The sequence below is a fragment of the Pseudomonas sp. NPDC088885 genome (assembly GCF_044750025.1).
In the GTDB taxonomy this organism is placed as follows: Bacteria; Pseudomonadota; Gammaproteobacteria; order Pseudomonadales; family Pseudomonadaceae; genus Aquipseudomonas; species Aquipseudomonas rustica.
Map to the genome: position 1 here is coordinate 1 of NZ_JBIVJB010000024.1, position 56,802 is coordinate 56,802.

At 60.2% G+C, this 56,802-nt stretch carries 52 protein-coding genes (1 of these 52 only partly in view); 33 read left to right on the forward strand and 19 right to left on the reverse strand.

Annotation, left to right across the window (positions count from 1 at the left end):
- Positions 1-300: 300 nt before the first annotated feature.
- Together ACIP1X_RS12775 and ACIP1X_RS12780 are read right to left on the reverse strand one after the other, a co-directional pair.
- A complete protein-coding gene (locus ACIP1X_RS12775) occupies positions 301-1,794 on the reverse strand; it encodes a CoA-acylating methylmalonate-semialdehyde dehydrogenase (RefSeq protein WP_400752535.1) in 1,494 nt (497 codons plus the stop codon).
- A 145-nt stretch (positions 1,795-1,939) separates the two neighbouring features.
- Positions 1,940-3,289, reverse strand: coding sequence for an aspartate aminotransferase family protein (locus tag ACIP1X_RS12780; RefSeq protein WP_122594966.1), 1,350 nt, complete (start codon positions 3,287-3,289; stop codon positions 1,940-1,942).
- A gap of 138 nt (positions 3,290-3,427) precedes the next feature.
- On the opposite strand from ACIP1X_RS12780, the gene ACIP1X_RS12785 reads away from it, so the two are divergent.
- From ACIP1X_RS12785 to ACIP1X_RS12815, 7 genes are all read left to right on the forward strand, one after another.
- Positions 3,428-4,348 (forward strand): LysR family transcriptional regulator, encoded by a 921-nt coding sequence (locus ACIP1X_RS12785; RefSeq protein WP_053116962.1) that lies wholly within the window; start codon positions 3,428-3,430, stop codon positions 4,346-4,348.
- A 131-nt stretch (positions 4,349-4,479) separates the two neighbouring features.
- On the forward strand, positions 4,480-5,868 hold the full coding sequence (locus ACIP1X_RS12790) for a uracil-xanthine permease family protein (RefSeq protein WP_400752538.1): 1,389 nt from the start codon (positions 4,480-4,482) through the stop codon (positions 5,866-5,868).
- A gap of 88 nt (positions 5,869-5,956) precedes the next feature.
- Positions 5,957-6,607: a TetR/AcrR family transcriptional regulator gene (locus ACIP1X_RS12795; protein WP_008088675.1), complete on the forward strand. Its 651-nt coding sequence runs from the start codon at positions 5,957-5,959 to the stop codon at positions 6,605-6,607.
- Positions 6,608-6,614: 7 nt separating this feature from the next.
- Positions 6,615-7,196, forward strand: a complete 582-nt coding sequence (locus tag ACIP1X_RS12800; protein WP_400752545.1) for an IMPACT family protein — start codon at positions 6,615-6,617, stop codon at positions 7,194-7,196.
- A 630-nt stretch (positions 7,197-7,826) separates the two neighbouring features.
- On the forward strand, positions 7,827-9,374 hold the full coding sequence (locus ACIP1X_RS12805; RefSeq protein ID WP_400752548.1) for an ABC transporter ATP-binding protein: 1,548 nt from the start codon (positions 7,827-7,829) through the stop codon (positions 9,372-9,374).
- Positions 9,375-9,387: 13 nt separating this feature from the next.
- Complete coding sequence (locus ACIP1X_RS12810; RefSeq protein ID WP_064118441.1) at positions 9,388-10,494, forward strand: ABC transporter permease; 1,107 nt, start codon at positions 9,388-9,390, stop codon at positions 10,492-10,494.
- A complete protein-coding gene (locus tag ACIP1X_RS12815; protein ID WP_400752551.1) occupies positions 10,494-11,420 on the forward strand; it encodes an ABC transporter permease in 927 nt (308 codons plus the stop codon). The genes ACIP1X_RS12810 and ACIP1X_RS12815 overlap by 1 nt, the downstream gene beginning before the upstream one ends.
- 59 nt (positions 11,421-11,479) lie before the next feature.
- Here the strand turns inward: ACIP1X_RS12815 and ACIP1X_RS12820 are convergent, their stop codons facing one another.
- Entirely contained in the window at positions 11,480-11,914 is a 435-nt protein-coding gene (locus tag ACIP1X_RS12820) for a hypothetical protein (RefSeq protein WP_400752637.1), read from the reverse strand.
- Between the two features lie 83 nt (positions 11,915-11,997).
- Here ACIP1X_RS12820 and ACIP1X_RS12825 point away from each other — a divergent pair, with 83 nt between their 5' ends.
- From ACIP1X_RS12825 to ACIP1X_RS12835, 3 genes are all read left to right on the forward strand, one after another.
- Positions 11,998-12,348 carry a MerR family transcriptional regulator gene (locus tag ACIP1X_RS12825; RefSeq protein WP_008088665.1) on the forward strand — a complete coding sequence of 117 codons (351 nt, stop codon included), beginning with the start codon at positions 11,998-12,000 and terminating at the stop codon, positions 12,346-12,348.
- A gap of 25 nt (positions 12,349-12,373) precedes the next feature.
- Positions 12,374-13,057, forward strand: a complete 684-nt coding sequence (locus ACIP1X_RS12830; protein WP_150709029.1) for an SDR family oxidoreductase — start codon at positions 12,374-12,376, stop codon at positions 13,055-13,057.
- Between the two features lie 300 nt (positions 13,058-13,357).
- Positions 13,358-14,716 carry an 8-oxoguanine deaminase gene (locus tag ACIP1X_RS12835; RefSeq protein ID WP_400752555.1) on the forward strand — a complete coding sequence of 453 codons (1,359 nt, stop codon included), beginning with the start codon at positions 13,358-13,360 and terminating at the stop codon, positions 14,714-14,716.
- 130 nt (positions 14,717-14,846) lie between these two features.
- Here ACIP1X_RS12835 and ACIP1X_RS12840 read toward each other — a convergent pair whose 3' ends face one another.
- Positions 14,847-15,938 carry a calcium:proton antiporter gene (locus ACIP1X_RS12840; RefSeq protein WP_008082140.1) on the reverse strand — a complete coding sequence of 364 codons (1,092 nt, stop codon included), beginning with the start codon at positions 15,936-15,938 and terminating at the stop codon, positions 14,847-14,849.
- A 287-nt stretch (positions 15,939-16,225) separates the two neighbouring features.
- On the opposite strand from ACIP1X_RS12840, the gene ACIP1X_RS12845 reads away from it, so the two are divergent.
- The 3 genes from ACIP1X_RS12845 to ACIP1X_RS12855 all read left to right on the forward strand — a co-directional run bounded on the left by ACIP1X_RS12845 (position 16,226) and on the right by ACIP1X_RS12855 (position 19,444).
- Positions 16,226-17,299: a BMP family ABC transporter substrate-binding protein gene (locus tag ACIP1X_RS12845; protein WP_400752558.1), complete on the forward strand. Its 1,074-nt coding sequence runs from the start codon at positions 16,226-16,228 to the stop codon at positions 17,297-17,299.
- A gap of 145 nt (positions 17,300-17,444) precedes the next feature.
- Positions 17,445-18,410, forward strand: coding sequence for a 2-oxoglutarate and iron-dependent oxygenase domain-containing protein (locus ACIP1X_RS12850; protein WP_400752561.1), 966 nt, complete (start codon positions 17,445-17,447; stop codon positions 18,408-18,410).
- Between the two features lie 80 nt (positions 18,411-18,490).
- Complete coding sequence (locus ACIP1X_RS12855; protein ID WP_400648983.1) at positions 18,491-19,444, forward strand: adenosine deaminase; 954 nt, start codon at positions 18,491-18,493, stop codon at positions 19,442-19,444.
- A 118-nt stretch (positions 19,445-19,562) separates the two neighbouring features.
- Here the strand turns inward: ACIP1X_RS12855 and ACIP1X_RS12860 are convergent, their stop codons facing one another.
- The 3 genes from ACIP1X_RS12860 to ACIP1X_RS12870 all read right to left on the reverse strand — a co-directional run bounded on the left by ACIP1X_RS12860 (position 19,563) and on the right by ACIP1X_RS12870 (position 23,033).
- A complete protein-coding gene (locus tag ACIP1X_RS12860) occupies positions 19,563-20,945 on the reverse strand; it encodes an MFS transporter (protein ID WP_212546364.1) in 1,383 nt (460 codons plus the stop codon).
- A gap of 108 nt (positions 20,946-21,053) precedes the next feature.
- A complete protein-coding gene (locus ACIP1X_RS12865) occupies positions 21,054-21,788 on the reverse strand; it encodes a helix-turn-helix transcriptional regulator (RefSeq protein WP_053116947.1) in 735 nt (244 codons plus the stop codon).
- 315 nt (positions 21,789-22,103) lie between these two features.
- A complete protein-coding gene (locus tag ACIP1X_RS12870) occupies positions 22,104-23,033 on the reverse strand; it encodes a LysR family transcriptional regulator (RefSeq protein WP_400752564.1) in 930 nt (309 codons plus the stop codon).
- Between the two features lie 119 nt (positions 23,034-23,152).
- Between ACIP1X_RS12870 and ACIP1X_RS12875 the strand changes: the two genes are divergently transcribed.
- The 3 genes from ACIP1X_RS12875 to ACIP1X_RS12885 all read left to right on the forward strand — a co-directional run bounded on the left by ACIP1X_RS12875 (position 23,153) and on the right by ACIP1X_RS12885 (position 24,829).
- Positions 23,153-23,446 carry a putative quinol monooxygenase gene (locus ACIP1X_RS12875; protein WP_400752567.1) on the forward strand — a complete coding sequence of 98 codons (294 nt, stop codon included), beginning with the start codon at positions 23,153-23,155 and terminating at the stop codon, positions 23,444-23,446.
- A 32-nt stretch (positions 23,447-23,478) separates the two neighbouring features.
- The gene (locus tag ACIP1X_RS12880) at positions 23,479-24,492 is read left to right on the forward strand and encodes a zinc-binding alcohol dehydrogenase family protein (protein ID WP_400752570.1); all 1,014 of its coding nucleotides are present in this window, start codon (positions 23,479-23,481) and stop codon (positions 24,490-24,492) included.
- A 163-nt stretch (positions 24,493-24,655) separates the two neighbouring features.
- Positions 24,656-24,829 carry a hypothetical protein gene (locus ACIP1X_RS12885; RefSeq protein WP_172680068.1) on the forward strand — a complete coding sequence of 58 codons (174 nt, stop codon included), beginning with the start codon at positions 24,656-24,658 and terminating at the stop codon, positions 24,827-24,829.
- Between the two features lie 5 nt (positions 24,830-24,834).
- On the opposite strand, the gene ACIP1X_RS12890 is transcribed toward ACIP1X_RS12885, so the two are convergent.
- Both ACIP1X_RS12890 and ACIP1X_RS12895 read right to left on the reverse strand, forming a co-directional pair.
- Positions 24,835-26,037: a multidrug effflux MFS transporter gene (locus ACIP1X_RS12890; RefSeq protein WP_400752573.1), complete on the reverse strand. Its 1,203-nt coding sequence runs from the start codon at positions 26,035-26,037 to the stop codon at positions 24,835-24,837.
- A 172-nt stretch (positions 26,038-26,209) separates the two neighbouring features.
- Entirely contained in the window at positions 26,210-26,407 is a 198-nt protein-coding gene (locus ACIP1X_RS12895; protein ID WP_025111719.1) for a cation transporter, read from the reverse strand.
- A 148-nt stretch (positions 26,408-26,555) separates the two neighbouring features.
- On the opposite strand from ACIP1X_RS12895, the gene ACIP1X_RS12900 reads away from it, so the two are divergent.
- The 3 genes from ACIP1X_RS12900 to cueR all read left to right on the forward strand — a co-directional run bounded on the left by ACIP1X_RS12900 (position 26,556) and on the right by cueR (position 29,987).
- Positions 26,556-26,939 carry a hypothetical protein gene (locus ACIP1X_RS12900; RefSeq protein ID WP_053116942.1) on the forward strand — a complete coding sequence of 128 codons (384 nt, stop codon included), beginning with the start codon at positions 26,556-26,558 and terminating at the stop codon, positions 26,937-26,939.
- 244 nt (positions 26,940-27,183) lie between these two features.
- On the forward strand, positions 27,184-29,577 hold the full coding sequence (cueA, locus tag ACIP1X_RS12905) for a copper resistance metal-translocating P1-type ATPase CueA (protein WP_400752576.1): 2,394 nt from the start codon (positions 27,184-27,186) through the stop codon (positions 29,575-29,577).
- A complete protein-coding gene (cueR, locus tag ACIP1X_RS12910) occupies positions 29,574-29,987 on the forward strand; it encodes a Cu(I)-responsive transcriptional regulator (protein WP_095122009.1) in 414 nt (137 codons plus the stop codon). The genes cueA and cueR overlap by 4 nt, the downstream gene beginning before the upstream one ends.
- On the opposite strand, the gene ACIP1X_RS12915 is transcribed toward cueR, so the two are convergent.
- From ACIP1X_RS12915 to ACIP1X_RS12925, 3 genes are all read right to left on the reverse strand, one after another.
- The gene (locus ACIP1X_RS12915) at positions 29,941-31,149 is read right to left on the reverse strand and encodes an MFS transporter (protein ID WP_400752580.1); all 1,209 of its coding nucleotides are present in this window, start codon (positions 31,147-31,149) and stop codon (positions 29,941-29,943) included. The genes cueR and ACIP1X_RS12915 overlap by 47 nt on opposite strands.
- 224 nt (positions 31,150-31,373) lie before the next feature.
- A complete protein-coding gene (locus ACIP1X_RS12920; RefSeq protein ID WP_053116938.1) occupies positions 31,374-32,270 on the reverse strand; it encodes a PA4780 family RIO1-like protein kinase in 897 nt (298 codons plus the stop codon).
- Between the two features lie 480 nt (positions 32,271-32,750).
- Positions 32,751-34,028: an acetyl-CoA C-acetyltransferase gene (locus ACIP1X_RS12925; RefSeq protein ID WP_400752583.1), complete on the reverse strand. Its 1,278-nt coding sequence runs from the start codon at positions 34,026-34,028 to the stop codon at positions 32,751-32,753.
- Positions 34,029-34,384: 356 nt separating this feature from the next.
- Here ACIP1X_RS12925 and ACIP1X_RS12930 point away from each other — a divergent pair, with 356 nt between their 5' ends.
- The 4 genes from ACIP1X_RS12930 (at position 34,385) to ACIP1X_RS12945 (ending at position 40,691) form a co-directional block, all read left to right on the forward strand.
- A complete protein-coding gene (locus tag ACIP1X_RS12930) occupies positions 34,385-35,737 on the forward strand; it encodes a 3-oxoacyl-ACP reductase (RefSeq protein ID WP_400752586.1) in 1,353 nt (450 codons plus the stop codon).
- 3 nt (positions 35,738-35,740) lie between these two features.
- On the forward strand, positions 35,741-36,595 hold the full coding sequence (locus ACIP1X_RS12935; RefSeq protein WP_400752589.1) for a MaoC family dehydratase: 855 nt from the start codon (positions 35,741-35,743) through the stop codon (positions 36,593-36,595).
- A 488-nt stretch (positions 36,596-37,083) separates the two neighbouring features.
- Entirely contained in the window at positions 37,084-38,889 is a 1,806-nt protein-coding gene (locus ACIP1X_RS12940; RefSeq protein WP_400752591.1) for a collagen-like triple helix repeat-containing protein, read from the forward strand.
- 131 nt (positions 38,890-39,020) lie between these two features.
- A complete protein-coding gene (locus ACIP1X_RS12945) occupies positions 39,021-40,691 on the forward strand; it encodes a ShlB/FhaC/HecB family hemolysin secretion/activation protein (protein WP_400752594.1) in 1,671 nt (556 codons plus the stop codon).
- A 596-nt stretch (positions 40,692-41,287) separates the two neighbouring features.
- Here the strand turns inward: ACIP1X_RS12945 and ACIP1X_RS12950 are convergent.
- The 3 genes from ACIP1X_RS12950 to ACIP1X_RS12960 all read right to left on the reverse strand — a co-directional run bounded on the left by ACIP1X_RS12950 (position 41,288) and on the right by ACIP1X_RS12960 (position 42,299).
- Positions 41,288-41,698: a response regulator gene (locus ACIP1X_RS12950; protein WP_053116932.1), complete on the reverse strand. Its 411-nt coding sequence runs from the start codon at positions 41,696-41,698 to the stop codon at positions 41,288-41,290.
- A gap of 63 nt (positions 41,699-41,761) precedes the next feature.
- The gene (locus ACIP1X_RS12955) at positions 41,762-41,974 is read right to left on the reverse strand and encodes a Flp family type IVb pilin (RefSeq protein ID WP_159813475.1); all 213 of its coding nucleotides are present in this window, start codon (positions 41,972-41,974) and stop codon (positions 41,762-41,764) included.
- Positions 41,975-42,092: 118 nt separating this feature from the next.
- The gene (locus ACIP1X_RS12960) at positions 42,093-42,299 is read right to left on the reverse strand and encodes a Flp family type IVb pilin (RefSeq protein WP_053116954.1); all 207 of its coding nucleotides are present in this window, start codon (positions 42,297-42,299) and stop codon (positions 42,093-42,095) included.
- A gap of 338 nt (positions 42,300-42,637) precedes the next feature.
- Here ACIP1X_RS12960 and cpaB point away from each other — a divergent pair, with 338 nt between their 5' ends.
- From cpaB to ACIP1X_RS13000, 8 genes are read left to right on the forward strand one after another with little or no spacing between them, the layout of a single operon-like run.
- Entirely contained in the window at positions 42,638-43,579 is a 942-nt protein-coding gene (gene cpaB, locus ACIP1X_RS12965; protein WP_053116930.1) for a Flp pilus assembly protein CpaB, read from the forward strand.
- Between the two features lie 20 nt (positions 43,580-43,599).
- Positions 43,600-44,823, forward strand: a complete 1,224-nt coding sequence (locus ACIP1X_RS12970) for a type II and III secretion system protein family protein (RefSeq protein WP_212546352.1) — start codon at positions 43,600-43,602, stop codon at positions 44,821-44,823.
- A complete protein-coding gene (locus ACIP1X_RS12975) occupies positions 44,820-46,010 on the forward strand; it encodes a pilus assembly protein (protein WP_400752598.1) in 1,191 nt (396 codons plus the stop codon). Before ACIP1X_RS12970 ends, ACIP1X_RS12975 begins: the two co-directional genes overlap by 4 nt.
- Entirely contained in the window at positions 46,007-47,275 is a 1,269-nt protein-coding gene (locus tag ACIP1X_RS12980; protein ID WP_053116927.1) for a CpaF family protein, read from the forward strand. The genes ACIP1X_RS12975 and ACIP1X_RS12980 overlap by 4 nt, the downstream gene beginning before the upstream one ends.
- 18 nt (positions 47,276-47,293) lie before the next feature.
- Entirely contained in the window at positions 47,294-48,178 is an 885-nt protein-coding gene (locus ACIP1X_RS12985) for a type II secretion system F family protein (protein ID WP_053116926.1), read from the forward strand.
- A 1-nt stretch (position 48,179) separates the two neighbouring features.
- Entirely contained in the window at positions 48,180-49,064 is an 885-nt protein-coding gene (locus ACIP1X_RS12990; RefSeq protein ID WP_400752601.1) for a type II secretion system F family protein, read from the forward strand.
- Positions 49,065-49,087: 23 nt separating this feature from the next.
- On the forward strand, positions 49,088-49,810 hold the full coding sequence (locus tag ACIP1X_RS12995) for a tetratricopeptide repeat protein (protein ID WP_053116924.1): 723 nt from the start codon (positions 49,088-49,090) through the stop codon (positions 49,808-49,810).
- A gap of 10 nt (positions 49,811-49,820) precedes the next feature.
- The gene (locus tag ACIP1X_RS13000) at positions 49,821-50,093 is read left to right on the forward strand and encodes a DUF3613 domain-containing protein (protein ID WP_053116923.1); all 273 of its coding nucleotides are present in this window, start codon (positions 49,821-49,823) and stop codon (positions 50,091-50,093) included.
- A gap of 123 nt (positions 50,094-50,216) precedes the next feature.
- On the opposite strand, the gene ACIP1X_RS13005 is transcribed toward ACIP1X_RS13000, so the two are convergent.
- The 3 genes from ACIP1X_RS13005 to ACIP1X_RS13015 form a co-directional block, all read right to left on the reverse strand.
- Entirely contained in the window at positions 50,217-50,579 is a 363-nt protein-coding gene (locus tag ACIP1X_RS13005) for a DUF6124 family protein (RefSeq protein WP_400752604.1), read from the reverse strand.
- 1,062 nt (positions 50,580-51,641) lie between these two features.
- Complete coding sequence (locus tag ACIP1X_RS13010; protein WP_338110716.1) at positions 51,642-52,421, reverse strand: response regulator transcription factor; 780 nt, start codon at positions 52,419-52,421, stop codon at positions 51,642-51,644.
- A gap of 126 nt (positions 52,422-52,547) precedes the next feature.
- Positions 52,548-53,018: a prepilin peptidase gene (locus tag ACIP1X_RS13015; RefSeq protein WP_400752608.1), complete on the reverse strand. Its 471-nt coding sequence runs from the start codon at positions 53,016-53,018 to the stop codon at positions 52,548-52,550.
- 75 nt (positions 53,019-53,093) lie between these two features.
- On the opposite strand from ACIP1X_RS13015, the gene ACIP1X_RS13020 reads away from it, so the two are divergent.
- Positions 53,094-53,549: a TadE/TadG family type IV pilus assembly protein gene (locus tag ACIP1X_RS13020; RefSeq protein WP_053116921.1), complete on the forward strand. Its 456-nt coding sequence runs from the start codon at positions 53,094-53,096 to the stop codon at positions 53,547-53,549.
- Positions 53,546-56,299 (forward strand): ATP-binding protein, encoded by a 2,754-nt coding sequence (locus ACIP1X_RS13025; protein WP_400752611.1) that lies wholly within the window; start codon positions 53,546-53,548, stop codon positions 56,297-56,299. The genes ACIP1X_RS13020 and ACIP1X_RS13025 overlap by 4 nt, the downstream gene beginning before the upstream one ends.
- Here ACIP1X_RS13025 and ACIP1X_RS13030 read toward each other — a convergent pair.
- Positions 56,296-56,802: the 3' portion of a pilus assembly protein TadG-related protein gene (locus ACIP1X_RS13030; protein ID WP_400752614.1), read on the reverse strand. Its footprint extends 1,482 nt past the window's final position; 507 of the gene's 1,989 nt are visible here — the last part of the coding sequence; its start codon lies off the right edge, out of view — the gene reads right to left on this strand; its stop codon occupies positions 56,296-56,298. The genes ACIP1X_RS13025 and ACIP1X_RS13030 overlap by 4 nt on opposite strands.

Consider the following 56,802-nt stretch of genomic DNA (forward strand, 5'->3'; position numbering starts at 1 on the left):
TGCGCTTCAGATCTCTCGTCAGCGGGAGGCGAATTCTACAGCGTTACACGCTGATGTCAACACCTCTTTTTCAACTTCCTTTTGGCTTCGATGAACTGAAGCACTTGCTGTCGAAACCTACATAACTCATTGAATCTCAAGGAGTTTTCCGTTTCGACTGCGCCGGAAGTGGGGCGAATTATAGACGTCTGGAATTTGCCGTCAACGTCTATTTTCATATTTCTGTCACAAAGGTCAAAAAAGCCCGCAAACACGAAGGCCGACCCCAAGAGGTCGGCCTTCGTAGCCCTGCCCTTCTACTTACAAGCTAGGGAAGGCGAACTGCGAAGCCTCGTGGCTCGCACGCTGCGGCCAGCGCTGGGTGATCGCTTTGCGACGGGTGTAGAAGCGCACGCCGTCCGGGCCATAAGCGTGGAGGTCGCCAAACAGCGAACGCTTCCAGCCGCCGAAGCTGTGGTAAGCCACCGGTACTGGCAGCGGCACGTTGACGCCAACCATGCCGACTTCGATCTCGTCGCAGAACAGACGCGCCGCTTCACCGTCACGGGTAAAGATGCAGGTGCCGTTACCGTATTCGTGATCGTTGATCAGTTGCATGGCCTCTTCCAGGCTGTTCACGCGAACGATGCACAGTACCGGGCCGAAGATCTCTTCTTTATAGATGCGCATTTCCGGGGTGACGTTGTCGAACAGGCAGCCACCGAGGAAGAAGCCTTCTTCATGACCGGCCACGCTGAAACCACGACCGTCGACCACCAGGGTCGCGCCCGCTGCCACGCCGTCATCAACGTAACCGCTGACTTTGTCGCGCGCCTGACCGGTGACCAGTGGGCCCATGTCCAGACCGCAGGAAGTGCCGGCACCGATTTTCAGCGCCTGAATCTGTGGCACCAGTTTCGCCACCAGCGCATCCGCAACCTGGTCGCCAACACACACGGCAACAGAAATCGCCATGCAACGCTCGCCGCACGAACCGTACGCCGCGCCCATCAGTGCGCTGACCGCGTTAGCCAGATCGGCATCCGGCATCAGTACTGCATGGTTCTTCGCGCCGCCCAGTGCCTGCACGCGTTTGCCGCGCTTGGTGCCTTCTGCATAGATGTATTCAGCAATTGGCGTAGAACCGACGAAGCTCAGCGCTTTGACTTCCGGCGCTTCGATCAACGCGTCCACGGCAGTCTTGTCACCGTGCACCACGCTCATCACGCCTTTCGGCAAACCGGCTTCCAGCAGCAACTGAGCGATCAGCAATGTCGAGCTTGGGTCGCGCTCGGACGGCTTGAGGATGAAGCAGTTGCCGCAGACGATCGCCAGCGGGTACATCCACAACGGCACCATGGCCGGGAAGTTGAACGGAGTGATGCCGGCCACAATGCCCAGCGGCTGGAAGTCCGACCATGCGTCGATGTTCGGGCCAACGTTGCGGCTGTACTCGCCCTTGAGGATTTCCGGGGCGGCGCAGGCGAACTCGACGTTCTCGATGCCGCGCTTCAGTTCACCGGCGGCGTCTTCGAGGGTCTTGCCGTGTTCTTCGCTGATCAGTTGCGAGATGCGCGCTTCGTTCTGCTCGAGCAGTTGCTTGAAGCGGAACATCACCTGGGCACGTTTGGCCGGTGGCGTGTTGCGCCAGGCCGGGAAGGCAGCCTTGGCGGCATCGATGGCTTTCTGGATGGTTTCGCGGGTGGCCAATGGCAGCTTGTGGATAGCCTGACCGGTGGACGGGTTGAACACATCAACCGCGCGACCGTTCTCGGTCACCAGTTCGCCATTGATCAAATGTGGGATAACGCTCATCGAAAACTCCTGAATTTTTGTTCAGCGGGCGCCCATTGAAGGGTGCCTTCTATATATAGGTAGCTTTGTGGAGGAGCCGGATGTCTTTGGCGCTCTTCAGAACGCCTTCGCGAGCAAGCTCGGCTCCCACAGGTTCTGCGTGGAATCAGTCGAGCTTGTTCAGCACTTCGCCGACCGCGTCGAACAGACGATCGAGGTCTTGCGGCTTGCTGTTGAAGGTTGGGCCGAACTGCAGAGTGTCGCCGCCGAAGCGCACGTAGAACCCGGCTTTCCACAGGGCCATGCCCGCTTCGAAAGGACGCACGATGGCGTCGCCGTCACGACCGGCAATCTGAATTGCGCCGGCCAGACCGAAGTTACGAATGTCGATAACGTTCTTCGAACCTTTCAGACCGTGCAGCGCGTTTTCGAAATGCGGGGCGACTTCGGCGACGCTCTGCACCAGATTCTCTTTTTGCAGCAGGTCGAGTGCTGCCAGGCCAGCGGCGCAAGCCACCGGGTGCGCCGAGTAGGTGTAGCCGTGCGGGAATTCCACGGCGTATTCCGGCGTTGGCTGATTCATGAAGGTCTGATAGATCTCAGAGCTGGCAATCACCGCGCCCATCGGGATCGCGCCGTTGGTGACTTGTTTGGCGATGCACATCAGATCCGGGGTCACACCAAAGGTGTCGGCGCCGAACATGTTGCCGGTACGGCCGAAACCAGTGATCACTTCGTCGAACACCAGCAGGATGTTGTGCTGATCGCAGATCTCGCGCAGACGCTTCAGGTAACCCTGTGGCGGCACGAGTACACCAGCGGAACCGGCCATCGGTTCAACGAATACCGCAGCGATGTTCGAAGCATCGTGCAGTTCGATCAGCTTCAGCAGCTCATCGGCCAAAGCGATGCCGCCCTGCTCCGGCATGCCACGGGAAAACGCATTGCTCGCCAGCAACGTGTGCGGCAGGTGATCGACGTCCATCATCGCCTGACCGAACAGCTTGCGGTTGCCGTTGACGCCGCCGAGGCTGGTGCCGGCGATGTTCACACCGTGGTAACCACGGGCACGGCCGATCATTTTGGTTTTGGTCGCCTGACCTTTCAGACGCCAGTAGGCGCGCACCATTTTCACCGCGGTGTCGGCGCACTCGGAACCCGAGTCAGTGAAGAACACGTGGTTGAGGTTGCCCGGGGTCAGCTCGGTGATTTTCTCGGCCAGTTGGAACGACAGCGGGTGACCGTACTGGAAGCCCGGCGAATAATCGAGGGTGCCCAGCTGCTTGGAGACTGCTTCCTGAATTTCCTTGCGGGTGTGACCGGCGCCGCATGTCCACAGACCGGACAGCGAGTCGTATACCCGGCGGCCCTTGTCGTCGATCAGCCAGCTGCCTTCGGCGCCAACGATCAAACGCGGATCGCGCTGGAAGTTACGGTTGGCGGTGTACGGCATCCAGTGCGCGTCCAGCTTCAATTGGCTGGCCAGTGGCGACTGAGCGTTTTCAGGCATGTTCATCGGGCAAAACCTCGCAGGGCATAAGCGTCAGGGAGATAAAAAGCGTTGTTGCAGCTAAATTGCCACGGCGATAAAGTCGGTGAAATCCAACTCTTCTAACCTTCAGTTAGAACTTCGCTAAACAATGAGAACAATAAGATGAGCAGCCGCCGCCCCGATCCGCTGGCCCAGGTCAGTGACTTTGATATTCGCCTGCTGCGGATTTTTCGCAGCGTGGTCGAGTGCGGCGGCTTCTCGGCGGCGGAGACTGTGCTCGGCATCGGTCGCTCGGCGATCAGCCAACAGATGAGCGATTTGGAGCAGCGCCTCGGTTTGCGTTTGTGTCAGCGTGGTCGCGCCGGATTTTCGCTGACAGAGGAAGGTCGCGAGGTCTATCAATCGGCGTTGCAGCTATTAAGTGCGCTGGAAAGTTTCCGCACCGAGGTCAACGGCCTGCACCAGCATTTGCGCGGCGAGTTGATCATTGGCCTGACCGACAACCTCGTCACCCTCCCCCACATGCGCATCACCCACGCCCTCGCGCAGTTGAAGGAGCGCGGGCCGGATGTGCAGATTCAGATCCGCATGATTGCACCGAACGAAGTTGAGCAAGGTGTGCTCGATGGCCGCCTGCATGTCGGCGTGGTGCCGCAGGCCAGTGCGTTGTCGGGACTGGAATATCAGCCGCTGTACAGCGAGCGTTCGCTGCTTTATTGCGCGGTGGGCCATCCGCTGTTTTATGTTGATGACAAGCAACTGGATGACGAACGCTTGAACAGCCAGGACGCGATTGCGCCAACGTTTCGTTTGCCGGCGGATATTCAGGCGCACTACCAGGCACTCAATTGCACGGCCAGTGCTTCTGACCGTGAGGGCATGGCGTTTTTGATTTTGACCGGGCGATACATTGGTTATCTGCCGGATCATTACGCCAGCCTTTGGGTGCAGCAGGGGCGTTTGCGTGCCTTGAAAGCAGGGACGCGGTTTTACGATTTGAGTCTGGCATCGGTCACGCGCAAGGGGCGGCGCCCTCATTTGGTGCTGGAGAGCTTTTTGGAGAGTTTGGCGGCGACGCGTTGAAGGCAAGATCAAAAGATCGCAGCCTGCGGCAGCTCCTACATTTGCGGGTTATTTGCCGATAAAGTTGAGCAAGTGGACAGGTTTTTGCAGAGGGGGAATTACTTCGTTCCTTTGATAAGAAGCCTTAAGCCATGCAGCCAGATTCCGCACCGTCCAGCGACCTGATCTACGGCCTCAACGACCGCCCCAAACCACTCGCCGCCACCCTTGCCGCGCTGCAACACGTGCTCGCCAGTTTCGTCGGCATCATCACCCCGCCGCTGGTGATTGGTTCGGCGCTGGGGCTGACCGCTTATCTGCCTTACCTGATCAGCATGGCGTTGATGGTGTCGGGCGTCGGCACCTTTATTCAGGCGCGGCGGCCGTTCGGGATTGGCGCCGGGATGATCTGTCTGCAAGGCACCAGTTTCGCCTTTCTCGGTGCGGTGCTGTCGGCGGGGTTTCTGGTCAAGCAACGTGGCGGCAGCCCGGAAGACATTCTGGCGATGATTTTCGGTGTGTGTTTCTTCGGCGCGATCGTGCAGATCGTCCTCAGCCGTTTCATCGGGCAATTGCGTCGAGTTGTTACGCCACTGGTGACCGGGATCGTTATCACCCTGATCGGCATCAGTCTGATCAAAGTCGGCATCACTGACCTGGGCGGTGGCTTCAACGCGCCGGACTTTGGTGCGCCGGGCAATCTGGCGTTGGGCGTGTTCGTGCTGCTGACGATCATTCTGCTCAACCGCTCGAACACGCCGTGGGTGCGCTTGTCGGCGATCATCATTGGTCTGGTGCTCGGCAGTCTGGCCGCGTGGTTCAGTGGGAAACTGGTACCGCAGCCATTGCCTGACTTGCCGCTGGTGAGTTTTCCTACGCCGTTCAAGTTCGGATTCAGCTTCGACTGGACGGCTTTCCTGCCGGTCGCGCTGATTTATCTGATCAGCACCATCGAAACCGTCGGCGACCTCACTGCCAATTGCATGCTCGCCCGTCAACCTATCAGCGGCCCTTCATATATAAGCCGCCTGCGCGGAGGCGTGCTCGGTGATGGCGTCAGCTGCATGATCGCCGCGACCTTCAGCGCTTTCCCCAACACAACGTTTGCGCAGAACAACGGCGTGATCCAGTTGACCGGCGTCGCCAGCCGCTACGTCGGGCTGTACATCGGCGCGATCCTGTTTTGTCTCGGACTGTTCCCGATGATCGGCGCGGTGCTGCAACAGATTCCGAAACCTGTATTGGGCGGCGCGACTCTGGTGATGTTCGGCGCGGTGGCTGCGGCCGGCGTGCGCATCCTCGCGCAGTCGTCGCTGGATCGGCGCAGCATGTTGATCATCGCCACCTCGTTCGGCGTTGGTCTGGGCATCGCCGCACAACCGAACCTGCTGCACCTGCTGCCGAAACTGGTGCAGAACCTGTTCGACTCGGCGATTACCAGCGGTGGTCTGACCGCAATCATCCTGTGCCTGTTGCTGCCGGAGTCGAAAACCGAAGCCGCTGAAGCGCACGCGCCGCTGAACAAGATCGAACAGGCGTAACGGTTTTATCGCGCAAAGACTTGTCGGATGCCTGTGGGTGCGCTATCAACGCAACTGGTTGCACCCACAGACAAACCCGGAAGTGCCTATGACCTTTGAAGTCCCAGCCCATGGCGGCAAACCCGCCAGCCGCATTCGTCAGAAAAACGAAGAGACCATTCTCAAAGCCGCCGAAGACGAGTTCGCCCGTCACGGGTACAAAGGCACCAGCATGAACACCATCGCCCAGAATGCCGGGTTGCCCAAGGCGAACCTGCATTACTACTTCACCAACAAACTCGGTTTGTACGTGGCGGTGCTGAGCAACATCATCGAGCTGTGGGACAGCACCTTCAACACGCTCACCGCCGAGGACGATCCGGCCGAGGCGCTGACCCGCTACATCCGCGCCAAGATGGAATTTTCCCGTCGCCAGCCGCAAGCCTCGCGAATCTTTGCGATGGAAGTGATCAGCGGCGGCGAATGTCTGACCGAATATTTCAATCAGGATTACCGCGCCTGGTTCACCGGCCGTGCGGCAGTGTTTCAGGCGTGGATCGATGCCGGCAAAATGGACGCGGTTGATCCGGTGCACCTGATCTTTCTGTTGTGGGGCAGCACTCAGCATTACGCTGACTTTGCCACGCAGATCTGCCGAGTCAGCGGTCGCAGCAAGTTGACCAAGCAGGACATGGAAGACGCCGGCAACAACCTGATCCGCATCATTCTCAAGGGCTGCGGCCTCACTCCTTCTCTATAAGACGTTTATGCCTTTCACCCTCAGCGGTTTTTGCGAGTACCGCGAAGAGATTCGCAAAAGCCGCTTTATCACTTTTGCCGCACCGATCGGCAGTCCTGCTGATGCGCAGGCGTTTTTCGAGCAGCACAGCGATTTCAATGCTTCGCACAATTGCTGGGCGTGGAAACTCGGTGATCAATACCGCAGCAATGACGATGGCGAACCGGGCGGTACTGCGGGGCGCCCGATTCTGGCGGCGATTGAAGCGCAGGATTGCGATCAGGTCGCGGTGCTGGTGATTCGTTGGTACGGCGGGATTCAACTGGGGACTGGCGGCTTGGCCCGCGCGTATGGCGGTGGGGCGAACAAGTGTTTGCAGACGGCGGCGAAGGTTGAGTTGATCAGTCGGGTGGCGTTGAGTTGTGCTTGTGGGTTTGCCGAGTTGGCGTTGGTGAAATTGCGCGTGGCGGATTTGGGGGGGTTGATTGTTGAGGAGAGTTTTACGGCGAATGGGGTTGAGTTGAAGTTGGCGGTGGGTGAGGCGCAGATTTCGGTGTTGCAGGGACAGTTGGCGGATTTGAGTCGTGGGCGGATTTTGTTGCAGCGGTAGAGCAAGATCGAAAGATCGCAGCGTGCCGCAGCTCCTACAGATCTTTGGTTGTCGTTAATTTTGTGTCACGGCGTTTTTATGTAGGAGTTGCCGAAGGCTGCGATCTTTTGGGGCGGATGCGAAATTTCATATTCCACAAACTTGCCCACATCTGCTGTGCACCCGACTGTGGATAACCTGAGCACATAATGCTGTAACCCTTCTGTCACGTGGCTTTGCGCGGTTTGTTCACTTTTCGTTCAATTTGCCCGACGAAATGTAATTTCCAAGCAGAAACAATCAGTTAGCCACGTTTATCACCATTAGAAGAAAGCACCACAGTGCTTATGCCCGGCGTTTCGGCTTGCGCACAATAACTGTGGAGCAACCTGTGGATAACCCGTTCATGACCGCCGCAGTCGCAGGTTCTGCCTAGCTCCCAAGGATTTGCTCGTTTTTTGATCAGTTGCGGCCGGGCAAAACTAGAGCCCGATCAACACCTTTGCTCCGATTTGGTGCTGCAAATCCCGCCAATTTTCACCGCAATGCTCTGCGCCAAGCGCTGCCACCCGCAGCCCGCTCGGGTTCCTGACTCAATGGCCAGGAAATTGCTTTATCCACAGGCACAACTCCAAGCAAGTCGAGCCTGTCATGCCAATTGCTTCTACTCCTGCGCGCCTGCAACTGCGCCACATCAGCAAACGCTACCCCGGTTGTCTGGCCAACGACGCCATCGACCTGAGCATCGCGCCCGGTGAAATTCACGCACTGCTCGGTGAAAACGGCGCGGGCAAAAGTACCTTGATGAAGATCATCTACGGCGTCACCCAGGCCGACGCCGGGGAAATGCTTTGGCAAGGTCAGCGAGTCAACATCCGCAATCCGGCGCAGGCGCGGCAGTTGGGCATCGGCATGGTGTTCCAGCATTTCTCGCTGTTCGAAACCCTCAGCGTCGCGCAGAACATCGCGCTGGCGATGGGCGCCAAGGCTGGCACGCCGAAACAACTGGAACCGAAAATTCGCGAAGTGTCGCGCCGTTATGGCATGGCGCTGGAGCCGGAGCGACTTGTCCACAGCCTGTCGATCGGCGAGCGGCAACGGGTGGAAATCATCCGTTGCCTGATGCAGGACATTCGTCTGCTGATCCTCGACGAACCGACGTCAGTGCTGACCCCGCAGGAGGCCGACGAGTTGTTCATCACCTTGCGCCGTCTCGCCGCCGAGGGCTGCAGCATTCTGTTTATCAGCCACAAACTCGGCGAAGTTCGCGCGCTGTGTCATAGCGCGACGGTTCTGCGCGGCGGGCGCGTAGCCGGGCATTGCGTACCGGCCGAATGCTCGGATCAGCAATTGGCGCAGTTGATGGTTGGCGAAGCGGCGGCGTTGATTGGCGACTATCCGAAAGTCAGCGGTGGCGCGGCGTTTTTGCAGGTGAAGGGCTTGAGTTGGCACAACCCGGATCCGTTCGGCTGCTCGCTGACTGACATTGATGTGCAGGTACGCAGCGGTGAAATCGTCGGTATCGCCGGGGTTGCGGGCAATGGCCAGGATGAGTTGCTCGCCCTGCTCAGCGGCGAACAAACCTTGCCTCGTGCGGAGGCCGCAACCATTCGATTCGCCGAGCAACACGTCGCCGATCTGCGCCCGGATGCACGACGCAAATTGGGCTTGGCGTTCGTCCCCGCCGAGCGTCTCGGTCACGGCGCGGTGCCGGAATTGAGTCTGGCCGATAACGCTCTGCTCACCGCGTTCCAACAAGGCTTGGTCAGCCGCGGTTTGATCGAGCGCGGCAAAGTCGAAGCCCTCGCCCAGCACATCATTCAGCGCTTCGGCGTGAAAACCCCGGACACGCAAACCGCTGCGCGCAGCCTGTCCGGCGGCAACTTGCAGAAATTCATCCTCGGCCGGGAAATCCTTCAGCAACCGAAACTGCTGATCGCCGCGCACCCGACCTGGGGTGTCGACGTCGGCGCCGCCGCGACCATCCACCGTGCACTGATCGCACTGCGCGATGCCGGCGCGGCGATTCTGGTGATTTCCGAAGACCTCGACGAACTGTTCCAGATCAGCGATCGCCTCGGCGCGTTGTGCGGCGGACGCCTGTCGGCGTTGCACAACACCGGCGACACGCAACTCAGTGATGTCGGCGGCTGGATGGCCGGCCAGTTCGACAACCCACCTTCTGCCGCCACGGTTTAACGGAGTTTTACTCATGCTGCTTTCCCTCGAACCCCGTGGCCAGCAATCGCGCGTGATGCTGTGGTGCTCGCCGTTACTGGCAGCGGCGCTGACGCTCGGTTGCGGCTCGCTGCTGTTTATCGCCCTCGGCCACGACCCGCTGCAAACCTTGCACACGCTGCTGATTGCACCGGTCAGCGATATGTATGGCGTCTCCGAATTGCTGGTCAAAGCGTTGCCGATTCTGCTCTGCGCTTTGGGTCTGGCGGTGGCGTATCAGGCGCGGATCTGGAACATCGGCGCTGAGGGGCAATTGCTCCTCGGCGCACTCGCCGGCAGTGCCTTGGCGGTGAACATCATCGATATGCAAAGCCGTTGGGCGCTGGTGTTGATTCTGCTCACCGGCACCCTCGCCGGCGCCGCATGGGCCGGGCTGACCGCGTGGTTGCGCACACGCTTCAACGCCAACGAAATCCTCACCAGCATCATGCTCAATTACATCGCCCTGAACCTGCTGTTGTTCTGCGTGCACGGGCCGCTGAAGGATCCGGCCGGATTCAACTTTCCCGAGTCGGCGATGTTCGGTGACGCCAGCCGCTTGCCGTTGTTGATGGAGGATGGCCGCGTGCACGCCGGGGTGTATTTCGCCCTGCTCGCACTGGTCGCGGTGTGGGTGTTGTTGCAGAAAAGTTTTGTCGGGTTCCAGATCAAAGTGCTTGGGCTGGACAAGCGTGCGGCGGGGTTTGTCGGCTTTCGCGAGAAGCGTTTGATCTGGCTCGCGCTGTTGATCAGCGGCGGTTTGGCCGGGCTCGCCGGTGTCTGCGAAGTCACTGGGCCGATTGGCCAATTGGTGCCGCAAGTGTCGCCGGGTTATGGCTATGCAGCGATCACCGTGGCGTTTCTCGGACGCCTCAATCCGATCGGGATTCTGTTCTCCAGCCTGTTGATGGCGCTGCTGTACATCGGTGGCGAGAGCGCGCAAATGACGATGAATCTGCCGCAGGCGATCACTCAATTGTTTCAGGGAATGATGCTGTTTTTCCTGCTCGCCTGTGACGTGCTGATCCTCTATCGGCCACGACTGAACCTGCGCTGGGTGAAGCGAACCTCGACCACCGCCGTAACTGCCGGAGCGCTGTGATGGATATCGATCTGTTGAGCAATATTTTCTACGCCATGGTGCGTTGCGGCACGCCGTTGTTGCTGGTGGCGTTGGGGGAGCTGATCTGCGAGAAGAGCGGCGTGCTCAACCTCGGGCAGGAAGGGATGATGCTGTTTGGCGCGGTGATCGGTTTTATCGTCGCGCTGAACAGCGGCAACCTGTGGCTTGGCGTGTTGTTGGCGATGTTAGCCGGGATGTTGTTGTCGTCACTGTTTGCGCTGGTGGCGCTGGTATTCAATGCCAATCAAGTGGCAACCGGTTTGGCTCTGACGATTTTTGGTGTCGGGCTGTCGACCTTTGTCGGCGCGGCCTGGGTCGGGAAACCGTTGGCCGGTTTTGAGCCGTTGGCGATTCCTTGGCTGAGTGAAATTCCGCTGATCGGGCGGATGCTGTTTGCGCAGGATCTGCTGGTGTATCTGTCGTTCGCGCTGTTTGCGCTGGTGGCGTGGGTGATCATCAAAAGTCGTGTCGGGTTGATTATTCAAGCCGTGGGTGAGAACCCGGATGCGGCCAGTGCGATGGGCTTGCCGGTGTTGACCGTGCGTACCTTGGCGGTGCTGTTTGGCGGGGCAATGGCCGGGTTGGCCGGGGCTTATCTGTCGCTGGCGTACACGCCGATGTGGGCGGAAAACATGACCGCCGGGCGTGGCTGGATCGCGTTGGCGCTGGTGGTGTTTGCCAGTTGGCGGGTGTGGCGGTTGTTGCTTGGGGCGTATCTGTTTGGCCTCGCCAGCATCCTGCATTTGGTCGCGCAGGGGTTGGGGCTGGCGATTCCGTCGAGTTTGCTGGCGATGCTGCCGTACGTCGCGACGATTTTGGTATTGGTGTTGTTGTCGCGGGATGCGGTGCGCACAAGATTGTATGCACCGGTTTCGTTGGGGCAGCCTTGGCAGGCCGGGCATTAATTATTGTTTGGGCGGGCCTCTTCGCGAGCAGGCTCGCTCCCACATTTTCCGCACCCGACTCAGGAATGTGAGGTGGCGCCCATCTCCTGTGGGAGCGAGCCTGCTCGCGAAGACTTACTCAAAGGCAACACCTGAGCAATGCCCCACGCCAGTTCGAAGACCAGAAAAACCAGCAGGATCGAACTGGCGCCATGGGCCAATGCGTACGCTTGCCAAGCCGCAAAAAGAAATCTTGCCACCGCGTCATACCGTCCATAAAGCGCCTGCGGATCACGAATCCGCAACACCGCCCACACGCACACCACCGACCCCAACAGATTCGCCATCAACATGTGCACAGGTTGAAACGCCGGCAGCTCACCCGGCAAATCCAGCGTGCTCAACAACCCATGCACAAGCGCAAAACTCCACGGTGTGGCAAACGCCGCCGTGACGACCAAGTCATACCAGGCGCTGCCGCGCACCACGTGGCGATACTGCGTTGAAGTCCACATCATCCTTGCTCCAGAAATTCAGGGAGCAAGTACGTTAAAGCCTGGAGTATGCTCCAGGGTCAATAGCCCTTTTGAGAGTCGCCATGCGCATCGGTGAATTAGCCCTGGCCAGCGCCGTCAGCCGTGACACCCTGCGTTTCTATGAGCAGCGCGGGTTGATTGCGGCGCAGCGTAGCGCCAATGGTTATCGCGACTATCCGCCGGAGATGGTGCAACTGGTGCTGTACATCAAAACCGCGCAGCGCCTGGGATTTACCCTCGGCGAGATCGGCGACAGTGTCGCGGCGTTGTGGAACGCGCCCGATCCAGACAACGCCGTGGCGCAGCTTCTGCGCGACAAACTGCAACTGATCGAAACCCGCATGAGCGAACTCGACGTGCTGCGGCAAGAGCTGCAACTTCGGCTCGGTCAGGCCTGTCCATTGAATCCATGATCCTCATTCATCAAGGAAGCCCGTCATGTCTGCAAAAAACGCACTGATCATCGGCGCCTCCCGGGGCCTTGGCCTCGGTCTGGTGAAAACCCTGCTGGCCGATGGCTGGCAAGTCACCGCCACCGTGCGCAATCCTGCCAATGCCGATGCGCTTCAAGCATTAGGCAAGGTGCGAATCGAGAAGCTCGACATGGACGATCAGCAAGCGGTGATCGCTTTGAGTCAGCAACTCAAGGGTGAAACCTTTGATCTGTTGTTCGTCAACGCTGGGGTCAAAGGCCCGGCCGATCAGACCCCGGGCGGCGCGACACTGGCTGAAGTCGGTCAGCTGTTTTTCACCAACGCAGTGGCGCCGATCAATCTGGCGCAGCGTTTTGTCGGGCAGATTCGTGACGGTAGCGGTGTGCTGGCGTTCATGAGTTCCGGGCTCGGCAGCGTGACGGTGCCGGACGCGCCGGAGCTGGCGTTGTACAAAGCGAGCAAGGCTGCGCTGAATTCGATGACCAACAGTTTTATCACGCAGTTGGGCGAGCAGAAGATGACCGTGTTGTCGCTGCATCCGGGTTGGGTGAAGACGGACATGGGTGGCGAAGGGGCTGACCTTGATGTGGAAACCAGCACCCGTGGGCTGGTTGATCAGGTGAATGCGTACACCGGCAAGGGCGGGCATCACTTCATCAATTACAAGGGTGAAACCATTCCCTGGTAATTGATGATCCCTTGTAGGAGCTGCCGAAGGCTGCGATCTTTTGATTGTAAAAAACAAGATCAAAAGATCGCAGCCTTCGGCAGCTCCTACAGGGTTGCGTGGTTTGTTGGAATGGGCGTTGTCGGATCACATCGCCATGGGTTTGTGTATTTTGGTTGTGTGGTGAGTGGTCGGGTTGGGCTTGCTCGATGCAGCGTTTTGTTTGAAACTGCGCACCTCGTCCCCGCGGCGACCCTGGATCAGCAGACAGGGCATCACTGAGCTGGCAACCCTGAACCCATTTTCAGAGGAGCCGGCAACATGCCCGCGACCCGTACCTGGTTAAAAAATCCCCTCGCTATTTTCACCTCCAACGAGCTCGATGCCCGTGGCGGTCTTGTCGTGCAAGACGGTGTCATCGTCGAAGTGCTGGCTGCCGGCCAACAGCCGTCGGCGCCGTGCAATGAAGTGTTCGATGCCCGCGAGCATGTGATCCTGCCGGGCCTGATCAACACTCACCATCACTTCTATCAAACCCTGACTCGCGCCTGGGCGCCGGTGGTCAATCAGCCGTTGTTCCCGTGGCTGAAAACCCTGTACCCGGTGTGGGCACGTCTGACGCCAGAGAAACTCGCCCTCGCCACCAAAGTCGCTTTGGCCGAGTTGCTGCTGTCCGGCTGCACCACCGCTGCCGACCATCACTACCTGTTCCCGGACGGTCTGGAAAACGCCATCGACGTACAAGTCGAAACCGTCCGTGAACTGGGCATGCGCGCCATGCTCACTCGCGGTTCGATGAGCCTCGGCGAGAAGGACGGTGGCCTGCCGCCGCAGCAGACCGTGCAGGAAGGTCAGGTGATTCTCGACGACAGTCAGCGCCTGATTCACGAGTACCACGAGCGTGGCGATGGCGCGCAGATCCAGATCGCGCTGGCACCGTGCTCGCCGTTCTCGGTGACCCCGGAAATCATGTCGGCCAGTGCTGATCTGGCGAACAAGCTCGACGTGCGCCTGCACACACACTTGGCCGAAACCCTCGATGAAGAAGATTTCTGCCTGCAGCGTTTCGGCCTGCGCACCGTCGATTATCTCGACAGCGTCGGCTGGCTCGGCCCGCGCACCTGGCTGGCCCACGGCATCCATTTCAATCCGGACGAAATCGCTCGCCTCGGTCAGGCGGGCACCGGCATTTGCCATTGCCCGAGTTCGAACATGCGTCTGGCTTCCGGCATCTGCCCGAGTATTGATCTGACTGACGCCGGTGCGCTGTTTGGTCTGGGCGTCGATGGTTCGGCGTCTAACGATGCGTCGAACATGATTCTCGAAGCGCGTCAGGCGTTGTACATCCAGCGTCTGCGTTACGGCGCCGAGAAGATCACCCCGGAACGCGTGCTGGGTTGGGCGACGAAGGGTTCGGCGAGCTTGCTGGGCCGTACCGATATTGGTGAGATTGCCGTGGGCAAGCAGGCGGATCTGGCGTTGTTCAAGCTCGATGAGCTGCGCTTCTCCGGCAGCCATGATCCGATTTCGGCGCTGCTGTTGTGCGGCGCCGATCGTGCGGATCGGGTGATGATTGGTGGCAAGTGGCGCGTGGTTGATGGCCAGGTTGAAGGCCTCGACCTCAAAGGCTTGATCGCCGATCACAGCCAGGCGGCACGCCAACTGATCGCCGGCACCTGATCCCCCTCCCCATATGATCGTTCCCACGCTCTGCGTGGGAATGCATCTCGGGACGCTCCGCGTCCCAGCAGCGGACGCAGAGCGTCCATGGCGGCATTCCCACGCGGAGCGTGGGAACGATCATCCGGCGCTAGAGGCCGAGCAGGGACAGCATGATGAACGTCGCAAACAGTACGAAGTGCGTCATGCCTTCGATGGCATTGGTTTCGCCGTCATTGAGGTTGATTGCACTGACGATCAACGTCAGGAAAATCATCACCGTCTGCACCGGCGTCATCGCCATCTGAAACGGCTGGCCGGTGTACAGCGCCATCGCCTCCATCACCGGCACCGTCAGAATCACCGTCGACAGTGACGCGCCCATCGCAATGTTCACCACCGACTGCATGCGGTTGGCCAACGCTGCGCGCAACGCGGTCAAAATCTCCGGCGCGGCTGAAATGGCCGCCACCAGAATCGCCGTGATCACCGGCGGCGCGCCCGTGCCTTCCAGGCCCAGATCGAGGGTCTTCGACATCACTTCGGCCAGTGCGCCGATCACCACAATGCCAAACACCAGAATGCCGATCGACAGGCCGATGCTCGGTGCTTTCACCTGCGCGTCCTGCGGTTCTTTCTTGCGGCGTTTGTCCGGATAGCTGTAGCTGAAAAAGTAACTGTGCGGGCCGACCTGCATGCGCAGAAACAGCGCATACAGCACCACCATCGCACCGATGGTGAACGCCGAATAAATCTTCCAGTTGGCCTCGGGAATAAACTCCGGCACCACCATCGACACGCCCATGGCGGTGAGGATCATCACGCTGTAGCTGCGCGCGGAATCGTCGTTGTAGGACTGTTCGCCGTGCTTGATCCCGCCCATCAACGCGGCGAGGCCGAGGATGCCGTTGATGTCGAGCATCACGGCGGAATAGATCGTGTCGCGCACCAACGTGGGCGACGCTTCGTTGCTCATCATGATCGCCAGAATCACCACTTCGACCAACACGGCCGCGAGCGTGAGGATCATCGTGCCGTAAGGGTCGCCGACCTTTTCGGCGAGCAATTCAGCGTGATGGGCGACGCGCATCGAGGCGGCGACGATGAAGGCGATCAGCACCAGACCGGCAGTCAGCGCGACGATCTGGCCGCTGTGCAACATCCAGTGTTCCAACGGATAGGCGACGCACGCGGCGATGACGGCCAGTAGCAGAAAACTTTCTTGCTTGAGGATGGTGAGCATGGACGGGCCTTTTACCGAAGAGTGCGAATGAGCTACTGACTGCGGAGCGGCGCTAACGTTTCGTTACACATTAGCGCACCAACTGATAGCGGTACTTTGCCCGGTGCACTTTTATTGGCCTTGAGGGCGCTATCGCGAGCAGGCTCACTCCTACAGGGGAACGCATTCCAAATGTAGGAGTGAGCCTGCTCGCGATGGCCGTTACGCGGTTTCGGAAAGTTTGTTGTCCTGTTGGTCAGCAATTTGCATTGGCCCTGACCACACACAACAAAATGGAGTTCGAATTCATGCAAATACGTCCGCTGCACAAACTGCTGTGCGCCGCCCTCGGTCTGGGGATCAGTCTGAGCGCCAGCGCTGCCGATCCGCTCAAGGTCGGTTTCGTCTACATCGGCCCGATCGGTGACCACGGCTGGACGTATCAGCATGAGCAGGGGCGCAAGGCACTCGCGGAGAAATTCGGCAATCAGATCACCACCAACTACGTGGAAAACGTCGCCGAAGGCGCCGACGCCGAGCGGGTGATCCGCAACATGGCCAAGGACAAATACGATCTGATCTTCACCACCTCGTTCGGCTACATGAACCCGACGCTGAAAGTCGCCAAGCAGTTTCCCAAGGTCACCTTCGAGCACGCCACCGGCTACAAACAGGACAAGAATCTCGGCACCTATCTGGCGCGCACCTACGAGGGGCGCTATGTCGGTGGCTTCCTCGCGGCGAAGATGACCAAGACCAAAAAAATCGGTTACGTCGCCTCGTTCCCTATCCCCGAAGTGATCCGCGACATCAACTCGATTCAACTGGCGCTGAACAAATACAACCCGGGCACCGAGATCAAAGTGGTGTGGGTCAACTCGTGGTTCGATCCGGGCAAAGAGGCCGACGCGGCCAACGCGCTGATCGATCAGGGCGTCGATGTGGTGTTCCAGCACACCGACAGCCCGGCGCCGATTCAAGCCGCCGAACGTCGTGGCGTGTACGCGGTGGGTTACGCCTCGGACATGGCGCACTTCGGCCCGAAAGCGGTGCTGACCTCGATCGTCAACGACTGGGCGCCGCACTATATTCAGGCGACGCAAAGCGTGATGGATCACACCTGGAAACCCCAGGATTACTGGGGCGGTTTGAAGGAAGGCACGATTGAACTGCCGATCAGCGATCTGGTGCCGGCGCCGGTGAAAGCCGAGGCCGAGCAGATCATTGCTGACATCAAGAGCGGTGCGTTCCAGCCGTTCACCGGGCCGATCAAGGATCAGGCCGGCGTCGAGAAAATCCCCGCAGGCGTAAGCGCGACCAATGCGGAACTGGCGTCGATGAACTACTACGTTGAAGGCATGAAGGCCGAGATGCCGAAGTAAATCTCCGATTCACCACACAAAACCCTGTGGGAGCGAGCCTGCTCGCGAAAGCGGTGTGTCATTAAACAAAAATGTTGTCTGACACGCCCTCTTCGCGAGCAAGCCCGCTCCCACATTGGAAACTCAGCGTATTCAAGGATTGTGTATGGATCAGCTTCCGATCATCGACATCAGCCCACTCTATTCCGACGACGAAAACGCCTGGCCTGCGGTGGCCGAGCAGATCGACCTGGCCTGCCGCGAATGGGGCTTTTTCTACATCAAGGGCCATCCGATTTCAGCGCAACGCATCGCCGCCGTGCTCGATCACACCCAACGTTTCTTTGCCCTGCCCGCCGCAGAAAAACTCAAGATCGACATCACCCAGACCCGCCACCATCGCGGTTACGGCGCCATCGCCACCGAGCAACTCGACCCGAGCAAACCCAGCGACCTCAAAGAAACCTTCGACATGGGCCTGCACTTGCCGGCCAACCATCCCGACGTGCTCGCAGAAAAACCGTTGCGCGGGCCGAACCGCCATCCAGCTCAACCCGGATGGGCTGAATTGATGGAGCAACATTACCTCGACATGCAAGCCCTCGCGCAAACCCTGCTGCGCGCTATGACCCTCGCCCTCGACATCGAACGCGACTTCTTCGACAGCCGCTTCAATGAACCCGTCAGCGTCCTGCGCATGATCCATTACCCACCCCGCCACACCGCCAGCTCCGCCGAGCAGCAAGGCGCCGGTGCGCACACCGATTACGGCTGCATCACCCTGCTCTATCAGGACAGCGCCGGCGGCCTGCAAGTGAAAAACGTCAAAGGCGAATGGATCGATGCGCCACCGATTGACGGCACCTTCGTGGTCAATCTCGGCGACATGATGGCGCGCTGGAGCAACGATCGTTATCGCTCGACCCCGCACCGGGTGATCAGCCCGCTCGGCGTTGACCGTTACTCGATGCCGTTCTTCGCCGAGCCGCACCCGGACACGCGCATCGAATGCCTGCCCGGTTGTCAGGACGCACAGCATCCAGCGAAATATCCGACCACCACCTGCGCCGAATTCCTCCTGTCGCGCTTCGCCGATACCTACGCCTATCGCCGTGAGCAGGAAGCCGTTTGATGGATCGCTTGGTCAGGTTTTGCCAATTGTTTCGGCGAGCATCTGTAGAATGCCGTCATTGCACCTGATGAGAAAAGAATATGTACGACTGGCTCAACGCCTTGCCCAAGGCTGAACTGCACCTGCACCTGGAAGGCTCGCTGGAGCCCGAGCTGCTGTTCGCCCTGGCCGAGCGCAACAAGATCGCCCTGCCGTGGAACGACGTGGAAACCCTGCGCAAGGCTTATGCCTTCAACAACCTGCAGGAATTCCTCGACCTGTATTACCAGGGCGCCGACGTGCTGCGCACTTCGCAGGATTTCTACGACCTGACCTGGGCGTACCTGCTGCGCTGCAAAGCACAGAACGTGATTCACACCGAACCGTTCTTCGACCCGCAGACTCACACTGACCGCGGCATTCCGTTCGAAGTGGTGCTCAACGGCATCGCCGCGGCATTGAAGGATGGCGAGCAGCAACTGGGCATCACCAGCGGTCTGATCCTCAGCTTCCTGCGCCACCTCAGCGAAGAAGAAGCCGAGAAAACCCTCGATCAGGCGCTGCCGTTCCGTGATGCGTTTGTCGCTGTCGGCCTCGACAGTTCCGAGATGGGCCACCCGCCAAGCAAGTTTCAGCGCGTGTTCGATCGTGCCCGTCACGAAGGCTTCCTGACCGTTGCCCACGCTGGCGAAGAAGGCCCGCCGGAGTACATCTGGGAAGCCATCGACCTGCTGAAAATCCAGCGCATCGACCATGGCGTACGCGCCATCGAAGACGAGCGACTGATGCAGCGGATCATCGACGAGCAGATCCCGCTGACCGTGTGCCCGTTGTCGAACACCAAACTCTGCGTGTTCGATCACATGTCGCAGCACAACATTCTCGACATGCTCGAGCGTGGCGTGAAGGTCACGGTGAACTCCGATGACCCGGCGTATTTCGGTGGTTACGTGACCGAGAACTTCCATGCGCTGCATGAGCATTTGGGCATGACCCAGGATCAGGCCAAGCGCCTGGCGCAAAACAGCCTGGATGCGCGCCTGGTAAAACCGTAAGCAACAGCGCAAAACCCTTGTAGGAGTGAGCCTGCTCGCGATAGCGGAGTGTCAGACACCGATGTGTTAGCTGACAGAACGCAATCGCGAGCAGGCTCACTCCTACATTGGATCGGTGTTAGCCGTTGGATTGGGTTTCGGTCAGCTCCTCCAGGGTTTTACCGCGCGTCTCCATCCCGAACAACCACACCACCCCCGCCGCAATCGCGAAGCACGCCGCGCCCAGCGCAAACACCCCGCCCTGCCCGGTTATCGGAAACACCAGCCCGGTCACCAATGGCCCGAGCAACGATCCCACGCGGCCAATAGCCGAGGCGAAGCCCGAACCGGTCGCCCGCGCCGACGTCGGATACAACTCCGGCGTGTAGGTGTAAAGCACCGCCCACATACCAAACAGAAAGAACTGCATCAACAACCCAGTGCCGATCAGCAGCGCCACGTTGCCGCCGAACACCGCGCTCTGCCCATACAGAAACGCCATCACCCCGCCGCCGAGCAGCGTAACGATGCACACCGGTTTACGCCCCCAGCGCTCGACCAGCCACGCCGCCATCAGAAACCCGGGAATCCCGCCCAACGAAATCAGCACCGTGTAATACACCGACTGCGTCACGGCAAAACCCGACTGTTGCAGCAACGCACTCAGCCACGACGTCAACCCGTAAAAGCCCAGCAGGGCGAAAAACCACAGACTCCAGATCATCGTCGTGCGCTGGCGATACTGCGGTGACCAGATCTGCTTGAGCGCCGAAAAGAAGTTGCCCGGCGGCGTCACGGTGCGCGGCAAGCGAATCGGTTCCGGCAGCGCCGCACCGCCGAGGGAGGATCGCACCCGCGCTTCGATGCCGTTCAACACCTTGTCCGCCGCTTCATCATGCCCAGCCTGTTCCAGCCATCGCGGTGATTCAGGAATGAAAAAACGAATGGCCAACACAAACACCGCCGGTATCGCCAACACCAGAAAAATGTCGCGCCAGCCAATCAGCGGCAGCAGGAAGTACGAGAGCACGCCCGCCGCAACAAACCCCAGTGGCCAGAAACCGTCCATCAAGGCGATATAACGCCCGCGCCGCTGTGCCGGAATCAGCTCCGACAGCATCGACTGAGCAATGGGAAACTCCATGCCCATGCCGATTCCCAACAGGATGCGGAACAGCGTCAGCGCCTCGACCGTTTGCGCCGTCGAGCACAGATAACTGGCCACGCCCCATAAGACGATGCTCCACTGGAACACCGGTTTACGCCCGAAACGGTCGGCGAGCATGCCCGACAACGACGCGCCCAGCACCATGCCGAAAAAGCTCGAACTGGCGAGCAATCCGGCCTGCGCACTGCTCAGTCCGAACTCGGCCTTAATCGAGCCGAGCAGAAACGTCATCATCGCCAGATCCATCGAATCGAAGAAAAACGCCAAGGCAATGATGATGAAAATGATCCGGTGATAACCGCTGATCGGCAGGCGTTCCAGCCGCTCTGCCGCACTGAAGTGTCGAGTGTCCATGCCGCCTCCCCCCATCCGAAAAGTCCCCGGATCGAGTGTGCGCGATCGCGTTCAGGCGTTCGTGCTGGATGCGACCTGTTCGCAGCCGTGGGCGACGCGGCGACTGCTCTACAACGCCATTTCCAGCTCGGTTTCCCTGGCGAAGCGATGGATTTCGCGCTGGCCGGTGGCGGTCAATTGCAAGGCGCGGGAGTCGTGGGGCAAGGTCAGCCAGCCGGATTGCATGAACAACTGCAACAGCGCCGCGCCGAGGGTGCCGCCCATGTGCGGACGCCTTTCGCTCCAGTCCGGGCAGGCGCAGGCGACTTGCACGTTGCGATGGGCCAGCGCCTGAATGAACACCCCGCGCTTGGCCAGTTGTGTCGAACCTTTGTGCGTGACCACCACGCGCTGTTCGATCTGCTCGATCCAGCCGGCATCGAGCAAACGCTGATACAAATCGGCAGCGAGCGTGCCGCCGAGGTGGTCGTCGCAGAAACGTGCGCGCAGCAGTGAAGACGGCGCCGTCTGCGGTTTGGCAATCGGCGTTGCGCGTTTGAACACGGCGGGAATGTCGCGCGGTGCGCTGGCGATGGTGGCGCTGGCCAGCGCTTCGATCGCCGCGCCGACCTCGGGCGCCGACAGACGGAAAAAGCGCTTGCGCCCACGCACTTCGACTTTCAACAGGCCGCCAGTGGAGAGTCGCGCCAGATGAGCGCTGGCCGAGGACGGCGATAACCCCGCCAGCAACGCCAGCTCTTCGGTTTGCCGCGCCGAGCCATCCATCAAGGCCCACATCATCGCACTGCGCTTGGGGTCAGCCAGCAACGTGGCGATCTGGCTGATGCAAGGTGCATGTTCCATATATTCACTCCCTGTTGAATCGTATCGTCTACTGCTCGCAGACATCTTGACCACTAATGAGTCGTCGGCCAAGACGCGAAATACGCCATGTACCGGGGCCATGCTGGCCACTGACGCAATCTGCCTGGGCACTGAATCAGTCGCCGTTGCGCGCCCGTCACCCGTTCCCGGCGACGGGCGGTGAAGGTCTGTGGATCGGGGTGTCGGTACGGCATGAGGCGGCCGCTAGTATAAGCGGGTTACAGGCTGCGTCCCGCGCCGGGGCCTGCACGGGTGGTGATTGTTGCTGAGAGAAATTTCTCTATTTACCTGCGACTAATGATCAACTTTCGAGAAAGCGGGAAATTGACTACTCAATTCAGCGCATCGGCTGGCGAGCATTTCCCTCAGAAGGTTCACTGGCTTACTCAATTGAGCGCGATGGGCGCACAACAAATTCAGCGGAGCGCGCTCACATAACAGCTCCGGAAGCAGCACTTTGAGGCGTCCGGCGAGGACATCGGCGCCGACGTCGAGCCAGGATTTGTAGGCGATGCCTGCGCCAGCCACCGCCCACAGGCGCACGACATCGGCGTCGTCACTGAAACGGTCGCCACTGACCGTCAGCCCGACTTCGCGCTTGCCGTCGTGAAAACTCCAGTGGTCGTGAACCCGGCTGCCGAGCATGTACAGCAGGCAATTATGTTGCGCCAGTTGTTCAAGCTGACGCGGTTCGCCGTGTCGGGCCAGGTACGCCGGGGAGGCGCAGAGTACGCGCCGGTTGTGCGGGGCGATCGGCATGGCGACCAGACTGGAATCTTCCGGTTCGCCATAGCGCAAGGCGATGTCCACGGGTTGGCGGAACAGGTCGGCGATGCGATCACCGAGCAGCAAGCGCACGGTCAGTTTCGGGTGCTCGCGCTGAAACTCATCCAGCCACGGCAACAAAAAATTGCGACCGAAATCCGAGGGTGCCGATAACTGCAAGATCCCGCTGACCTGATCCTGCCCGCTGGCCAGCAAGCGCCGACCTTCATCGAGGTTGCTCAACGCCGCCCGCGCATATTCAAGAAAACCCTCGCCCTCGGCGGTCAGGCGCAAACTGCGGGTCGAACGCGCCAGCAAACGTGCGCCGAGTTGCTGTTCGATGCGCTTCAACGCCGCGCTGGCCACGGCGGCGGACATGTCCATCACCCGTGCCGCCGCCGACAGACTGCCCAGATCCGCCGCCCGGACAAACAACTGCAAGTCATCGAAACGCAGCATCCTCAGCCTCGATTATCAAAAAAATATTGAAAGAGACTGCTGTTTTAGCCGGTTTTATCCCGCAGAGAAATAGCTAATCATCCGCTCATCGAACTCATCCCGCTTCTCTGGAGCCGCGCATGTCCAAGCCATTCACCGCCATCGCCACCCTGATCGCCAAACCCGGCCAGCAGGACGCCCTCGAACAAGCCCTGCGCGCCTTGGTTGAACCGAGCCGCGCCGAAGACGGTTGCAGCCAGTACGACTTGCACCGCGACCTCGCCGACCCACAGGTTTTTTATGTGATCGAACATTGGGCCAGCGAGGAAATCCTCCAGACGCACAACGCCAGCGCGCATTTCCAGAATTTTCAGGCCACTGCCGCGCAGACCATCGAACACTTCGAGCTCAAGCGCCTCGGCGCGATTGCCTGATTCCTTCTTCTATTACCTGTATGGAGCCACTCATGAAAGCCATCGCCTATTACACGTCCCTGCCGATCAGCGACGCCAAATCCCTGCAAGACATCGAACTGCCAGAACCGGTCGCCGGCCCGCGCGACCTGCTGGTTGAAGTCAAAGCCATCTCGGTCAACCCGGTCGACACCAAAGTGCGACAGAACGTGGCGCCGGAACACGGCGCGGCGAAAGTGTTGGGCTGGGACGTCGCCGGTGTGGTCAAGGCTGTCGGCAGCGACGTGACACTGTTCAAGGCTGGCGACAAGGTTTTCTACGCAGGTTCCATTGCCCGCGCTGGCGGCAACAGTGAACTGCACACAGTAGATGAGCGCATCGTCGGCCATATGCCGAAATCCCTCGGTTTCGCCGAAGCCGCTGCGCTGCCGCTGACCGCGATCACCGCGTGGGAATTGCTCTTCGAACGTCTGCAAATCCGCGAAGGCAAAACCGATGAAGGCCAGAGCCTGCTGATCGTTGGCGCGGCCGGCGGTGTCGGTTCGATCCTCACTCAGTTGGCCAAGCAACTGACGGGGCTGAAAGTGATCGGCACTGCTTCTCGCCAGCAGACCAGCGATTGGGTGAAAGAACTGGGCGCCGATCTGGTGATCGATCACAGCAAGCCGTTGAGCGAAGAACTGAAACGCGCCGGGATCGACAACGTCACTCACGTCGCCAGCCTGACCCAGACCGAGCAGCATCTGGATCAACTGGTCGAGGCACTGGCGCCGCAAGGCAAACTGGCGCTGATTGACGATCCGAAGTCGCTCGACGTGAGCAAACTCAAGCGCAAGAGCCTGTCGCTGCATTGGGAGTTCATGTACACCCGCTCGCTGTTCGAGACGCCAGACATGATCGAGCAGCACAACCTGCTCAATCGTGTGGCTGAGCTGATTGATGCGGGGACGTTGAAGACCACGGTGGGCGAGCATTTCGGTGTGATCAATGCGGCCAATCTGCGTCGGGCGCATGAGTTGCTGGAGAGTGGCAAAGCCAAGGGGAAAATTGTTTTAGAAAGTTTCTAAGAGCGAAAGATCGCAGCCTTCGGCAGCTCCTACAGTGGCTGGCGGGGGCTGCGCGCCCCTTTTTGCCGTCAGTCAGATGGCTGACCCTTGTCACAATTGCGATGGTATTCAGGACTACAATCGAAGCCTCTGCGGTACATCTTTTACGCAAAGGAGGTCAGCAATGAAGATCCTGATAAAAGAAGTGGCAAAGTCTCAATGGCAGGTTCGTCTCGACCAGCACGCCGTGACATTCCGCAGTGAAGCCGAAGCCCTGGCCTTCACCCGCACCCTCGAAGCGCGAATATTTGCGCCCCATCAGATTCCCGACCGCAGCCAGCAGCGCGCCGCCGGCTGAGTGTTTCAGACCTCGGCTTGAGCCTGCGCCAGCGCCCGGGCGTTTTGCAGACGCCGGGTCAGCATCGCGACGCACACCACCAGCAAACCGCAAACGCTGATGACAATCGCCATCGGCACGGCGGTGCCGTCGTGCAACACACCGACCAGAGCCGAAGCCCCGGCGGCGACGCTGAATTGCATGCAACCGAGCAACGCCGACGCACTGCCGGCGCGCCCGCCCTGCCCGTTCATTGCGCAAGCGGCGGCGTTGGGGCTGATGCAGCCGAGGCTCGACACGCAGATAAACAATGGAATCAGCAGCGGCCACAACGATTCGGTGTGCAAGGCGCTGACCACCAATAACGTCAGGCCCGCTGCCAGATAAACCCAGACTGCACGCGCCAGCAGGAATGCCGGGCCACGCTTGGCCAACAGCCGCGCGTTGACCTGCGCCACCAGAATGAAGCCCGCCGCGTTGGTGCCGAACAGCCAGCCGAAATGCTCGGCGGGCACGCCATACAGTTTGATGAAGATAAACGGCGAACCGGCGATGTAGGCGAACATCCCGGCGATGGCGATGCCGCCGGTCAGCGCGTGGCCGAGGTAAACGCGATCACTCAGCAGGCGTGCGTACTGGCGAAAGGCACCGGACAACGGTTGGCGCGGCATGCTCGCTGGCATGCTTTCCGGCAGACCGAGCGCGACCGCGAGGCCGGCCAGGGCGCTGAAACCGGTCAGCACCAGGAAGATCGACTGCCAGCCGGTGGTGTTGACCAGCAAACCGCCGAGCATTGGCGCCAGAATCGGTGCCAGCCCCATCACCAGCATCAGCTGCGAAAACACCTTCGCCGAGCCGACGGCGTCGCACTTGTCGCTGACCACGGCGCGGGAAATTACCATGCCCGCACAGCCGCCCAACGCCTGCACGAAGCGCGCGCCGATCAGCCATTCGAGGTTCGGCGCGTAGGCGCAGGCCAATGAAGCGAGGGTGAACAGGGTCAGGCCGACGAGCAGCGGAATGCGCCGACCAAAGCGATCCGCCACCGGGCCGTAGGCCAATTGGCCGAGGGACAAACCGGCGAAATAGGCGGCCAGGGTCATCTGCACGTGCTTCTCGTCGGTGGCGAACGCCAGCGCCATCGCGGGAAATGCAGGTAAATAAAAGTCGATCGCCAAGGGCCCGAAGGCGGTCAAGGCACCGAGAATCAAAATGGTACGGAAGTTCATCAGGCATCCAGTCAGGCAAGTCGGCAGCCCGACAGTCTAGCTGCGGCTGGACGCCTTGAACATTCCGATAGCTCGCTAACTATAAAAACGGCAAAAGATCGCAGCCTTCGGCAGCTCCTACAGGGAACGCATTCCAATGTAGGAGCTGCCGAAGGCTGCGATCTTTTTGTTTCTAGGCGAGTTTGACGGCGTAGCCCTCTTCGCTGATGACCTCGATCACCTGCTCGGCACTCAGCGCACTTTCAACGCCCACTTCTTTCGCCGCCAGATCGACGCGCACGCTGGCCGCCGGATCTTTGGCCTGCACGGCGTTGGTGATGGCTTTGACGCAGTGACCGCAGGACATGCCTTGAACGTTGAACACTTGCATGGAATGACTCCTTTGAGTGAGGTTGCCGGCAGTGTCGAGCTTGCCACGATGGCAAGGTCAAGTTCTGCAATCATCTGCCGGGCTGGCAATCGGCGCCGCGCTCGGCCAAGCTGCGTGCATCAATGACTTAAATTCAGGAGATTCAGCCATGCGCTGGTCAGCTTTCAGCCTGTTTGGCTTGCTCAGCCTCTTTGCCGCCGTCCCTCAAGTGCAAGCCGCCGGGGAGGATTATGCGGTGCTGATCATCTCCCGCGAGCGTCTGGAAGTGTCGACCTCCTGCGAGATTGGCGTGTACATCCAGGATCAGCTCTCGGCGCGGCTGCTGCAGGAGCAAAGTATTTCCTTCAACCTGCCGCCGGGCACCGTGTCGCTGCGCTTGAAGTTGCTCCCGGGGCAAGTCGCCGGTTGCAATCCGGGCATGCTTGCGCCGGGTTCGCAGGAGATCAAACTGCGTGCCGGGGATGTGCTGAAGTATCGCTTGGCGATGAATTCGGAAGGCGTCTACCTGAAACGCGCCGATCTCGAATACTAAGAAAATCCAAATTGTGTGCAGGCCTTTGTGGCGAGGGGATTTATCCCCGTTGGGCTGCGAAGCGGCCCCGTTCTTTTCAGCTAGACCGATAGCGACTGCTGCGCAGCCGAACGGGGATAAATCCCCTCGCCACAATGAATTTCACCTGAAAATGTTTGCGCATTGAAGGTAGAAGATTGGCGCTTGACCTTGCCCGCATGGCAAGGTTGATCCTTGTAGACATCTACTACAGGGAGTACGACCGATGTCCGATTCCATCACTTTCGATCTGCCGATTGCCGGCATGACCTGCGCCAGTTGCGCCGGACGTGTCGAGCGGGCTTTGAGCAAAGTCAGCGGCGCCAGTGCCGTCAGCGTCAACCTCGCCACCGAGCAGGCCCGTGTGCAGGCGCCGGGTGACAGCCTTGCGGCCTTGATGGAAGCAGTCGAGCGCGCCGGTTACAGCGTCCCGCAGCAAACTCTCGAACTGAATATCGAAGGCATGACCTGCGCCTCCTGCGTCGGCCGCGTCGAGCGCGCCCTGAATAAAGTCCCCGGGGTGAAAAGCGTCAGTGTCAATCTGGCCAACGAACGCGCCCACCTCGAATTGCTCGGTCAGGTCGACTCACAGACCCTGCTCGACGCCGTCAGCAAGGCCGGCTACTCGGCCAGCGTCTGGCAAGCCGAACACCCGCAAACCGATAACCAACAACAGAAGCTCAAGCACGAACGCTGGGCGCTGATCTGCGCGATCGCCCTCGCCTTGCCGTTGGTGGCGCCGATGCTGCTGCAACCGTTCGGCATTCACTGGATGCTCCCGGCCTGGGCGCAATTCGTCCTCGCCACGCCGGTGCAGTTCATCTTCGGTGCGCGTTTCTACGTCGCTGCGTGGAAAGCCGTGCGCGCCGGCGCTGGCAACATGGACTTGCTCGTCGCCCTCGGCACCAGCGCCGGTTATGGCTTGAGCCTTTATGAATGGGCGACCGCTGCCGGGCGCATGCCGCATCTGTATTTCGAAGCGTCGGCAGTGGTCATCGCCTTGGTACTGCTCGGCAAATACCTCGAGAGCCGCGCCAAACGCCAGACCGCCAGCGCCATCCGCGCCCTCGAAGCCTTGCGGCCGGAACGGGCGATTCAAGTGCTCGACGGCCGCGAACAAGATGTCGCCATCAGCGCCCTGCGCCTCAATGATCTGGTGCTGGTCAAACCCGGCGAACGCTTCCCGGTCGATGGCGAAGTCATCGAGGGCCAGAGCCACGCCGACGAAGCGCTGATCAGCGGCGAGAGCCTGCCCGTGCCGAAACAACCGGGCGACAAAGTCACCGGCGGCGCAATCAACGGTGAAGGTCGCTTGTTGGTGCGCACTCAGGCGCTCGGCGCCGAGACTGTGCTGGCGCGGATCATTCGTCTGGTCGAGGATGCTCAAGCGGCGAAAGCACCGATCCAGAAACTGGTGGATAAGGTCAGTCAGATTTTCGTGCCGACCGTGTTGCTGATCGCTTTGGCCACGCTGATTGGCTGGTGGCTGTACGGCGCGCCGCTGGAAACCGCCCTGATCAACGCGGTCGCTGTTCTGGTTATCGCTTGCCCTTGCGCCCTTGGTCTCGCCACCCCGACCGCGATCATGGCGGGCACCGGCGTCGCCGCGCGTCACGGCATTCTGATCAAGGACGCCGAAGCGCTGGAACGTGCCCATGAAGTCAGCACTGTGGTGTTCGACAAGACCGGCACACTGACCTCCGGCACCCCGCGTATTGCCCATTTCAGTGCGGTCGATGGTGACCAAGATACGCTGCTGACACTGGCCGGCGCCCTGCAACGCGGCAGCGAACACCCGCTGGCCAAAGCGGTGCTCGACGTCGCTGCTGAACGCAATCTGCAGGTGCCGGATGTCAGCGACAGCCAGTCGCTGACCGGTCGCGGCATCGCCGGTAATCTCGATGGCCGACGTCTGGCCTTGGGCAATCGGCGCATGCTCGACGAAAGTGGTTTGAGCGCTGGCAACCTGAGCGAGTCCGCCCAAGCCTGGGAAGCCGAAGGTCGCACGTTGTCGTGGTTGATCGAACAAAGTCCCGAGCCGAAAGTGCTCGGTTTGTTCGCCTTCGGTGACACCTTGAAACCCGGCGCGCTGGAAGCCGTGCAGCAACTCGCCGCACGAGATATCCACAGCCATCTGCTGACCGGCGACAACCGTGGCAGCGCTCGCGTGGTCGCCGAAGCGCTGGGCATCAGCAATGTTCACGCCGAAGTGCTGCCCGCCGACAAAGCCGCCACCGTCGCCGAGCTGAAAAAAACCGGCGTGGTCGCGATGGTCGGCGACGGCATCAACGACGCCCCGGCCCTCGCCGCTGCGGACATCGGCATCGCCATGGGCGGCGGCACCGACGTCGCCATGCACGCGGCGGGTATCACTCTGATGCGCGGCGATCCACGGTTGGTGCCGGCGGCGCTGGAAATCAGCCGCAAGACCTACGCGAAAATTCGTCAGAACCTGTTCTGGGCCTTCGTCTACAACCTGATCGGCATTCCACTGGCGGCGTTCGGCTTCCTCAATCCGGTATTGGCCGGGGCGGCGATGGCGCTGTCCAGCGTCAGCGTGGTGAGCAATGCGCTACTGTTGAAAACCTGGAAACCCAAGGATCTGGAGGAGCACCGATGAACATCGGTCAAGCGGCCAAACACAGTGGCCTGAGCGCGAAAATGATCCGCTACTACGAGTCGATTGGCCTGCTCAAAGCGGCGCATCGCACCGACAGCGGTTACCGGGTCTACGGTGACGATGACCTGCACACGTTGGCGTTTATCAAGCGCTCGCGGGACTTAGGCTTTTCACTGGAAGAGGTCGGCAAACTGCTGACCCTCTGGCAGGATCGCCAACGCGCCAGCGCCGATGTGAAGGCGTTGGCGCGTCAGCACATCGACGAGCTGAATCAGAAGATCCGCGAACTCGGCGAACTGCGCGACACCCTGCAAGACTTGGTCGAACACTGCAATGGCGACCATCGCCCCGACTGCCCGATCCTCAAGGAGCTGGCGTCGGGCTGCTGCGCACAACCCGCGCGCGCTTGAGCGCCAACAGTTTCACCGTGAGCAATGTGCACAGCGGAATGCCGTGGAACAACATGACCACGGCGCCCGGCGTCCACCACGCGTAGAACGGCGCAGCGATGAGCATGCCGATGCCGAAACCGGTCATTTGCAGCAACGTCAGCACGCTGAAGATTGGCAGGCGCAAGTGCTCGGGCTCGCGTTGCAGACGGGAAATCAGGCCGACTTCGGAAAAGCCATCGCCCAGCCCCGCCGGCAATGAAAACAGCAGCAATCCGTAAAGGCTGTGCTGCTGAAACATCAGAATGAAACCGCAAGACATCAGCGCCACACCGAAGAAAAACCGCCGCTCCAGATGGATATTGTCCGAGCCTTTGAGGCGACTGGCGATGCGCGCGCCGAGCAGTTTGCCGCTGGCCCACACAGCGAGCATCAGGCCCAACGTGGTACTCGCCGAATCGGGCGTGAGCAGTTTCGAGATGATCGGAAAACCGACGTTGTGCGCGGCGCTGCCCAGAGTGTCGGCCATCGTCACCGCGAGCATCGCGGCAATCACCGGCGCACTGCGCAAACCGTGCTTGAGCGCTGACCATTCGCCGCGTTCGGGTTCCTCGTTGTCCGTCGGCGCGTTGAAGCGCAGCGGTACGATCAACATCGCCGCGAGCAGATAGGTCACGGCATTCAGGGCGAATACCGTTTCAAATCCGAATGCAGCTACCAGCAAACCCGATACGAGACTGCCGCCGACCATCGCTGCTGATGAGGCAGAGGTGATCCAGGCGTTGGCTTTGAGCAATTGGTCGGCGGGGATCAAACGCGGCAACTGACTGTTGAGGCCGATGGCGAACATCGAATTGCCCAGGCCGAGGCCGAAGGCAATGAGCGGCAATAACCAGACCTGTTGGCTGACCGGTACGATCAACAGCAAACCGAGCACGCTGGCGCGCAACAGGTCGAAGGCAATCAGCGGCGCGCGGCCGCTCCAGCGCCGGTAAAACGCAGTGCCGATGAGGCTGGCAAAAATCCCGCCGGCGACGCGACTGGCGAGGAAGATGCCGACGCTCATGGCGCTGTTGCTGAGCAGGTAGACGTAGGTGGCCAGCGCGACCATGTTGAGGAATGCGCCGAAATCGGAGATGAGTCGCGCCGTAATAATCAGGTGGGTGTTGCGTTGGGTACTCACATACGATCCTTGTAGGAGCTGCCGAAGGCTGCGATCTTTTGATCCTGTTCTGATCGATCGCCAAGATCAAAAGATCGCAGCCTTCGGCAGCTCCTACAAGGGGTGTGTCTGCCAATTGTGGGGTGACTGACACGGCCTCTTTGCGAGCGAGCTCTGCTCCTACAAGGATTGGTGGTGTGCTGAAGACAAAAAACCCGGCCGAAGCCGGGTTTCTGTTCAAACGATCACTGCATCCACGGAGGTGGCGGTGGTTCTTCTGATTTGCCCTTAGGCTCGTCATCCGCCGCGCGGATCGCTTGCTTGCGCTCTTCATCAAGCCGCGCCGCTTCGATCTCGCGGATAACCCCGCCGACATCGGCCAGCTCTTCCGGCTCGTCGAACTCACCGGTCAGCACACTGTTCGGGTGCAAGGTGCCGGCTTCGTACAGCGCCCACATTTCTTTCGCGTACTTGGTCTTCTTCAACTCCGGCGCAAAGCGACCGAAGTACGAAGCCATGTTGCCAACGTCACGTTCTAGCATGCTGAACGCGTGGTTGTTGCCGGCAGCATCGACCGCTTGTGGCAGGTCGATGATCACCGGGCCGGTCGGTGTCAGCAGCACGTTGAACTCGGAAAGGTCACCGTGCACCAGACCGGTACACAACATCAGCACGATCTGCGAAATCAGGAACGCGTGATATTCACGGGCCTGATCGGCTTCCAGTACCACGTCATTAAGACGCGGCGCCGCATCGCCGTATTCATCGGCCACCAGTTCCATCAGCAGCACGCCTTCGAGGAAGTCGAACGGCTTGGGCACGCGCACACCGGCGCCAGCCAGACGGAACAGCGCCGCCACTTCGGCGTTCTGCCAAGCGTCTTCGGTCTCTTTGCGACCGAATTTCGAGCCCTTGGCCATCGCGCGCGCCTGACGGCTGTTACGCACCTTGCGGCCTTCCTGATACTCGGCTGCCTGGCGGAAACTACGTTTGTTTGCCTCCTTGTAGACCTTGGCGCAACGTAACTCGTTGCCGCAGCGCACCACATAAACAGCTGCTTCTTTACCACTCATGAGTGGTCGCAGCACCTCGTCAACCAGACCGTCTTCGATCAGCGGTTCAATGCGTTTTGGAGTCTTCATCAGCTTTTATTGTGGGTCCTTTATTACCAAACACGCGAATGTCACTCGTTATACGGCAATCCTCGCAGTACGGGGAGGGGTTGCCGACCTGTGAACGTTGTCGATGCACACACTGTGCCGGATTAATCAGGGCCAACCTGCGTAGACCGCAGCGAATCATAGCTGACAGCGTGGTACTTGTTGGTATCGGCCGGTGAGGGCATTTGCGACAGAATCTGACATTTGTGGTTTCGCCTTTTTACCCTCACCCCAGCCCTCTCCCGGAGGGAGAGGGGGCCGACCGAGTTGTCTGGCGTTATACATCGACCTGAAACACCGCGTCGATTATGGATTGGGCAAACTGAAACATATGGATTCGGCTAACTGAATGACCGCGTCGATTTTTGGATTCGGTGCAGCACTATCAGGTCGGCGTACCTCGCAAGCATCCCCCATTCAGTCCCCTCTCCCTTTGGGAGAGGGCTAGGGTGAGGGGTTCTTCTAGCGTTCGATGATCGCGGTAACACCTTGCCCGCCAGCGGCACAAATCGAAATCAGACCGCGCCCCTTACCCGCCGCCTCCAGCAGTTTGGCCAGGTTGGCGACGATGCGTCCACCGGTTGCCGCAAACGGATGCCCCGCCGCCAGCGAGCTGCCCTTCACATTCAGCCGACTACGATCAATCGGCCCCAACGGCGCATCCAGCCCCAACCGGAATTTGCAGTATTCGGGATCCTCCCAAGCCTTGAGCGTACACAACACCTGCGCCGCAAACGCTTCGTGAATTTCGTAGTAATCAAAATCCTGCAAGCTCAGCCCGTTGCGCGCCAGCAAACGTGGCACCGCGTACACCGGCGCCATCAACAGGCCCTCGGCACCGTTGACGAAATCCACCGCCGCCGCCTCACCATCGCGCAGATAGGCAAGAATCGGCAAGCCGCGCTCCTTCGCCCACTCTTCACTGCCGAGCAGCACCACCGAGGCGCCATCGGTGAGTGGCGTTGAGTTGCCTGCCGTCAGCGTGCCTTTGGCGCTTTTCTCGAACGCCGGTTTCAGCGTGGCAAGTTTTTCCAGAGTCAGATCCGGGCGCAGATTGTTGTCGCGGGTCAGGCCGAGGAACGGTGTCATCAGATCGTTGTGCCAGCCTTCGCTGTAGGACGCCGCCAGTTTCTGGTGACTTTCGAGGGCCAGTTGATCCTGCTCTTCACGCGGAATATTCCAGGTCTGCGCCATCAGTTCGCAGTGCTGGCCCATCGACAGGCCAGTGCGCGGCTCGCCGTTGCGCGGGAATTCCGGGATCAGGTGTTGGGGCCGCAGTTGCAGAAAAGTTTTCAGTTTGTCGCCGGTGGTTTTCGCGCGATTGGCTTGCAGAAGGATTTTGCGCAGGCCTTCGCTGACGCTGATCGGCGCGTCCGACGTGGTGTCGACGCCGCCAGCGATGCCGCAATCGATCTGGCCGAGGGCGATTTTGTTGGCGACCAGCAATGCGGCTTCCAGACCGGTGCCGCAGGCTTGCTGGATATCGTAGGCGGGGGTGGCTGGCGACAAACGCGAGCCGAGCACGCATTCGCGGGTCAGGTTCATATCCCGTGACAATTTAAGCACCGCGCCCGCCACCACTTCGCCGATGCGCTGGCCGTGGAGGTTGTAGCGTTCGATCAGGCCTTCGAGCGCGGCGGTGAGCATCACCTGATTGCTGGCCGTGGCGTACGGCCCGTTGGAACGGGCGAAAGGGATACGGTTACCGCCAATGATCGCGACGCGGCGCAGCTGACTCATGAATAACTCCTTTTCAAATTGATCGGATTCACACAGATCTCTGTAGGAATGAACACTGTGGTGAGGGGATTTATCCCCGACCGGCTGCGAAGCAGTCGTAGAACCTGCACTCGCGGTGTTTCAGATGGATCGCGCAGCATGGAATCGGGGCCGCTTCGCAGCCCATCGGGGATAAATCCCCTCGCCACAGGGTCACTCCTACAAGGGTTCTGCTGTGTTTCTGAATTTGTGTTCGCCAACAAAACCATCAGGGGCAAACTACTCTGCTGTTCTAGCGTAGGCCCTATTGCGTGGATCGAACGATTGATTGCCATCGGTAGTCCACACTTTGAACCCCAACTTTTGGAGAGCGTTCCATGTCTGACCGCTATATCGACTTCGCCAACTCGTCCATCGGCCATCGTCTGGTCGGGGCGCTGGGCCTGCCGTCGCCGGTGCGACTGGAGCGCTGGCAGGCTGGGCGCCTGCGGCCGGTGGAAGGTGCGCTGCTGATCGGTGGCGGGCCGCTGGCCGAGCGCGTCAGCACGTTCGCCAACCGTCTGACCGAAAGCATTTACCGCTACGGTGAGCAACCGGCGACCGCCACCGAATGGATTCCCGGCCATGGCCCGAAACTCAAAGCGGTGGTGTTCGACGCCAGCGAATTGCAGCACACCGACCAGCTCAAGCAACTGCGCGAATTCTTTCAGCCGCTGATGAAGAATCTTGAGAGCAGCGCGCATCTGGTGATTCTGGGCCGCGCCCCGGAAACCCTGAGCGATCCGTTCGCTTCCAGTGCACAACGCGCGCTCGAAGGTTTTTCGCGTTCGCTGGCCAAAGAACTGCGCAGCGGCGGCACGTTGCAACTGATCTATGTCGGCGAAGGTGCCGAGGATCAACTGGAAGGCCCGCTGCGGTTTTTCCTCTCGCCGAAAAGCGCATTTGTCTCCGGACAAGCAATTCGCCTGACTGCGTGCGCCACACAAGTCACTGACTGGACGCGTCCGCTGGCCGGTCGCAAAGCGCTGGTCACCGGTGCGGCACGCGGTATCGGCGCATCGATCGCTGAAACCCTCGCCCGCGATGGCGCGGAAGTGATTCTGCTCGACGTGCCGCCAGCGAAAACCGATCTCGAAGCCCTCGCCGCCCGCCTCGGTGGCCGCGCGATCACCCTAGATATCTGCGCCGAAGACGCCGCCGCACAGTTGACCGAACACCTGCCGGACGGCCTCGACATTCTGGTGCACAACGCTGGCATTACCCGCGATAAAACCCTGGCCAACATGACCCCGGAATTCTGGGACGCGGTGCTCGCGGTCAATCTCAACGCGCCGCAAGTGCTGACCAAAGCGCTGCTCGACAACGGCACGCTGCACGACGATGCGCGAGTGATTCTGCTCGCCTCGATCAGCGGCATCGCCGGCAACCGCGGGCAAACCAACTACGCCGCGAGCAAGGCCGGTTTGATCGGTCTGGCCCAAGCGTGGGCGCCGACGTTGCTGGAGCGTGGCATCAGCATCAACGCGGTCGCCCCCGGTTTTATCGAAACGCAGATGACTGCGCACATCCCGTTTGGTCTGCGTGAAGCCGGGCGGCGCATGAGTTCGCTGGGCCAGGGCGGCTTGCCACAAGACGTCGCTGAAGCCGTCGCATGGCTGGCGCAACCGGGTACCGGCGCGTTCACCGGTCAGGCGTTGCGGGTTTGTGGGCAAAGTGTTTTGGGGGCTTAAGGCATGAGCATCGAATGGCACACGCTGGATCGCGAACCGAGCCTGCCGGGGCTTTACGCACGGGCCGCGACGCGACGCAAAATCACCGGCACCACCCTGCCCGACAGCGGTTTGCGCTGTTGGGTCGATGTCGATGGCAAGCGCCTGGCGGACTATCGCAAGGTCTGCGGCTTTGCCGATGACGGGCTGTTGCCGCCGACTTATCCACACATCCTTGCGTTCGCGTTGCAGATGCAATTGCTCACGGCAAAAGAGTTTCCGTTTCCGCTGCTGGGGCTGATTCATTTGAGCAATCGCATTCGCGTGTTGCGGCCAATGGGCGGGATCAGCCGCGCGCAGGTCAGCGTGCGTGTGCATAACTTGCAGCCGCACCCCAAGGGCGCAACGTTTGATCTGCTGACTACATTGGACGACCAACTCGGGCCGTTGTGGGAGGCGGAAAGCCAGATGCTTTGTCGCGGGGTGAAACTCGACGGCGAACCGGTGGAACAGCACTGGGAGCCTGCGCAAGTGTTAAGCGAAGTGGCGCAGTGGAAAGCGCCGGCGGACATTGGCCGGCAGTACGCCAAGGTTTCCGGTGACTACAACCCGATTCACTTGAGCGCGGCGAGTGCCAAGCTGTTTGGCTTTCCTACGGCCATTGCTCATGGTTTGTGGAACAAGGCACGGACATTGGCGGCACTGGCCGATCATTTGCCCAAGGCCAATCTGGAAATCACTGTGCACTTTCGCAAGCCGGTGCGACTGCCGAGCGAGGTGACGTTGCTGGCGAGTGCGGCGGGGTCGAGTGGTGAGTTGCGATTGGTGGGCAATGGGGAGTTGGAGCATATGGTCGGGCTATGGCAACCGATCGCGTAATAAACGCAGAACCCTTGTGGCGAGGGGATTTATCCCCGTTCGGCTGCGAAGCAGTCGTGAGTCCATTCAATGCGGTGTATCAGAAAAAAACTGATTGCTGATTTTGGGGCGGCTGCGCCACCCAACGGGGATAAATCCCCTCACCACAGGGTTGAGGTGGCACCGAGGGTCGTGTTAATCCCGGAAACAGGAAGGTTCGACCTGTTAATTGTGTATATATCACTTAAGTTTTCCCGCCTCCCCTCCCGCCCGATGAAAAAACCCAAGCCTTGATTTTCAAGGCTTTTTTTTGCGCGTTTATCACCTCGGTATTAGTCCTTAGGCGCTGCAAAAGGCCCTCTATAAAAAGGCGTTAATACCAACTTGAGAATGGCGAGAACCCGCGCCTGGACTGAGATTGCAGCAACGGGCGAAGACATTGCCGGCGACATGAATCGGCGAGTCATCGAAGGCAACGAACGTTGTGACAGGTGCAAGGAATCTCGATCATGAAAACTCAAGTCTGGTCAAAATCTGCAATCGCTTTGGCAGTGGTTCTCTCTCTCGGTCTCGCCGGTTGCAGCAGCGGCGGTGGCGGCCATCACAGCAGCTCCGGCAGTTCTGCGCCGGCTAGCGACAGCGCTGCGGGTGGCGCCGGTGGTGGCGGAGATACTGCGGGAACTGGCGGCACTGGAGGCACAGGCGGTACTGATGGAACCGGTGGTACCGGCGGCACGGGTGGTACTGATGGCGGCACTGCGGGCACCGGTGGCACGGGCGGTACCGGTGGCACTGATGGCGGCACCGCGGGCACGGGTGGCACCGGCGGAACCGGTGGTACTGGAGGCACCGGCGGAACCGGTGGCGGCACCGACCCGACCAATCCGACCAACCCTACAGATCCAACCAACCCGACCAATCCTACCGTCCCTACCTTGGTGACCACGACATTGGTGCAAGATGTCGGCACCACCGTCAGCGGCGTCGGCAGCGGCGTTGGCCAGGTCGGCGATTCCCTGAGCACTGTTCCCGTGGTGGGTGGCGTCGTGCAAAGCGTTGCCAACACCACCGGCAATGTCGTCAGCACCTTGGGGGATGGCTTGGGCAACGGCATCGGCAAACTGGCCAGCACACCCAACGGTGTTGGCGTCACGGCGTCATCGGTCGGCGGCGTAGTAGCAGATGTCGGTGATGGCGTATCCGATGTCAGTGGCAAACTGGCCACCGCAACCAGCAGCGTGCCAGTGGTCGGCGGTATCGTCACCAAAGTCGCCCCTTTGCTGGATGGCGTCGGCGAAAAAGTCACCATGCTCGGTGACACCCTGAGCACAGCGACGACGACAGGCCCCCTCGGCGGCTTAACCACCCAGGTCAGTCAGAAACTGGTGCCGGTGATTGCCATGGTTGAAAGCACCACCGACAAGATCGGCAGCGCTACCGGTCTGGGCGCTCCACTCAACGGCGTGATCCAGAAAGTCGGCGGCACCGTTAACGACCTGGGTGGCAAAGTCACCGGCGCTGGCAACGGCAATGCCCTGACCAACACAGTCGGCGGAGCGTTGAGCAATGCCGGCACCGCCGTCGGCAAGGCGGGCGGCCTGGTATCCAACGGTACCGGTGGCGGTTCGGGCGGTGTCGGTGGTGGTCTGGGTGGCACCGGCCTGCTGCAAACCGTCGGCGGCGCGGTGGCCAATGTTGGCAGCGGCTTGAGCACTGGCAACAGCGCACTGGCAGCTCCGGGCGGCACCGTCGTCTCGGTCGGCAACACCGTCGCCTCGCTCAACACGGCTCTGGGTGGTTCGGGCACACCGATCACCGCACCGACCGCAACCCTGGCAACCATCACCAACACCGTCAGTACAGGCATTGCTCCGGTCACGACAGCCGTCACCAGCCTGACGCAAAATGTCGGCGCAGCGACCGGCCTTGGCAGCCCGGTCTCCAGCCTCACCGCACAGGTGGGCGGCGCAGTCAGCAACCTCGGTGGCGGCATCGCCGGTGCCACAAGCAACCCGGTTCTCAGCGCCGTCGGTGGCACCGTCGCCAGCGTGGGTACCACCGTCGGCGCTGTCGGAGGCCTGGTCAACACCGGCGCTGCGGGTGGAGGTACTGGCGCGACAAACCCGGTCACTTCACTGGTCAGTAACGTCGGCGTCACCGTCGGCAATACGGTCAACACTGTCGGCGGCACTGTCGGCGGCGTACTCAACACAGTCACCAGCACCGCTTCCGGCGCTGGCGGCACCGCCACCGGTGGTGGTCTGGGCGGCGTACTCGGTGGTCTGACCGGCGCCCTGGGCGGCAACAAGCGCTAAATTGCACCTGGCCGATTCGACGGCCTCACCTACAGCGCCTACGCTTGGTTGAGGGCGGAAGATTCCCACGAGTCTTCCGCTTTTTTCTTAGGAAAAATCAGCCCGGTGCTGTGATGACCACGGAGTGTCCTATGCGCGTAATGGCGTCTTTGCTGTTCCTCAGCCTCAGTTCCACTGCCCTCGCCGACACCCTGCCGACCTTTCTCAATTCCAACGAAACCATCCGCAACCTGCCCGTGCCCAACCTGCCGGCCGATGCCTATCGCCCGAACGCCGCGCCCGTGCAAGTCCCGGATCCCGGCGCTGCCGCCGCGCAGCCGTTGATGATGAGCACCAAGATCAACCTGAAGACCGTGCAGATCGAAGGCGGCACGATCTACCCGCTCACTGAACTGGCAGAAAACTACAAGCCCCTGATCGGCCGCGAAACCAGCCTCGCCGATCTGATCGAAGCCACGCGCAACATCACCCGCCGTTATCAACAGGACGGCTACCTGTTGTCCTACGCGTTCCTGCCGCAACAGAAATTCGACGACGGCGTTGCGCGGGTGGTGTTGGTGGAAGGTTACGTACGCGACGTACAAGTCGAAGGCGACGTCGGCCGCGTCAGAGGTCTGCTGGATAAATTCATCACCAAAATCCAGGCCGAACGCCCGCTGACCCGCAAGACTTTCGAACGTTACACCACGCTGATGACACGCATCCCCGGCGTCACCATCCAGGCGCAAGTGCCGCCACCGGGCACCACCGACGGCGCCACCACCCTGATCGCCCAGGCCAGCCGCAAGCCGTTCACCAGCACACTCAGCACCACCGAAGACAACCGCAACGGCACGCAGGCGTTGCTCGGTGTCAGCAGCAACTCGCAAACCTCGATGGGCGAACAACTGACCCTCAGCGGCCTGTTCCCGCCAGGTGACGATGACGAACATTACTACCGCGCCGACTACAGCCAATTCCTCGGATCCGAGGGCACACAACTGGCCCTGTCCGCCTCACGCTACCGCGCCGACCCCGGCACCAACCTGCGACTGGACAACGGCCTGGAACTCAAACCGCACCGCGAAAACGATCGCTACTCGATCGGCTTCACCGTTCCCCTGATCGCCGCCTCCAACGAACTGCTAACAGCCGGCTCACGCCTCTACGCCGTCAACGACAAAACCCGCTACAACGTCGTCGGCTACCCACTGAGCGTCGAAGAACGCACCGACATCCGCGCCCTCGCCTTCGAAGGCGACTGGCGCAAAGCCGATGCCAAACAACTGCGCATCCTCAGCGCCGGCCTCTACCAGGGCCTCGACAGCATGGGCGCAAAAACCAACAACACCGCCATCGACCTCGACTTCTTCCGCGCACGACTGTCCGGGGTGCAGAGCGACAAATTCTTCGACAACTGGCAAGGCGTGCTCTCCGCCGCTCTGTACTGGAGCGACGACAGCGTGCCCGACAGCGAACGCGCGGTATTTGGTGGACAGAATTTCGGTCGCGGCTATCCCGATGACCAAGCGTCCGGCGACAAAGGCTGGGGCGTGGCGTACGAGGTCAACTACAGCTACAACCGCGAAGGGAGCTGGGTGCGGATACTGCAACCGTATGTAGTGCTGGATCGCTCGCGCAGCTGGTTCAATCAACTGCCGCTGCAAGCGAACAGCCTGTCCTCGGCGGCGCTGGGATTACGGTTTGGCGATGCCAAGTACTACAACGTTGCCCTGGAAGCGGCCAAAGCGATGTCGGATGAAGCGCTCGATACGTTTAACCGGCGCACGCGATATAGCATCAGCTTCAGTTATCAGCTATGACGCGAGCCCCCTGTAGGAGCTGCCGAAGGCTGCGATCTTTTGATGTTGTTTTCATAAAGCAAGATCAAAAGATCGCAGCCTTCGGCAGCTCCTACAGTTTGGGTTGGAGGCATTCAGGTAGGGAGTGGTTGGATGCATTGGCCCCATCGCGAGCAGGCTCACTCCTACAGTTTGATTGGGTGTGTTCAGGTGGAGATTGGTCGGCTCTCAGGCCGCCTTCGCGAGCAAGCTCAGCTCCTACGAAGATCAAAAGCCGAACGAGCCGTGCTTCTCACCACTCAATAGGCCGAGTGTCAGCTCGCCTGCTTTTGATCTTGATCTCGGAGCCCGTCGGCAGGCTGAGTGGAGGGATTGATCCGGGGTGGGAGCGCAGCGACCGTTTGGCGCAGCCAAACACATCGAGAGGAGGTGCAGCGAAGCAAACCGTAGGCGATGAACCCCGGATCAATCCCGGAGCGAAGGAACCCGAGCCCTAGCGAGGGCCGAACGTCAGGGCAAAGACCTTTGGTTACTTTGGGGCGTTTGCCAAAGTGACCCGCCGTAAGGGCGGAACCGTACTAAGCCCCACCCCCACCAACGGATATACCCCCAAAAACTCACCCCCGCCCAACCCCCCTAGGCTTGGGAAACAAATTATCCAAAGTCTCAAACAACCTCACGTGATAAATCGGCTTGCGAAACAGATCCACCACCTGCAACCGCAGCAAATCACTGACATCCTCCATATCCGCATGCCCCGACATCACAATCACCGGCAAATGCGCCCGCGACGTATGCTCACGCAAGCGCTTGATCAACGACATGCCCGACTCCTCAGGCATGCGCAAATCGGTAATCACCAACGCAATATCCGGATGCCGCGTCAAATGATGCAACGCCAACTTCACCGACGTCGCCGTATGACACACAAACCCCTCACCCTCCAGCAACTCAGCCAGCTCCAGCAACGCATCCTCCTCATCGTCAACCAGAAGCAACTGTTGGCGCGGCAGCGAGGAAGCAGTCATGGGCAATCCCTGAAAAACCGAAAGTAAACCCGAGTGTAGCGCGTCATTCGCCCATCATCGCAATCAGGGCGTCTGCACCGGAGCCGCTGGCGGGGTTCCGCCCAAGGACGTCAGTACACTGCTGAAAATGGCATAGACCTTCGCTCCGATCGGCGTAACGAACACCACGACCACCACAGCAACCATCGCCACCACAATCGCGTACTCGATGGCCGACGCCGCCTCGGTGCTCCCCAGGAACGAGCGCACACGAGCAATCACATATTCAAGCAACATGGCTATTCTCCTTCGCGCCAACCACTGGCCGGACACGGAAAATCCAACAGCCTCGTCAAAGCCTGAGCCCGCTGTTCGTCAGCGCGCACAGGCCATGAAAAAGGAAGAGTGAGTTCGATCAGATACCGGGCTTGGTCTGCGCCGTACCGCCAAGCTTGGTCAGAATGACGTTGAAAATCGCCAGTACCTTATCGCCGACAGGTGTCACAAATACCACGACAACCACGGCGACCATCGCCACAACAATCGCGTATTCGATAGCCGACGCCGCTTCGTCGCTTTTGCAGAATGTCCGGGCATGCGCCCGCAGATAGTCGAGAGTCATACGAAACATACGTCCACTCCTTCGCGCCTTTGGCGCCGATGTCACGCTACAGCGGCAAGGTTCCACCGTGCCATTTGAGCATTGTCAACAAACCCCCTCCCAACAACTGTAAGAACGGATTAATCACAAAGGATTAGTCCATTGGTGATCGGCCGTTTCCTGCTGTTAATTGGCCAACACCCCTACTTTAGTCAGTTATTTGTCTGTCACTAATGGCGTTTTGGCTTGGATCAGCTAGCGTGGAAATAGCGAAATAGTTGAATGTTCATAGCTGCCGGATTGCGAAATCTCTCGTTGAAAAATGCGGTGGGTCGTGCAGCAGGAAAGGGAGAGCCGTCATGAACAGTCGCGTCACCATGGGCCTTGCAGCAGTGTTGTTGCTCGGCGCCGTTTTTGTCGGTTACTGGGGGCTGGTGCTCAGCCGTCAACCGGCACCTGTTGCCGAGGCGCCAGCCGCGCCGAACGTCACCGTTGAAAAAACTGTCGCGATCGCCGAAGACCAGACCCGCCAACCGGTGGTGGTGCTGCTCCACGACGTGCCACCGTTTTCGCCACTGACCGCCGCCGACGTCACCGTCGAAAAACTGCGCAGCGCCCCGGCCGGCAGCTTAAGCAGCGTCGATCAAGCGGTCGGCCGCACACCGTGGCGGCACCTCAGCGCCGGCACCTGGCTGAATGATGAAAGCTTCTCCGCCGGTGGCTCACTGGCACGCATGATCCACAGCGATGAACGCGCGCTGACCGTGGCCGTCGACGAAGTCATCAGCGCTGCCGGGCAATTGCTTCCCGGTGACTACGTCGATGTCCTCCTCTACCTGCGCCAGGACGGCAGCAACTTGCAGCAGTCGGCGCAGATTGTTTTGCCAGCCATGCGCGTGCTTGGCGTCGGTGATCAATACGGCCTGACCAACGATGGCCAACCCGCCTCCCCCGCGCTGAGTGCCGACGAAAAAATCAAACAGGATCAGCGCCGCATCGCCGCGCGCACCGTGGTGTTGGCGGTACCGGAACAACTGCTCAGCCGGATGATGCTCGCCACCCAGGTCGGCACCCTGCGCCTGGCCGTGCGCAGCAGTGAAGAACAACGTCTGGCGAAATACTGGGCCGGCGAAAGTCAGGCGCCCGCCCACATCGATAACGCCAACAGTCAACTCTTCCAGTTCACCCAACTGGCCCTCGGCGCGGCGCCAAAAGTGCCGTCCAGCGGTGGCTCCGGCGCCGTTGCACGGCCGGCGGTGGAGATCATTCGCGGCAACCAGATCACTCAACAAACCCCATGATTGCGCAAGGATCCAAGTGCATGCCGAGTCGTTGCTGGCCGACCTTAAAACCAATGCTGCAGGCCATGTTGTTGATGGGCCTGTCGATGGACGCCGTGTGGGCGGCCACCGGTAATTGCTCGGCACTCGGGCGCATGCCGCCGGTGATCGAGATCGGCGAGGGCTTTCAACAGGATGTGCAATCACCGGTGGCGATCACGCGGCTGGCGATTGGCGATCCGAAAATCGCTGACGTGCACGCCAACGGCAGTTCGTCTTTTCTGCTCACCGGCGTCGCGCCCGGCGCCACCAGCCTGATGGTCTGGACGTCGTGCTCCAGCGAACCGCGCCAAAGCATGGTGTTCGTGCAAGGCGCCGCCACCGCTGCACTCACCGGCGCCAGCCTGCCGCCGTCAGAAGATCCGACCTTGCCGTCGCAAGTGCAGACCGACATTCGTTTCGTCGAAGTCAGCCGCACCAAACTCAAGGAAGCCACCGCCTCGTTGATCGGTGTGCGCGGCAACTTCCTGTTCGGCTCGCCCGGCACATTGCCGAATATTGATGGTGTGCCGCAGCCACGCTTGCCGGTGAACAACGGCCTGTTCAACTTCTCGTGGATCGGCGGCAAGACCATGGCGATCATCAATGCGCTGGAAGGCAGCGGCTTCGCTTACACCCTCGCGCGGCCAAGTCTGGTGGCGCTGAGCGGGCAAAGCGCAAGCTTCCTTGCTGGCGGCGAAATCCCGATTCCGGTGCCCAGCTCCGGCAGCGACACAGTGACCATCGAATACAAGGAATTCGGTATTCGTCTGACGCTGACGCCGACCGTGATCGACCGTAATCGCGTCACCCTCAAAGTCGCACCAGAAGTCAGCGAACTGGATTACGCCAACGCTATCAACATCGGCGGCACGCCAGTGCCCGCGCTGACCGTGCGCCGCACTGACACCAGCGTGTCGCTGGCCGACGGCGAAAGTTTCGTCATCAGCGGTTTGATCAGCACCACCAACACTTCGCAGGTGAACAAGTTTCCGGGCCTGGGCGACATCCCGGTGCTGGGCGCGTTTTTCCGTGATTCGCAGATCAAACGCGAAGAGCGCGAACTGCTGATGATCGTCACCCCGCACTTGGTGCAGCCGCTGGCCGCCGACGCGCAACTGCCGTCGTTGCCGGGGGAAAAACTGCGCAACTACGACCCGAATTTCTATCGCATGTTCTTCCTCGAAAACGGCAACTTCGACAAGCGCAGCGGGTTGTCCCAATGAGCCAGAGCCTGAGCCAGACGTTCCTCGCCATCACCCGCAACAGCACCGATCTGGAATGGCTGCAAAGCGCCCTCGCGCCGCTCGGCCAAGTGGTCAGCGCCGGTGGCGGCAGCCTCGACGAATTGCTCGCGCTGGTCGATGTCACCTTCGCCAATCTGGTGTTTGTCGGCCTCGATCGCGAACACGTCGTGGCGCAGAGCGCGATGATCGAAGGTGCGCTGGAAGCCAAACCGATGCTAGCGATCGTCGCCCTCGGCGATGGCATGGACAATCAACTGGTGCTGAATGCGATGCGCGCCGGTGCTCGGGATTTCGTCGCCTACGGTTCGCGCTCCAGCGAAGTCGCAGGATTGGTGCGGCGCCTGAGCAAACGTCTGCCGCCGGTGGCACCGAACACGCAACTGGGTGGCCTGACCGTGATGTATGGCGTGCAGAGCAGCTCCGACGGCGCACTGTTGGCCAATCACATGGCGATGGTCGTGCAAAAGAGCGGTCAGCAAACCTTGCTCCTCGACCTCGGTCTGCCCCGTGGTGACAGCCTCGCGTTGCTGGGGCTGGAGAGCTCGTTCCACTTCGGCGACGCTCTGCGCCATCTAAGACGCCTCGACGCGACGCTGATCGACAGCGCTTTCACCAGCGCCGAAGCCGGGCTGCGTATCCTCGCTTACGCCAGCAGTGACGAGCCGCTCGAAACCACCAGCGCCGCCGAATTGTTCATGCTCCTCAGCGCCCTGCGTCAGCACTTCCAGCACATCGTCGTCAACCTCACCGGGCAAGCCGACAGCGAAGCCTTGCGCACTTTTGTCAGCCATTGCGACAAGCTGCTCTGGTACACCGATCAGAACGTGCTCAACTGCCGACGCAACCTCGCCGTGCTCAATAACTGGCGCGAGAAAGGCATGAAACTCGACCACGGCCGACTGCTGATCGACCGCTATTTAAGCAACGTCGCGCCGGATGCGGAAACCCTCGGCAAGACCTACAACCTGGAAGTTATCGCGGTTCTGGCGGCCAACGCCGAAGTCCGTCTCAACGCGAAAAATCAGGGTGTCAGCCTGTTCGAACTGGCGCCGCGAGAAAAACTCACGCAAAGCCTGCGCGCCCTCGGCGAACGTCTGGCGAAACGCTCCGAAGGGCTGGCGAAACCGAAAGTCACCTGGTTCGGGCGTCTGCGAGGCAACACATGAGTAGCGAAAAACTCTTCGGCTCACCGCAACGCGGGGCGGTGGGCAACACCGACCACGAAGGCCTGAAACTGGTGCTGCACCGCTACATCATCGATGCCATCGAAGAGTCGGGAAAAAACCTGCTGGAGGGTTCGCGCCAGCAACTCGCGCAATTCGTCACCGACAAAGTCGCCGAATACATCGCCCGTTTGCACCTGGCGATCTCGCGTTATGAGATGGAGCGGCTGGGCGAAGAAATCGTCGACGAGCTCACCGGGTTCGGCCCGCTGGAAGTGCTGCTGCGCGATCCAACGGTGACGGAAATTCTGGTCAACGGCCCGCACCGGGTGTTCATCGAACGCGACGGCGTGCTGCATCAAAGTGACCTGCGTTTTATCGATGCGCATCACGTTGAACGGGTGATGCAGCGGATTCTCGCGCCGCTCGGTCGGCGTCTTGATGAGTCGTCGCCAATGGTCGATGCGCGCCTGCCGGATGGCAGCCGGGTCAACGCGATCATTCCGCCAATTGCCCTCGACGGCCCGTGCCTGTCGATTCGGAAATTTCGAAAGGACATGCTGAAAAGCAGCGACCTGATGGCCATGCAAACCATCGATCTGCAGATCTTCGAATTCCTCCAGGACGCGGTCGGCAAGCGCTGCAACATTCTCATCAGCGGCGGTACCGGCACCGGCAAAACCACGCTGCTGAACATCCTCAGCCAATTGATCAACCCGCACGAACGCCTGGTGACCATCGAAGACGTCGCCGAATTGCAGCTCGGCCACCCGCACGTGGTGCGTCTGGAAACCCGTCCGCCGAATGCCGAGGGCCACGGCGAAGTGAAGGCCAGCGACCTGATTCGCAACGCCCTGCGGATGCGCCCCGACCGCATCATCCTCGGCGAGATTCGCGGCGTCGAAGTGGTCGATGTGTTGACCGCGATGAACACTGGCCACGACGGTTCGATGAGCACCGTCCACGCCAACAATGCGCAGGATGCGCTGCTGCGTCTGGAGACGCTGGTCGGCCTGACCGGTCGCGCCATCGCCGAACGCACGTTGCGCCAGATGATCTGCGCGGCGCTCGACGTGATCATCCAGTTGACCCGCATGCCCGACGGTCGCCGCTGCGTCAGCGAAGTGGTGGAAGTGGTCGGCATCCGCGAAGACGTCTACGTCACCAACACCCTGTTCCGCCTCGACCGCCGCACCGGTTTCGGCTTCCTCCGCGAAGCGGTCAATCCGGCGGGCGACAAGTTGCGCCACGAGACTCATCTGGGCTGACGGCAAGGAGCACGGAGCATGCTGGGACCGGTCATTCTCATCACCTTGTGTCTGGTTTTGCTCGGGCTGTCGATCCGTTTGTTTCTGCACGGCATACGCAAAACCGCCAACGAAAAAGTCCTCGGTCGACTGGCCGCCGGGCAACCGCAACTGGCTGAAGAAAAACCGAAATGGGTGGGCCTTGAGCGGATGTTTTTGCGCGCAGGTTTAGGCCGTCCGACCGAGCGTTTTGGTTTGTGGATGAGCCTGTGGGCGGTCTCCATTGGTCTCGGTTATCTGCTGTTCGACTGGGTTGGTTTGCTGGTGATGCTGGTCGCCCCGCCGCTGATTTTGCGGCTGTACATCGCCTTCCTTTATCGACGCCGAATCAAACGCATGATCGAGCAACTGCCGCAGTTACTCGATCACACCGTGCGCAGTTTGAAGTCCGGGCGCACCTTGAGCGACGCGGTCATGGGCGGCATCGAAGCCAGTGATGATCCGCTGAAAAAAGCCATGGGCCGGGTGCAGCGCAACGTACAACTGGGGGTCAATCTGCCTGACGCCGTCAGCGACTTTGCCGAGCTGTACGAGCAGGACGAACTGCGCATGTTCGCCCTCGGCCTGAAGGTCAATCACCGCTACGGTGGCAACGCCAGCGAGCTGCTGGAGAACCTGATCAAACTGATCCGCGAGCGCGATCAGGGCGCCCGCCAATTGCGCGCCCTCACCGGTGAAACGCGGATGACCGCGTGGGTGCTTGGCTCGCTGCCGATCATCCTCGTCAGCTATTTCATGCTGACCAATCCCGGTTACATGCTCGGCATGTGGCACGACTCGGGCGGCCACACCATGTTGATCATCGCAGCGCTGTTGCAAGTGTTCGGATGCCTGGCGCTGTGGCGCATGTTGCGGAGTGTTTGACATGCTCTATCTCGCCGCCCTGATGTTATTGCTTGGCGCCATGCTGTTGGTGGTCAACCACTTGCTCACCGAGCGTCGCCGCGTGCGCCAGGTCAACCAGCGTTTGCAGGGGCATCTGGTGCGCGAAAACCGCTTCGGCACTTGGTTGCGCGCGTTCGGCAACACGCGATTTGGCCGGCGCTCGGTGAGCATCGACAGCGAAACCCAGATCCTGCTCAGCCGCATTGGCTGGCGCCGCGCCAACGAGCGCGCGCTGTTCGCCGCCTGCCAGATCGGTACGCCGTTGCTGACCTTAGGGCTGGCGATTTTTTTACAGGAAGTTTTTTTCCCCCACGCCGACAACCGCTGGATCATGCCGATGCTCGCCGCCGGCGCCGGTTACCTGTTGCCCAAACGCCTGCTCGCCTACGCGGCCGGGCGTCGGCAGAAAATCATCTCGGTGGAAATTTCCACGTTCATTCCGCTGCTGCGCATCCTCTTCGAATCCGGCATGGCCGTGGAGCAGGCACTGCGCGTGCTGAGCATCGAGGGGCAAAAACTGCTGCCGGAACTGACCAGCGAGCTGCGCCTGATCCTCGTCCGGGTCGACTCCGGACTGGAGCTCGGTCAGGAGCTGAACAAAGCCGCGGTGATGCTCGCCGTCGACGAATTCACCGACACCTGCGTGATCCTTCAACAACTGATCCAACAGGGCGGCGGCGCGATGAAATCGCTGCTTGCGCTCAAACAACTGCTGGATGACCGGCGCCTGACACGCTTGCAGGAATACATCTCGAAGATGTCGGCAAAAATGTCGGTGGTGATGATGTTGTTCCTGTTCCCGGCGCTGCTGATCGTCCTCGCCGGCCCCGGCTTCACTGCGATTACCCGGGCGTTTGCATCCTGAATCCGACTCATGGAGCGTGTTTGATGAAAGTACTGATAGTCATCGCCAGTCTGCTGCTGCTCGGCGGTTGCGCCACCAACGGCCAGGCGCCGTGGACGTCGCTGCTGTCGCCGTCCAGTTGCAGCAAACTGTCCTCGGAACAGGAACTGGCGCTGAACCTGGCGGACGACCTGGCCAACGACGGCAAACTGCACGCCAGCCTCGCCAACCTCGAAAGCCTGCCGGACAACCTCAGCGAAGTGCGTCTGCGCAAAGCCAAGGTCTATCGCCTGCTCGGCCGCAGCGAAGCCGAACCGCTTTACCGCAGCCTCGTCGGCGGCTGCCTGACCGCCGAAGCCGAACACGGCCTCGGCCAACTCTATGCCGCGCGCGGCGACAACGGCCAGGCCCAGGCGCACCTGCAACGCGCCGTGCGCCTGGCGCCCACCGACGAAAAAATCCGCAACGACCTGGGCGTGGTCTACCTCAACCAACTGCGCCTGAACGACGCCAGCTTCGAATTCCTCACCGCCCTCGAACTCAAGCAAAACAACCAACTGGCGGCGCAGAACCTGGTCACCTTACTGCTCTACCAGAACAACTGGCCGCAAGCCGCCGAAATCGTCAGCCGCGCCAAACTGACCCCGGATCAATTCACCGAAGCCCAGGAACGCGCGGAAAAACTCAAAGCCCCGGTCAAAGCCAAACCCGCGGCCAGCAACCAGGTCGCGGTCGTCGCCGACCCACTGCCGTCCTCGATCAAATAAGGAGACAGCCATGAACCCCGTCAAAGGCCTGTGCTACCTGACCCTGCTCAGCCTGCCCCTCAGCGCCCACGCCATCGACGCCGGCCCCGCCTCGGCGCAACAACAGGAAACCGAAGGCTGGCTCGTCCTGCAAAGCCGCAACCAGGCCGCCTCGAAAAACCCACAACCGGCGACCGCCACTGAGCGCGAACTGGCGATGCAGCGCTGGATCAAAAAATACAAATACGAAATCCCGGATTTGTATGACCCGGATGCGGGCGGGAAAATTGAGACCAAAAATTAGAAGCGGGGTGACCATCCGAACGCTTTCGCGAGCAAGCCCGCTCCCACACTTGATCGCATTCCATCTGAAAGAACCCGGTCAACTGTGGGAGCGAGCCTGCTCGCGAAGAACGATGACACGGTCTTACGCCTGTGGGTCAACCCGATCCAGCGCACGATTCACCGTCAGTTCAGCAAGCATCACAATCTGCTGAATCGCCAACGCCGTACTCCTCTGCAAACCACTCAACTCATTCGCAAAATTACTCGCCATGGCACTCGCCGAGGCCAGTGATTCGCATGCGTGGGCGAGCAGGCTTTCGCTATCGACATTGGGATGGACGAGAAACATCGTGCTGGGTTGGTAGGCTTTTTCGGGTGTTGGGCTGAGGTAGAAATCGAGTGCGCGTTTAATGGCTTCGCGGTTTTTGATTTGATCGTCGGCGCGGATGGCTTCGGCGAGTGGGGTGGTGACGTCGTGCGGGGGATCGGGAATCAGTTTGTCCATGAAAAGCTCCTACTTCCTAGTGAGAGCCAACTCTTGCCGTTTCCACACGACAAAAGGTGGCAGCTGTACGCAGGGTGGAAAACCGATAAGTAGGCAACCGGCCAGACCAAAGTCTGCCCACGCACAGCCGCCGCGACACAGTTTGCAGACGAAAGAAGACGCCGACAATGATTACGGTAGCGATGCAATGCATCTACTTGATACAGGTTTCCACACCTGGTCGCTGAATTGGCAGCGACAGGCAGAGACTAGAGCGCGCGCGTCCGACGGACAACCTGAAAACCCTGTGGGAACGTTCGACAAATTTCACACACTTTTAAACAACCAAAAGCAAACCCTCACCCTAGCCCTCTCCCGGAGGGAGAGGGGACTGATCAAGGTGTTTGGGCAAGTTACGCCGACGTGAAATACCGAGCCGAACTTGAGTTTTAAAGCTTGGATCAAAAGCCCCTCACCCTAGCCCTCTCCCAGAGGGAGAGGGGACTGACCCGGGTGTTTGGGCAAGGTACGCCGACGTGGGATACCGAGCCGAACTTGAGTTTTAAAGCTTGGATCAAAAGCCCCTCACCCTAGCCCTCTCCCAGAGGGAGAGGGGACTGACCGAGGTGTTTGGGCAAGGTACGCCGACGTGGGATACCGAGTTGAACTCAAGTTTTGAAAAGCCCAAAAATCGGCCCCCTCTCCCTCGGGAGAGGGCTGGGGTGAGGGGCGAATCCAACGAAGATCAAAAGATCGCAGCCTTCGGCAGCTCCTACATGAAATCGCGGCGATCCACGCCAACCACTAGGCCGAGTGTCAGCTCGCCTGCTTTTGATTTTGATCTTAGAGCCCGTCGGGAGGCTGAGCGGGAGGGATTCATACGGGGAAAGCATCGAGAGGAGGTGCAGCGAAGCAAACCGTAGGCGATGCCCCCGGATGAACCCGGAGCGAAGGAACCCGAGCCTTAGCGAGGGCCGGACGTCAGGGCAAAGACCTTTGGTTACTTTGGGGCGTTTGCCAAAGTGACCCGCCGTAAGGGCGGAACCCTAATCCGCCATCACACAAATACCGGATATACACCCATCAATGCGCCGTAACCCGCCCCCGCCCCGCACCGCCGCCAGGCGAAAGCGCCAACGCCAACTGCGTCCGATTATGCATATGCGTCAACCTTAAAACCTGCGAAACATAAAGCTTCACCGTGTTCTCGGTAATCCCCAACTCACAAGCAATCTGATAATTCGTCTGCCCCTTCCCCACCAACCGCGCCACATCCAACTGCCGTGGCGACAACTGATTGAAAATCTCCGGCATCTCCGCCGCCTCAACCTCCCCACCCAACCTATCCCGCACCACCGTCGCAGGACTACGCCGAACCTTATCCAGATCCTGATAAAGGTCATCAATCGACTCAGACAAAAACTGCAACTTCTGATTCAAATGCCCAAGCTGCACATTCTTGTGCCGCTCCTGCAACGCCAACTCCTGACGCTGCAAACCCTCCAGCAACTCCGCCAGATCAATCGGCTTCTGATAATAATCAGCAATCCCCGCGCGCAACGCCTTGATCACGTCCTGCTTGTCCGCGCGCCCGGTCAACATGATCGCCTCGAACGCCCGCTGCTTGCCGGCCAGGCGCTGCAACGCCTGCACCAGTTCAATGCCGTCCATCCCCGGCATGTGCAGGTCGCACAACACCAGACCAATCTGCGCGTCTTCAGTAAAACGCTCGATCGCCTCTTGGCTGGAAACGCAGGGGACGCAGCGATAACCGCTGGACTCGAGAAACTCGCACAACTCCTCGACAATCAAGGGTTGATCATCAACCACGAGGACTTTTACCGCAGACGTAAGCTTGTTCACGTGCCACTCCATGCCCTAGGCCAAAGCTGACCATTCCTGTACTGACAGCCCTTGGCTGTATAACCAGCTCCTTTGAAAGTAGACGTACTTTCCGACTATGTACATAGAACTAGTGGCACCCGGCGACTAGTGGATCCAATAGAAAGCCAGCCCCGTGCCGAGCAGCACAAACGGCGCAAATGGCAGCTTTTTTGACGATCCCGGGCCCAAATATCGAAGACGATCTCTAAGCCCTTGACTCATATGCAGCCAGACTCTTGGCGCGAGCAGCAGCCAGAGCACGCTGGCGATACCGGCGCCGATAAATGTCCAAAGAACGAAAATACCGTCCGTCGCAAGGCCCAGAGCTGTCATTAGTTTCACATCACCGGCGCCCATGCGGCCCATCAAATAACCCGGCAGGGTGAACGCCAACGCCAACAAAACCGCCCAGCCGCCCTGCCCGGCCTGAGCACCCAGCCAGGTGCTGCCGGTGGCCAATAAAAACCCCAGCGCCAATGCACCGACACCGACGGTCAAGAGATTGGTGATGCGCCGCTGCCGGGCGTCCTGAGCGGCGCAAACCAGCAGCCATACGAGAAGGATAAAACTCTGCATCCGGTAAAAACCGTCCGTTTTTGCTGAATGATTCTATGCTGATACTACGCAGTGACTGTCAGGGTAGACGCACTCATGAAAAACGGCTTTCGGAAGTCGCAAAAAGGTGCGGTGGCGATTGAATTCGCCCTGGTGTTCGTGATCTTTTTTGCAGTGTTTTACGGCTTGATCAGCTACAGCCTGCCGTTCGTGATGATGCAATCATTCAATCAGGCCACAGCTGAAGCCGTGCGCCGTAGCGTCGCCATTGACCCGACGACGCCCGGTTATGCGACGGCGGTCGTCAATGCTGCGAATGCAGCGCTGACTCAACAATTGTCTTGGGTGCCGTCGTCGTTCAATTTAGTGATTGGCACCGATACCAGCGCGGTTTTCGACAGCACTAAAGGTCTCAACGGCACGCTCACCGTCAGCGTCAATTACCCGGTCAGCAAACTCAATCAGGTGCTGCCGTTTCTGGTGCTGCCGGGGGTTGGCACCGTGCCCAGCCTGCCGACCAATCTGACCGCCCAATCGAGTCTGCAATTTTGACGGCGGGCGATAAACTCTTCGGGCGGTTGCTCAAGCGTTCAGCGGTCGTCGCTCACGAACCGCTGGAGCCTCTGGTCTCGCCGATGCTGGGCCTGCACATTCATCTCGACGATGACGGCGCGGTATTGCAGATGGCCGGGCCGTTGCGCCATGTGCTCGAACAACAGAAACCTCATGCTCAACCGTTGCCGCTGAGCGACTACTTGCTCGCCCACAGTTGCCTGGCCATCGAGGGCCAGCCGAGTGATTGGCAAGGGCAACTGCTCGATCTCGACTTCGCCTGTCTCGGCGATCAGGTGCTGCATTTGCGCGGCTGGGCGCAGCGCTGGGGCAACGGCTGGCTGTTGCAGTTGATGGACATCGCCGACTTGCTCATCGAACGCCAGCAAGCGCGTCACCACGACGCCTGCCAAGTCATCGCCGGGCAAATCGGCGAACAATTGCGCAACTGCGGCCCGTTGCGTCTGCCGACGATTGTCAGCGAACAACTGCAAGTCATCGCCCAGCGCTGGCACATCCCTTGTCTGGCATTGGCGCTGCTCGATGAACAGGAACAGGGCTGGCAAATCTATCGACAGTTCCAGGCCCATGACGCGCCGACGCTGTGGCACGACGGTCAACGACTGGGCACGCCGCTGGACAGTTTGAACGGCACCGCGCCGCAGCGACTCGATGCGCACCACGGCCTCAACGAACATTCGCGGGTGCAGATTATCTTCGGCAACGCTGACGGTTTTGCCGTGCCCTACAGCGATGATCGCGGCGTGGTCGCATGGCTGCTCTGCGGTTTTTACGACGTTGATCACGCCGCGCCCTATCTGACCGTGCGCGACTGGATGTGGCTGGCGAGTTCACTGGCGGCGCCGTTGCTCGGGCGTCTGCGCGAGCAGCAACATCATCGCCAGCACGAACGTCTGGAATCCCTACAGACTTTGCTCGGCACCGGTTGGTGGGAAATCCCCGGCGTCGGCGATGAAGTGCAATTGGCGCCGTCATTGGCGACCGCCCTGCATCTGCAGGCGACACGATTGACCCAGGAAGAATGGCTGACGCAGATCCATCCTGCCGATCGCGAGGAAATGCGCAGCGGTCTGCACGCCCTGCAACAACACGGCGAGCCGCTGACCTTGAGCGTGCGTCTGCACCCTGCGGATAACGAGCAAGCGCCGACGTGGTTTCGCGTGCAAGGACAAGTCACCGGCAGCGCCGAACACCGGCGGCTGGTCGGTTTCATGCTCGACATCAGCGACATCAAAAACCAGCAACAACTGGCCGCCGCCGCCCATGCGCGGCTGGACAATCTGATCGCCAGTTCACCGGCGGTTATTTACGTGCAGCATTACGCCGAAGGTGCGCTGCAACCGGCGTTTTTCAGCGCCAGCCTGCAACCGCTGCTCGGTTTGCGTCTGGAGGATTGCACGGCGGCGGCGCTGATCGAGCGCCTGCATCCGGAAGATCGCGAGGTGTATTTCCAGCGTACTCGGCAGTTGCTGCGCGAAGGTTCGGTGCGTGCGCGTTATCGATTGCGTGACAGCCGTGGCGACTATCACTGGCTGCTCGACGAGGCCAAACTGCTGCGCAACGACCTCGGTTTGCCGGTCGAAGCTGTTGGCCTGTGGCTGGATGTCACCGATGCGACGCTGGCCGCTGAGCGGATCAAACAAAGCGAAGAGCGCTACCGGATTCTTGTCGAAGATTCACCGGCGATGATCTGCCGCTATCGTCCGGATCTGACCCTGACTTTCGGCAACCGGCCACTGGCTAACTATCTGGAATGCACGCCGGAGCAATTGCCGGGCATCGATCTGGGCACCTGGATGTCCGACGAGCAGCGCGCCGCGTTCGTCCAGCGCCTGACGCTGCTGACCCCGGACAACCCGGTGAGCACCGCCGAAATCAGCCTGCAATTGCCTGGCCGCGAACATGCCTGGTGGGTGTGGTCGGATCGCGGTGTGTTCGATGAGCGCGGGCAGTTGATCGAAGTGCAAGCGGTGGGTCGCGACAACACCGAAGTGCGCCGCTCGCAGCAGCAGCTCACGCAGAGCGCAAAAATGGCCACCCTCGGCGAGATGGCCACGGGGCTCGCCCACGAAATCAATCAGCCGCTGAACGTGATGCGCATGGCTATCGTCAACGTGCTCAAGCGCTTGAGTAATGGCGATGTGCAGGTCGATTACCTGACCGACAAACTCAACCGCATTGACGCGCAGGTGCAGCGTGCGGCCAAGGTTGTCGATCACATGCGCGTGTTCGGCCGCCGTTCGGAGATCGAGCAGCAACTGTTCAATCCGGCGTCGGCCATCGAAGGCACGTTGTCACTGTTGGCTGAAGGCATGCGCGGTAAAGGCGTGGATCTGCGCATCAGCGACACCGGTTTTCAGGTGCAGGTGCGCGGTTATGTCGATCAACTGGAGCAGGTGTTGATCAACCTGATGGTCAACGCCCGCGATGCGTTGTTGAGCAAGCGTGAGAAGGATTCGAGCTTCAAACCGTGGATTTCGATTTATGCCGAGCGTGATGATGAGAAGGTCAGGCTGTGGGTCGAGGACAACGGTGGCGGCATTGACCCGCGTTTGCTCGAGCGGATTTTCGAGCCGTTTTTTACCACCAAACCGATTGGTGTCGGCACAGGGTTAGGGCTGTCGGTGAGTTACGGGATTATCGACAACATGGGCGGGCTTTTGAGCGTGCGCAACTCGGTCGAGGGCGCGCGGTTTTGTATTGAACTGCCGATTGCGGCGGACGATTAGATGACTAGATAGGCTTTGCCGGTTTGCCCGCAGGTCATGTTGGCGCCGACGTCGACGTCCATCAGGTTGATGCCGAGGCTTTTTAGCAGGTTGTTGAGTAAGGGGTCGAGGATCGGCGCCAGCAATCCGGTGACCACTGGCAATAAACGATTAGTGACATCGCTGATCAGCGAAGCGACCCCGGTCACGATGGAGCCCAACGGATTGCTGCCGAGCGGCTTGTAGACAATCAGATTAACCCCCGCCAGCGTGTTCGACAGGCTGTTGACGATGTTGGTGGTTGGCACTGCCGCCTGAATGCTCGGCGGCAATTTCAGGTTGGCCGGGGTGGCGAACGGTGTGGCGCTGGAGAAGACCAAATCTTGCGAGTTTTGCGCGACGCTGGTGTCGAGCATGATGCCGATGCCGCCAGCGCCGAATTTGACGTGACTGTTCGCATCGCAGCCGAACAATCCGTAGCAAGTCTCGATCCCCAAATCAATCAGTGCCAACGGTGCCACGGT

Bases quoted from the DNA above. Each gene is read 5' to 3' on its own strand.
- ACIP1X_RS12815 (WP_400752551.1), top strand. From the start codon at position 10,494: ATGGATATCGATCTGTTGAGCAATATTTTCTACGCCATGGTGCGTTGC.
- ACIP1X_RS12800 (WP_400752545.1), top strand. From the start codon at position 6,615: ATGCCTTTCACCCTCAGCGGTTTTTGCGAGTACCGCGAAGAGATTCGC.
- ACIP1X_RS12865 (WP_053116947.1), bottom strand. From the start codon at position 21,788: ATGGAACATGCACCTTGCATCAGCCAGATCGCCACGTTGCTGGCTGAC.
- ACIP1X_RS12775 (WP_400752535.1), bottom strand. From the start codon at position 1,794: ATGAGCGTTATCCCACATTTGATCAATGGCGAACTGGTGACCGAGAAC.
- cueR (WP_095122009.1), top strand. From the start codon at position 29,574: ATGAACATCGGTCAAGCGGCCAAACACAGTGGCCTGAGCGCGAAAATG.
- ACIP1X_RS12990 (WP_400752601.1), top strand. From the start codon at position 48,180: ATGCTCTATCTCGCCGCCCTGATGTTATTGCTTGGCGCCATGCTGTTG.
- ACIP1X_RS13005 (WP_400752604.1), bottom strand. From the start codon at position 50,579: ATGGACAAACTGATTCCCGATCCCCCGCACGACGTCACCACCCCACTC.
- cpaB (WP_053116930.1), top strand. From the start codon at position 42,638: ATGAACAGTCGCGTCACCATGGGCCTTGCAGCAGTGTTGTTGCTCGGC.
- ACIP1X_RS12950 (WP_053116932.1), bottom strand. From the start codon at position 41,698: ATGACTGCTTCCTCGCTGCCGCGCCAACAGTTGCTTCTGGTTGACGAT.
- ACIP1X_RS12945 (WP_400752594.1), top strand. From the start codon at position 39,021: ATGCGCGTAATGGCGTCTTTGCTGTTCCTCAGCCTCAGTTCCACTGCC.
- ACIP1X_RS12900 (WP_053116942.1), top strand. From the start codon at position 26,556: ATGCGCTGGTCAGCTTTCAGCCTGTTTGGCTTGCTCAGCCTCTTTGCC.
- cueA (WP_400752576.1), top strand. From the start codon at position 27,184: ATGTCCGATTCCATCACTTTCGATCTGCCGATTGCCGGCATGACCTGC.
- ACIP1X_RS12785 (WP_053116962.1), top strand. From the start codon at position 3,428: ATGAGCAGCCGCCGCCCCGATCCGCTGGCCCAGGTCAGTGACTTTGAT.
- ACIP1X_RS12835 (WP_400752555.1), top strand. From the start codon at position 13,358: ATGCCCGCGACCCGTACCTGGTTAAAAAATCCCCTCGCTATTTTCACC.
- ACIP1X_RS12935 (WP_400752589.1), top strand. From the start codon at position 35,741: ATGAGCATCGAATGGCACACGCTGGATCGCGAACCGAGCCTGCCGGGG.
- ACIP1X_RS12845 (WP_400752558.1), top strand. From the start codon at position 16,226: ATGCAAATACGTCCGCTGCACAAACTGCTGTGCGCCGCCCTCGGTCTG.
- ACIP1X_RS13000 (WP_053116923.1), top strand. From the start codon at position 49,821: ATGAACCCCGTCAAAGGCCTGTGCTACCTGACCCTGCTCAGCCTGCCC.
- ACIP1X_RS12840 (WP_008082140.1), bottom strand. From the start codon at position 15,938: ATGCTCACCATCCTCAAGCAAGAAAGTTTTCTGCTACTGGCCGTCATC.
- ACIP1X_RS13015 (WP_400752608.1), bottom strand. From the start codon at position 53,018: ATGCAGAGTTTTATCCTTCTCGTATGGCTGCTGGTTTGCGCCGCTCAG.
- ACIP1X_RS12975 (WP_400752598.1), top strand. From the start codon at position 44,820: ATGAGCCAGAGCCTGAGCCAGACGTTCCTCGCCATCACCCGCAACAGC.
- ACIP1X_RS12960 (WP_053116954.1), bottom strand. From the start codon at position 42,299: ATGACTCTCGACTATCTGCGGGCGCATGCCCGGACATTCTGCAAAAGC.
- ACIP1X_RS12805 (WP_400752548.1), top strand. From the start codon at position 7,827: ATGCCAATTGCTTCTACTCCTGCGCGCCTGCAACTGCGCCACATCAGC.
- ACIP1X_RS12930 (WP_400752586.1), top strand. From the start codon at position 34,385: ATGTCTGACCGCTATATCGACTTCGCCAACTCGTCCATCGGCCATCGT.
- ACIP1X_RS12830 (WP_150709029.1), top strand. From the start codon at position 12,374: ATGTCTGCAAAAAACGCACTGATCATCGGCGCCTCCCGGGGCCTTGGC.
- ACIP1X_RS12825 (WP_008088665.1), top strand. From the start codon at position 11,998: ATGCGCATCGGTGAATTAGCCCTGGCCAGCGCCGTCAGCCGTGACACC.
- ACIP1X_RS12820 (WP_400752637.1), bottom strand. From the start codon at position 11,914: ATGTGGACTTCAACGCAGTATCGCCACGTGGTGCGCGGCAGCGCCTGG.
- ACIP1X_RS12940 (WP_400752591.1), top strand. From the start codon at position 37,084: ATGAAAACTCAAGTCTGGTCAAAATCTGCAATCGCTTTGGCAGTGGTT.
- ACIP1X_RS13020 (WP_053116921.1), top strand. From the start codon at position 53,094: ATGAAAAACGGCTTTCGGAAGTCGCAAAAAGGTGCGGTGGCGATTGAA.
- ACIP1X_RS12795 (WP_008088675.1), top strand. From the start codon at position 5,957: ATGACCTTTGAAGTCCCAGCCCATGGCGGCAAACCCGCCAGCCGCATT.
- ACIP1X_RS12880 (WP_400752570.1), top strand. From the start codon at position 23,479: ATGAAAGCCATCGCCTATTACACGTCCCTGCCGATCAGCGACGCCAAA.
- ACIP1X_RS12920 (WP_053116938.1), bottom strand. From the start codon at position 32,270: ATGAAGACTCCAAAACGCATTGAACCGCTGATCGAAGACGGTCTGGTT.
- ACIP1X_RS12810 (WP_064118441.1), top strand. From the start codon at position 9,388: ATGCTGCTTTCCCTCGAACCCCGTGGCCAGCAATCGCGCGTGATGCTG.
- ACIP1X_RS12895 (WP_025111719.1), bottom strand. From the start codon at position 26,407: ATGCAAGTGTTCAACGTTCAAGGCATGTCCTGCGGTCACTGCGTCAAA.
- ACIP1X_RS12970 (WP_212546352.1), top strand. From the start codon at position 43,600: ATGCCGAGTCGTTGCTGGCCGACCTTAAAACCAATGCTGCAGGCCATG.
- ACIP1X_RS12790 (WP_400752538.1), top strand. From the start codon at position 4,480: ATGCAGCCAGATTCCGCACCGTCCAGCGACCTGATCTACGGCCTCAAC.
- ACIP1X_RS12780 (WP_122594966.1), bottom strand. From the start codon at position 3,289: ATGAACATGCCTGAAAACGCTCAGTCGCCACTGGCCAGCCAATTGAAG.
- ACIP1X_RS12850 (WP_400752561.1), top strand. From the start codon at position 17,445: ATGGATCAGCTTCCGATCATCGACATCAGCCCACTCTATTCCGACGAC.
- ACIP1X_RS12980 (WP_053116927.1), top strand. From the start codon at position 46,007: ATGAGTAGCGAAAAACTCTTCGGCTCACCGCAACGCGGGGCGGTGGGC.
- ACIP1X_RS12885 (WP_172680068.1), top strand. From the start codon at position 24,656: ATGAAGATCCTGATAAAAGAAGTGGCAAAGTCTCAATGGCAGGTTCGT.
- ACIP1X_RS12875 (WP_400752567.1), top strand. From the start codon at position 23,153: ATGTCCAAGCCATTCACCGCCATCGCCACCCTGATCGCCAAACCCGGC.
- ACIP1X_RS12870 (WP_400752564.1), bottom strand. From the start codon at position 23,033: ATGCTGCGTTTCGATGACTTGCAGTTGTTTGTCCGGGCGGCGGATCTG.
- ACIP1X_RS12890 (WP_400752573.1), bottom strand. From the start codon at position 26,037: ATGAACTTCCGTACCATTTTGATTCTCGGTGCCTTGACCGCCTTCGGG.
- ACIP1X_RS12855 (WP_400648983.1), top strand. From the start codon at position 18,491: ATGTACGACTGGCTCAACGCCTTGCCCAAGGCTGAACTGCACCTGCAC.
- ACIP1X_RS12860 (WP_212546364.1), bottom strand. From the start codon at position 20,945: ATGGACACTCGACACTTCAGTGCGGCAGAGCGGCTGGAACGCCTGCCG.
- ACIP1X_RS12985 (WP_053116926.1), top strand. From the start codon at position 47,294: ATGCTGGGACCGGTCATTCTCATCACCTTGTGTCTGGTTTTGCTCGGG.
- ACIP1X_RS12925 (WP_400752583.1), bottom strand. From the start codon at position 34,028: ATGAGTCAGCTGCGCCGCGTCGCGATCATTGGCGGTAACCGTATCCCT.
- ACIP1X_RS12995 (WP_053116924.1), top strand. From the start codon at position 49,088: ATGAAAGTACTGATAGTCATCGCCAGTCTGCTGCTGCTCGGCGGTTGC.
- ACIP1X_RS12955 (WP_159813475.1), bottom strand. From the start codon at position 41,974: ATGTTGCTTGAATATGTGATTGCTCGTGTGCGCTCGTTCCTGGGGAGC.